Below are 57,048 nucleotides of genomic sequence, written 5' to 3'. Positions count from 1 at the left end.
GCCCGAAAATGCGGTGGCGGCAGTAGCACAGTTCGCCGTCCTTTGCCGCTGCGCCCGTTCCCGAAGCTGCTGCGGCAGAAGCCGCCGCGCGTGCAGCAGATGCGGGCGCGTCGTCAGGCGGCAGCTGGCAGTCGTCGTAGGCGGCCTGCACGGGTGGGCGCTGCGGGCGGGGCAGTAATCCGCCGGAAAAGCCCGATGCGGGCGCAGCGCCAGCCCCCGGCATGGAGGTTTTGCGGCCAAAGCCGACACCGCCCGCGCTGCGGCGCGAAAGGGTGCCGCCAAAGCCCTCAACCCATTCCTCGACCATGCCCGGCGCAAGCTCGCGCACAAAGGGGCTCTGGCTCACGTGCTGGGTGCCGCGCTCGGCCCGGTTGTAGAGCGAGGCCGGGGCGTAGAGATCGAGGCACTGGCGGGCCCGGGTGCAGGCCACGTACATGAGGCGGCGTTCTTCTTCAAAATCTTCTGGCCGCGAAAGCGCATGCCGCGAAGGAAAGCGGTCTTCCACCAGATCAATGACCAGCACCGCGTTCCACTCCAGCCCTTTGGCCGAATGCACGGTGGACAGGGTAATTTTGCCTTCGTTGCTGTCGGCATCGTCTTCTTCCGGTGCCTCAAGGGCCAGATCGGCCACAAAAAGATCCAGCTCGCTGTAGCCAGAGGCCATCTGGATGATTTCTTCCAGCCCTTGCTGTCGGCGGGGCCAGTCTTCGGGGTAGAGGGCCTCGAGGCGCGGGCGATAGTGTTCGAGTACCGCAGAAAGTGTGGCCGAGGGCGACACTGGCCGGGTGCGCAGGTCGTCCACAAAACGCATGTCCTCCAGAAAACCCGGATACTTGGCAAAGGCTTTTTCTGTGGATTTGGGATCGCCGCTGCGGGCCACGGCATAGAGTTTTTCTACCGTTTTGGGGCCAATGCCGCTGTGCTGGGCCGCCACGCGGGCAAAGGCGGGCAGGTCGAGCGGGTTGAGCAGCAGGCGCGCGTAGGCGATGACGTCCTTGACGTGAGCCGCCTCGGTGTAGCGCAGCCCGCCGTATTTGCGAAAGGCAATGCCCGCCTGGTTGAGCGCCATTTCCAGATTGTACGAATGGAAGCCCGCGCGGAACAGCACCGCGATTTCATGCGGCAAATGGCTTGTCAGCAGTTCTTCTACCCGACGCACCACCAGTTTGGCCTGGCTCATGTCGCTGAGAGGGGTGACCAGCCGCACGGGGTCGCCGCCCTGCTTGCGCGTAAACAGGTTTTTGCGAAACGATTCTGCAGCGTTGGCAAGCAGATTGTTGGCTACATCAAGCACCGGTTTGGTGGAGCGGTAGTTTTCTTCAAGCCGCACCACCCGCGCCCCGGGAAACAGCGTGGGAAAATCAAGGATATTGCGAACATTGGCACCACGAAACGCGTAGATGGACTGGGCTTCGTCGCCCACGGCCATGACGTTGCCGGGCGGGCCTTGCTCCGGCCCTGCCAAAAGGCGTACAATGCGGGCCTGTACCAGGTTTGTATCCTGATATTCGTCCACAAGGATATGACTGAAGCGCTGGCGCAGCGAGGCTGCGGCCAGTTCATTCTGTCGAAGCAGGTTCTCGAGCTCAAAGAGCAGGTCATCGTAGTCGAGCAGACCTTTTTCCTGCCGGTAGGCCGTGTATGCATCACCCAGGCGGGCCAGCCCGTCGGCGTGGGGCAGCAGGTGAAAAGCCTCGCGCCGCAACACCTCGTCCAGGGGCAGTTCTTTGTTGCGGGCCTTGCTCAGCAAGCCCACAATGCTCTGGGTTTTTGGAAACGACCTGTCGCCCTTGCCCAGTTTGAGCTGATCCTTGCAGTGCTTGACCGCCTCGTTGATGTCGGCCGAATCCATGACAGTAAAGGGGCGGTCGCCAAGCCACGCGGGTTTCCAGCGCCTCAGGGCCCCAAAGGCAAAAGCATGAAATGTGCCGCCCTGCACGCCCGCAAGCCCCTGATTGAGCAGCAGCCCCGCACGGTGCAGCATTTCCTGTGCCGCCTTACGGGTAAAGGTGAGCAGAAGCATGGCGTCTGGTTCAATGCCGTGCTCTGCCAGCCATGCCAGGCGATAAACAATGGTGCGGGTTTTACCGCTGCCTGCGCCAGCTACCACCAGCACCGGGCCGTCGCCGCAGGTGGCTGCCTCGTACTGGGCTTCGTTAAGGGCTTGAGCGTAATCAATCATAGGCGCAGGGTAGCATAAGGCTGCAGCGCATACCAGAGCCGCGCGGGGCCATTCCCCGGCCTTGACTTTGTGCCCGCAGGTTATGAATATCGTTCTGGAACAGACCAGCGCAGACCACAAAGGACACGCATGCATATTACGGAAGATGACTATATCGCGGGGGCGGGCGCACGGCTGCCGCGCCGCCGCCGGTTGTTTCTGGCCCTGTTGCTGGGCCTCATGGCCGCTTTTGGCCCCCTGTGTACAGATACCTACCTGCCAAGCCTGCCCGCGCTGGCCTCAGACCTTTCCATTTCTACCGCAACCACCCAGCTGACCATCACCGCCTGTCTGCTGGGCATGGCTCTGGGGCAGCTTTTTGTGGGGCCGCTTTCCGACTCGACAGGGCGGCGCAAGCCCCTGTTTGTGGCTCTGGTATTTTTTACGCTGGCTTCGGCCTGTTGTGCCGCAGCCAAAACGGGCAACAGTTTTATTGCACTGCGTTTTGCCCAGGGCCTGGGTGGCGCGGGTGGCATAGTGCTGGCCCGCGCCATGGCCTGTGACCTGTTTCGTGGGGCAGAGCTGACCAACTTCATGAGCCTGCTCATGGTCGTCAACGGCGTTGCGCCTATCACCGGGCCCATGCTGGGCGGCTGGCTGGCCTCCATGGACGGTTGGCCAGCCATTTTCTATTTTTTGTCAGGCTTTGGCGTACTGCTGATTGTACTCAGCGTTCTTGGCCTGCCCGAAACCCTGCCGAAGGGCATGCGCCGCGATGGTGGTGTACGCTCTTCGTGGACTGCCATGGGAGAGCTGCTGCGGCAAAAGCCCTTTATGTGCTATGTGGGAGTGCAAGGCTTTACCATGGGCGGTTTTTTTGGCTATGTGGCGGCCTCGCCCTTTGTGTTGCAGGGCATGTACGGAATCTCTCCGCAGACCTACAGCATCATTTTTGGCTGCAACGCGCTGAGTCTCATGTTTTTTGCCTTTGGCACCGCCCGCAATGCCCGCCGCCTTGGTGAGGCTCGCCTGCTGCGCATTGGCAATACACTGCGTGCTGTGGCCTGCCTCGGGGTGCTGGCCGTAACCATGGTTGCTCCTTCCTCGCCCGTGCCCCTGCTCATAGGGCTGTTTTTCATGATCGCCCTGCAGGGCATGACCCTGCCCACCAGCTTTACCCTGGGCATCAGCGCGCAGAATGTGGGTGCGGGTACGGCCTCTGGCATTCTGGGCGTGTCCGTGTTTATTTTTGGTGCCCTTACCTCGCCCCTTGTGGGGCTTGCGGGCGGCGGTACGGCCCTGCCGTTGGGCATTGTGAGTGCGGTGACGGGCGTTGCCTCTGCCCTGCTTGGGTATATGGGCGACCGTGAGATGAAAAAGCTCAGGCAGGCCAGCGGGGCAGAGGAAGCGCACCACTAGGCTGCGTTGCCCCAAATGGGCCAGCCGCATTGACGCGCTGTGTTCTGACGTTTACAACAGGTGGCGCTTGCGCTTTTTTTCGCTGCGTAGGGAGAAGCAGAACAATGGACTGGAATGCCGGGCTTTATGACCAGCAGCATGACTTTGTGGCCGCCTACGGCGAACATCTGCTTGCTCTGCTGCCGGACGGTCTGGGTTTTGCCGTTGACCTTGGCTGTGGCACTGGCGCGCTCACAGGCCCGCTGACGGCCAGAGCTGCGCGGGTAGTGGGCATAGACGCCTCGCCCGACATGATTGCTCAGGCCCGGCTACGCTTGCCGCAGGTGGAGTTTCTGGTAATGGACGCCTGCGACATGCCGTGGAACGGCAGTGTGGACGCCATTTTTTCCAACGCCGCCCTGCACTGGATTGAAGATCAGGAGCGACTGACCGCCGCCATGGCCCGCGTGTTGCGCCCCGGCGGCCTGCTGGTGTGCGAATTTGGCGCGCGCGGCAATATCGGGCGCATATGTGCGGCCTTTGCGGCGGCCTTTCAGGCTGCGCTGGCCGAAGAAGGCATTGGCGCGGCCTATCTGAACAGCGAGCGGTTTTACTTTCCCTCGGCAGACGAGTACGCGGCCCTGCTTGTGCGGCACGGTTTTACGGTGCGGCTGGCTGAGGAATACGACAGACCAACGCCGCTCAAGGGCGGGCAGGACGGCCTTGCCAGCTGGATGAGCCAGTTTTTTGCCCAGGATATGGACTGCGTACCCCAAGCCGCGCAGGAAAAAATTTTTGCCGCCGTTGCCGATGCCTTGCGGGCATCGCAGTGGGACGGCGGCCAGTGGATTGCTGATTATCGGCGGCTGCGGGTTGTGGCCGTTAAACATTAAGGGAGTCTCCATGCCCGAAGCACAGGAACAGTTCCAGAGCGGCGTCGCCAAGGTTCTGGAAGCGGTAATGTTTGAAAACTGGCTGCGTTTTTATTTTATCACCGAAAAGCCCGACGCCCCCAAGGGCAAGGACGGGCAGCCCGCGCTGTTCATCGCCATCCCTGTCAAGGGGCTTGAGCGCATCAGCCAGCTGTTCCCCCGCCTGATGCCCATGGCAGAAGAGCTCAACGGCCAGGAAGTAAGCTTTGAAACCTCGCGCCGCGCTGTGTGCAACTTTGTGCTGGCCCACGTGGACGGTCAGGTTATTGCGCGCGACTCTGCGGCCATGATTTTTGAAAGCGCCACCTTCCAGGTGCAGATGCAGCTTTTCAACACATGGGTGCAGATGCACGAAGAACAGCTTGACCGCAGCTTTGTGGATTTTGGCGGCTGGCAGCGTCTGTTTGACGAATGGCGCACCACGCCCGCCGCGCGCGAACTGGCCGAAAAGCTTTCCATCTCTGTGCAGGGCGCTGTTGCCGCTCCGGACGAAGGGTCGGTTCAGTAGACTGCACAAGAAAAATTTTTTGTACAGTTTTACGCCCCCAAGGCAGTGTGCAGGCAAGGCCAGTTTAACATTTTTAACGGGCCGCCTTGGGTGCTTAAAAAATTAATTAATAAAAAACAGCATGTTAAAAGAATAGTGCTGTGCTACTTTTTTGGCACGCCCATTGCAGCATGGAAAGTACCTTCCTTTCTTTTGCTGACAGCCTCCTCCAACCAAAACGGCCTGCCTCCCCAAGCGGGCCGTTTTTTTATGTCAAATCACGGCAGGGTTACATGCAAGACAAGTTTCTGGCTTCAGAATATCCCCAGAGCGAACCCGCTCAGGCAGGCTTTCATATTATTCCCGTTCCATTGGAGCAAAGCGTTTCTTACGGCGGCGGCACCGCCAACGGGCCTCAGGCCCTGCTGGCCGCCTCGCACCAGCTCGAGGCCTGGGAAAGCGGCTTTGTGCCAGGCGAGGCTGGTTTTTATACCGCGCAGGCCATTGACTGCGCCGGCCCCATAACCGAAACCCTTGACCGCATCGAGGCCGCCGTGGCCCATGCCATTGCCTGTGAGGCGGTGCCCGTGGTGCTGGGCGGCGAGCACACGGTTACGCTTGGCGCTCTGCGGGCGCTGGCCAAACAAGCGGAAAAAACCGGCGAAACCTTTGGCGTTGTGCAGTTTGACGCTCACGCCGATTTGCGCCCCCAGTACGAGGGCAGCCCCTATTCGCACGCCAGCGTCATGTACCGCGCGGTGGCCGATCTTGGCCTGCCGCTCACGCAGTTTGCCGTGCGCGATTTTTGCCGGGAAGAAGCCGAAGTACGTAAAAAGTTTAACATTACACACTACGACGGCTATTTTCTGGCCCGCGTGGGCATGCCAGAGCTGCCTCTGCCAGAGGATTTTCCCAAAAACATATACATCACCTTTGATGTGGACGGGCTGGATTCGTCCATCATGCCCGCCACCGGTACGCCTTCGCCCGGCGGCATCAACTGGCGCGAGGCGCAGTATATTCTTGAACGCTGCGTGGCTGGCCGCCGCGTTGTGGGCCTCGACGTGGTGGAGTTGGCTCCCATCGAGGGCTTGCACCATGCCGATTTTACGGCGGCCAAGCTTACCCACCTCATCATGGGCCTTGCCCACGATGCCAACCATAAGGAGTAGCAGGCATGAAAAACACCGTGGTTACCTTTCGAGAAGCCAAAGGGCAGGAAAAGCTGGTCATGCTGACCGCTTATGATTACAGCACCGCGCGGGTCATGGACATGGCCGGTGTGGATGCCCTGCTGGTGGGCGATTCGCTGGGCATGGTGGTGCTGGGCTACCCTGATACGCTTTCCGTCACCGTGGACGACATGGTGCGGCACTGCGCCGCTGTGGCGCGTGGCACGCAAAAGGCGCTTGTGGTCTGCGACATGCCGTACATGAGCTACCATGTTTCGGTAGAAGAAACAGTGCGCAACGCGGCCCGCCTGATGATCGAGGGGCGCGCCCAGGCGGTGAAGCTTGAGGGCGGCGCTGAATTTGCCGCCGAGGTGCGGGCACTCACGCGGGCCTCCATACCCGTGATGGGGCATCTGGGCCTTACGCCGCAATCGGTCAACGCCTTTGGTGGCTTCAAGGTGCAGGGCAAAACCATGGCCGCAGCACAGAAACTGCTGGACGACGCACGCGCCCTTCAGGACGCCGGGGCCTTTGCCCTGGTGCTTGAATGCGTACCCGCGCCGTTGGCCGAGCGCGTAAGCCAGGCTCTTGCCATTCCCGTTATCGGCATTGGTGCTGGCTCTGGCTGCGACGGGCAGGTACTGGTGTGGCAGGATATGACGGGCATGACCCTCAGCCAGCTGCCGCGTTTCGTCAAACGCTTTGGTGAGGTGGGCTCGAGCCTGCGCGCTGCGGTGGAGGCCTATGCCCGCGAAGTACGCGTGGGTGCCTTTCCCAGCGACGACCACTGCTATCCCTTGCCCGAAGGCATGGAAAAAACGCTTAAAAAGCTCAAGTAGCCAATCCCTTACGATTGTTGAAATGTAAAACGCCCGCAAACGCGGGCGTTTTTTTGTGCGGCGGTGCAGCGCAGGGCAAGGGCATCAGCGCTGCCGGAAGTCTACGGGGACGCGCACGGGCGAACCAGCCTTGTTGCTGAACAGCAAAAAGCCGTGTTCAAGGCCGTGCAAATAGAGGCGGCGGGTGATGTCCACATCCTTGCGGCAGTATGTGGTTATGTCGTCCAGACGGCCTTCCTTCCACCATTCAAGGGCTTGCAGGCCGCTGGCGCTCTTGGGTTCGTTAAGCGTTGCCTGCCCCAGATTGTCCAGCGGAAGGCGGTAGCTCAAGCGTTCGTACACGCGCTGCAAAAGATCGAGGCTGGGCAGCCTGCGCAGATCAAAGGGCGCAAAGGTAGAAAGCACGGCGTAGTCAAAACGCAGGCTGTTGAAGCCCACGACCAGGTCGGCGGCGCGCAGCTTTTCAAACAGGGCGGGCAGTTCCTCCTGCTGGTAGGCAAAGTAGTCGTCGGCCTTGCTGTCGTATGCTACGGCAATGCTCACGCCCATGCGGTCGGCCCTGTTCCAGCCGCCCACTTCGGCGGCGGAGCGCCGCGTTTCCACGTCAAAGACCACAAAATTTCTGGGCGGCGGCAGGGGAATGTGGGTCAGGAGCCCCGCACCGTCAAAGGTGTTGGCGCCGTGGGGGCCGGGGGCCGGGGTTCTGGTGCCGGACTCTGGCGCGGCAGAGCCGAAAAGGCTTGTCTGGTTGTCCGGTGCGGGCTGCTTTTTGCTCATGGATTGTTCCTCCACTGCGCTGCGTGGGCTGGCTGTGTCTGTCTGTTCATCCATGTTGATAAATTCCAGGGCTGACACCGCAGGGCGGTGCGCTGCCGCCAGTGACGCTGCGGCGTCCAGCGATTCCATGTCCAGCCGGTCGGGGGCGGGACTGATGCGCAGCTCGCGGCACAGGGTGTCGCCTTCAGTGCCTGGGGTCAGCATTTCGCGCAGCAGTTCCAGTGCGCCGATCTTGCTGATGGGCCTGTTGCCAGAGCCACACTTGGGCGAATGCACGCACGAGGGGCAGCCGTCTTCACAGGGGCAGGCGGTCACGGCCTTGAGGGTTGCCTCCAGCAGGCCCCGCGCATCGGGAAATGCCTGACGTGTAAGGCCAGCACCGCCCGGCAGGCCATCGTAAATAAAGACGCCCGAAAGCCCGGTCTGCGCGTGCAGGGGGGTGGATATGCCGCCAAAGTCGTTGCGGTCGGCCATGATCAGCAGGGGCAGCAGACCTATGGCCGCGTGTTCCAGCGCGTGGATGGAACCCATGTAGTGCAGAAAGCGTTCTTCCAGCGAAGCGCGTATGCTGTCGGGTATGACAAACCACAGGCCTTCTGTTTCAAACACCTGCGGCGGGGCTTCCAGCGGCGTGATGGTGAGCAGCCGGTTGCCAGATGTGGAACGTTTTTCGTAACCGGTCACAATGTCGGTAATGCGCAGGCGGCCACGGCAGGCCAGCACGCGTCCAAGAGATACGCGTTCAACTTCTTCAAGAATATCTGTGCTTTTTTGACCGCGCGTGCGCGTAAACCACGAAACCTTGGTCGCCTTGGCCACAATGCGGGCGCGGGCGGGATCCATTTCGTCAATCACGTAGCTGCGGCCCCGGTGCAGGTACACCGCGCCGGGGTGGGTCTCCTGCCAGGCGCGGAAGCCGTCCACCGAGCCGATGATCTGGCCGTCCTGATCTTCAATGGTAAAGGTCTGGCCCGTGCCGCGCAAATCCACATGTCGTTGCGGACGCTTGCGGGCCGCCAGCAGCTGCGTGCCGTCGGCAGATTGCAGCAGCAGGCCGCGGGCGTGCAGGGCGCGTGCGGCGGCGCGTGCCGCCGGGCTTGCCAGCATGGCATCGCCGGGCGTGAGGGGGATCTCTGCCGCGGCGCATTCCAGATGGCGCGTCAGAATTACTTCGTTATCGGGATTGACCACGGCCTTTTCTGGCGGACGGTTGAAAAAGTCTTCGGGATTGCGGGCAAAATACTGGTCCAGAGCATCTTCGCCCGCCACCACGATAACGGCGGATTCCTGCTGGGCACGGCCCACGCGACCACCGCGTTGCAAGGTGGCCATGACCGTGCCGGGGTAGCCCACAAGAATGCACACGTCCAGGCCGCCAATGTCTATGCCCAGTTCCAGCGCGCTGGTGCTGACCACGGCCAGCAGATCGCCCGAGGCCATGCGGGCCTCGATGCTGCGGCGTTCTTCGGGCAGAAAGCCCGCACGGTATGCTGAAATATGCTCGGCAAATGCGCCAGACTGCCCGGCCCACAGGCTGATGAGTTCGGTCATGCGCCGTGAGCGGCAATAGACGATGGTGCGCAGGTTGCGGGCCAGCGCCGCCTTGAGCAGATCAATGGCCGCTGTGGCCGCGCTTTGCTCCGGGTTGAGAAAGACAAAATGTCGTGGCCCCTGCGGCGCGCCAGACTGGTCGATGACCACGGGCGCGTCTGCCGCGCGGGAGGCTGCGGGGCTGTCTGGTTGCGCCCCCGTGCCAGCATCGCCAGAGCTGACCGTGCCGGTAAGCGCTGCCGCCAGTTCACCCGGGTTGCCCACCGTGGCAGTGCAAAGCACGTAGACAGGCCGTGCGCCGTAGCGCCCGGCGATGCGGTTGAGCCGCCGGAACACCTGCGCCATGTGCGCCCCAAACACGCCTCTGTAAGTGTGGGCCTCGTCCACAACCACATGGCTCAGGCCTGCCAGAAATTCCGCCCACTGCTCGTGGTGGGGCAAAATGCCAAGGTGCAGCATTTCGGGATTGCTGATGAGCACCGTTGGCGGGTTGCGGCGAATCTTGCGCCGAAAGTGGTCGGTGGTGTCGCCGTCGTACAGGGCGGCGGTGGGGCGGGCCTCCTTGGGCCAGCTTTCCACCAGCGCGTTGAACGCGCCCAGCTGATCCTGCGCCAGCGCCTTGAGCGGGAACAGATACAGGGCGCGGGCATCACGGTCGCGCAGGTAGCGGTCAAGCACGGGCAGGTTGTAGATAAGGCTTTTGCCGCTGGCCGTGGGCGTGGCCGCTACAATGGAATGCCCCGCCCGGATATGGTCTGTGGCCAGCGCCTGATGGCTGTACAGCCCCTCTATGCCGCGCTGCTCGAGCACGCGGCTGATGGCAGCGGGCCAGGGCAGGCTGGTGGGCGCGTAGTGCGGCTCTGCAGGCGCAAAAAGCCGGTGGCAGGTAACCTGCGGCCCCAGCTTTTCAGACGCCAGCAATGCGGCGATATATTCACCAACAGGCACGCTGCTGCGACCTATTGCGCGTCCGCAGGCTGCGGCGTTTCGCCGGGCTTGAGGCAGCGCAGCACGCGGGCGGGCGAGCCGGCGGCAAGGCAGAAGGGGGGCACATCGCGCGTTACCACGCTGCCCGCGCCGATAATGGCACCCTCTCCAATGGTCACGCCCTTGAGGATAAGGCAGTTCATGCCAATCCAGGCATAGTCGCCAATGTTCACAGGCCGGTCGGCTTCCATGTCGGGTTCGGTGGCACGGGCCTCGGGCGGCCAGTGGGCGTGAAAGTCAGAATCCACCACAACGCAGTTGGGGCCAAACATAACCTGCCGCCCAAGTCGGATGGACGTGGAACGCGCCGTAATAGCCGTGCCGCTGAGCTGGCAGCCGGGGCCGATCTCTATGCTGGCCCCCGGCCCAAAAGTGCGCAGGCGCACCGGGGCGTACAGGGTGGCTGCCGTGGCCCGCCGCCATGATGAAATAATGCTTGCGCCAGCGCCAATGCTTATGCTGCTGCCCGGCCAGCGCATGAGCCCAACCGGGCCGTGAGCCGTAACGCCGGGCTCAACCCGCACGCCAAGGGCAAGGGCCTTGAGGCGCAGGCGTATGCCCCCCCACAGTGCGCCGTTAACGCGCATGATTTGCAGACAAAGGTAGCTTATGACGTTGGAGGGGGTGAGGCCCCGCTCCAGAGCTTTTTTCAGCATGCTCATGGTTTATCCATTGTTGGCGTGTGCGAATCAGACAGCAGCCTGGTAGCTTCTGCCCATGCCCGCATCATGCCAGAGTCGGGCCGCATGGTCGAGTGGGGCGGGAGACTAGCTCCCCGTCATGCCTGAAGCCGTGCCGCAAATCTAGCCATAAATCTGTCCATAAACCTGCCCGCAAATCAGGCCATCGTCGGGCGGTCCTTGTTGGTTGTGTTTGCAATAATGGCGGGCATGGGCAGCGGGCTTACATTACGGCGCGTGCCGCAGCGCAAACTCCTGCACCACCTGGCCATGCTTATATTCTTGACGTAAGCAGGTTGGGGAAGTAAATTGAAATTGAATGTTGTTTTTAAAAGGACGGTGGAGAATGATGGATTCAGTAATTCCACTTACTTCCCTCAAAGTGGGCGAGGTGGCCCGCATTGTGAGCATAAATGCCAGAGGAGAGCTTGCGCGCCGCATACGTGACATGGGCCTGGGATCAGGCATGCCTGTGTCTGTGGTGGGTTACGCCCCCCTGCGCGATCCGCTGGCCCTGCGCTGCGCAGAGGTTACCATTGCCCTGAGGCGTAAAGAGGCCGGGGCCATCATGGTGCAGACAGCTGCAAATAAAGGTGACCGGCCATGACGCCGCATACCCGTTCAGCCCGTGCTGTCGACGCTCTGCCTTGTGCGGAGCGTTTTTTTTTGGTTCTGCTGAAGCTACAGCAGTGCCGACTCAAGGGCCTTTGCGGGTGCACAGCGGCGGGGCCAGTTCCGCCACTGTGGCCGTATCCAGCGTGTTGGGGTCATGGTCTTTGACAAACTGCAGGGCAAAATCCACAAAAGTGGTGGCAGCGTCTGAAAGTCTGCGCACAGCAGGCAGATACATGAGCATGTCGCGGTGGAGCACTGGCTCGTGCAGCAGTGTTGCCACAAGGCCGTAGCCGCGCGCCAGCATGAGTGAAAAACGCCCCGCCAGCGCAACGCCGCAGCCTGCTGCGGCAAGGGCAAAGGCCGTGGGCATCTGGTTGACCACATGGCCGAGGGTGAAGGGCGGCTCCGTTCCTACATCCGCCGCAATGTACCCTACAGATTCCCTGCCTACGGCTATGACGGGAATTTCCTTCACTTCTGCCCAGGAACTGTGCCTGTCTGCCAGGGGATGGTCTGGGCGCGAAAGCATGCACACAGGCGTAGTGAAAAAATGCTGCACCCGTATGTCTGCCTCGGGCAGCCGGGCGGGCCCAAAGCCTACCTCGGCATCACCCTGTTGTATGCTTGACTGCAAGAGAGCCATGGGCTGGTCCACCAGTTCAACGCGTATGCCGGGTTCGACCCTTTTGAAGTGCGCCATCAGCAGGGGTAGCAGAGTGCAGGCAATGAGTGGCGCGCCCACAACGCGCACTCTGCCGGAACGCAGGCTGCTCAGGTCTGCGGCGTATTTTTCCATGAGTAAAAATTCGTGAAATGCCTTCTGGGCCAGTGTGTACAGTTCTCGTCCGTCGGGCGATAGCGCCACAGACCGTGACGTTCGGTCAAAAAGCGGCACACCCACCTGCGTTTCAAGATCTTTGATAAGATTGCTTACTGCACTTTGGGTAATGTGCAGCGAAGCTCCGGCGGCGGTAAAGCTGCGTAGGTTTGCAACTGTAAGAAATGCTTCGATTTGACGCAGGGTCAATTGCATAAATTTTTCCTTTTAGTAAGGCACTTCAATAACTTTATCTTATTAATCGACAAATAAAAACAATTTTACCTGACTGGATTTCGGCAGCATAGTCGTGACACTGGAAAATCCATATGGGCTATACCGGTGCCTCATGATGGATGCAAATCACATGCTGATGGCAAGGCATGATTCGGGAAATGCGCATTGACTGATGATAGAAATCGCCAGGAGGGAAGATTTATGGATGAAAACATTGCTTCTTCTGCAAGTGCTGGAACAGAACTAGATGATAGACAGACGAAAAAAAGGTTTATTATTGTTTTCTGTCTGTTCATAGGAATATTCATTGCCTATCTTGATAGAGTGAACGTTTCTGTGCTGGCTGCCAATGATCCCTTTCTGCTCGAAATGGGCATCAAGGGAGCGCCAGTGCAAATCGGCATGATGATGTCTGTTTTTCTTGCGGCCTATGGTGTGGCCAACGTGCTGCTCGCTCCCATCGGCGACTATCTTGGTCCGCGCAAGTCCATGATGCTGTGCATCGCCCTGTGGACAGTTTCGCTCTTTATGGGCGGCATCGCTTCAACCTTTACGATCATTATTGCCAGTCGCGTCATACTTGGCGTGGGCGAGGGCATGTACTACCCGCTGCAAAGCGTATTTGTAAAAAACTGGTTTCCCCGGCAGGAACGCGGGCGCGCTAACGCCGCCTGGATTGTGGGGCAATCTGTGGCCCCGGCTGTTGCCATGCCGTTTTTTGCCTATCTTATCGGGCATTTTGGCTGGCGCTCAAACTTCCATTTTTGTCTGGCAGTGGGGCTTATCCCTCTGTACCTGCTGTGGCGGCATACTGCAGATACCCCCAGGCAGCACAAAAGCATCAACAAGGCTGAGCTGGAATTTATCGAAGCAGGGCAGGAGGTTGCTGCGCCGGCAGAGGCGGCCCCACCTCTGGCCCAGCGTCTCAAGGGATTTATCGGCGACTACCGTTTCTGGCTGCTGGTGTTCTGGTACTTGTGCCTGCAGTGCATGTACTGGGGCCTGATTACCTGGCTGCCGAGCTATCTCAAATCGGCCAGAGGGTTCAGCTGGAGTGAAATGGGCTGGCTGGCATCCCTGCCTTTTGTGCTTTCCATTATTTTCAAGGTTTACAGCGGCGTGCTGGCAGACAAGCTGATGGGCAAGGGGGCGTATATCCTCATGGCAGCCATGCTTGCGGCTGGATGCTGCGTGTACCTTGGCGCGGTCACCGAGCAAAAATATCTTTCCGCCGTGTTGCTGTCCCTTGCCGTGGCCTCGTGCACGATGGGTACGCCCGTGGCCTGGACGCTGCTGCAAGGGCTTATTCCCGCCCAATCCATGTCCACAGCGTCAGGCATCATGAACGGCATTGCAAACGGGCTGGCCGCGCTCGCGCCCGCCATGATCGGATTTTTCATCAACACTACCGGCCAGTATAGCGGAGGCCTGCTCTGTCTTGTGTTTACAAGCGCGGCAGCAACCATTGCGGCGGGTATTCTTGCGGTAAAACGCGTTTAGCACAGTGCGCACAGGAGTATGATAATGAAGATTACAAGCATTGATATCATTGATGTGGCCAACGACTTCAGCTCAGCCACCAGCAAGTGGCGGCCTGTAGTTGTAAAAGTGAATACGGATGAAGGCATCAGCGGATTCGGCGAAGTGGGCCTTGCCTATGGCGTGGGCGCTTCTGGCGGGTTTGGCACGGCAAAAGATCTGGCCCAGATACTCATTGGCATGGACCCCATGTGCAACGAGGCCATTTGGGAAAAAATGTTGCGCAAAACTTTTTGGGGGCAGGGCGGTGGCGGCATTTTTTCCGCAGCCATGAGCGGCCTTGACCTTGCCATGTGGGACATCAAGGGCAAGGTGCTCGGTGTGCCCCTGTACCAGCTGCTTGGTGGCAAAACTCGCAGCAAGATACGCACCTATGCCAGCCAGCTGCAGTTTGGCTGGGGGGCCGGGCAGGACAAGGCCATGCTGGTTGATCCGCAGGCCTATGCCGAAACCGCGCTCATTGCACAGGCAGAAGGGTACGATGCCCTCAAGGTGGACGTTCTCGCCATGGACGGTCAGGGCAACTGGAACCAGCAGGACCTTTCGGGCGTGCTGCCAGACAAGGTGCTGCGCCGGGGCTATGACCGTCTTGCAGCAATGCGCAAGGCTGTTGGTCCGGACATGGATATTATTGTTGAAATGCACTCCTTCACGTCAACCACGGCAGCAATACAGTTTGGTCGCATGATCGCCGAGCTTGGCGTGTTGTATTACGAAGAACCTGTCATGCCTCTCAACCCAAAGCAGATGAAAAAGGTTGCGGACAACGTGCCTATTCCCATCGCAGCCGGTGAACGCATTTACTGGCGTTGGGGGTATCGCCCCTTCCTTGAAGCAGGTTCTCTGAGCGTCATCCAGCCCGATATCTGCACCTGCGGCGGTATCACTGAAGTAAAGAAAATTTGCGACATGGCGCATATTTACGACGTAACCGTGCAGATTCACGTGTGCGGCGGCCCCATATCCACCGCTGCGGCCCTGCACATGGAAGCGGCCATCCCCAACTTCATGATTCACGAGCTGCACCGCTACGCCCTGCTTGAGCCCAATACCAGAACCTGCGTGCATAACTACATGCCTGAAAAAGGCATGTACACCGTGCCCGACCTGCCCGGTCTGGGCCAGGAGCTGACGCCTGAAACCATTGCGGCCTCCACGGTTGTATCCGTCAAATAACACTTGCCCTCACCATACCAGCCAAACAGAAAAGCCGTTCGGGTTTATACCCGGACGGCTTTTCTAGCGAATAAGGCCCAGCGGCAAAGCCTAGGACTGCCCGTACACGCGTGTGCGGTTGCGGCCTGCGGCCTTTGCCTCGTACAGGGCGGCATCGGTCTGGCGCACCAGCACATTGCTTTCAACATCCTGATCGGCCAGCGGCGTCATGCTGCTCACGCCAAGGCTCACAGTCACAAATGTGCTTACCGGCGATGCGGGGTGGGGCAGCTGTTCGCGTGCAACTTCGGCATGCACGCGCGTGGCAACGGCCTGAGCTGTGGCAGCATCCGCGCCGGGCAGCAGCAGGGCAAATTCTTCGCCGCCGTATCGGGCGCATACGTCGGTGGAGCGCGCGGCCCTGCTCATGGCAGCTGCCACGCGGCGCAGGCATTCGTCGCCCGCCTGATGCCCAAGGTTGTCGTTGTAGCGCTTGAAGGTGTCCACATCCAGCATGATGAGCGCGAGTGGCATTTGCCCCTGTTGGGCCTGAAGCCACAGCGAGCGCAGTTTTTCGTCAAAGGCGCGGCGGTTGCCCACGCCGGTGAGGCCGTCCACCAGTGACATTTTCTGAAAATGGTCGTGCTCTGAAGCCAGTTTTTGTGAACGGACAGTTGCGAGCGAAAGATACGTGCCAAGATTCTCTAGCGATGCCGCAATATTGCCAAGTTCGACAATAAAGCTGCGTTTGGGTGGCTGGCTGGCGGCCCCTGTGCCCAGCTGGTTGAGAAAGGCCATGATGCCTTGCAGGGGCCGGGCAAGATGCAGGCGCAACAGGCCAAACAGGGCGGCAAGGCCAGTGCCAAGCAGCAAAAAGCCCATGAGCAGGCGGTTTTCAAATTCGTGCGCAAGGGTTGCCGTGCGCCGCAGTTGCAGCAAGATGTCTTCTGTGGCGGCCTGCGGGGCAGAGAGTTCGGCAATGGATGCGGCAAGCGCCGTAAGGGCGGCGTCGGTTGTCTGTCGCGGAGTGCTTGTGTTTTGGCGGGCGGCGTTCAGTGCCGATTCTGTTTCGCGCAGGCGCTCGAACAGGCTATGGTCGGCCTTGCTGCGGGCTTCGGTGAGCGCCATGAAGGCCCCGTATGTCCTGGTTCCTGAAACGCTCATTTCGCGTGTCATGCTCATAAAATAGAAAAAGCTGGCCGTAAAAAGCAGGGCCATGACAGTGAGGCCCAGTGCAAGGTATGCGCGTATGCCCATGCCGGTGACGCGCTCTGTGGTTTTAGCCATTTATAAGCCCATCCATAAGAATCGGTAAGTCTGGTAAACGCCCACAGCCATGCCAAAGGCCAGCAGGGTATTGAAGGCAATGCTGAATGCAACCCATTTCCAGCTGCCCGATTCCTGCCGAATGACAATCAGAGTCACAAAGCAGGGTGCATAAAGCATGACAAAAACCAGCAGGGCCAGCGCCGTACCCTGATTCCACGAGGGGTCGCTTCGCAACAGCTCCGCCAGAGATGCCGGGTCTTCCGGATCCTGCGCGCCAAGCGCGTAGGCGGTGCCGAGGGTGGAGATAATGGCTTCCTTGGCTGCAATGCCGCCGATTAGGGCCACGTCTGTACGCCAGCTAAAACCCGCATACGAGGTGACACCCTCAAGCCATGTGCCAAGGCTGCCCGCAAGGGTGTGGCGCAGGCGCTCCGCGTCCAGTTTCTCCTGCGTTTTTGCCAGCGTGGTTTCGTAGGTACTGCGCATCTGTTCAGAGAGTTCGTCGCGCTCAAGGCGCGCACTCAGGCGGGCAATTTCGTTTTCAAAGGGCAGGGCTGTTTGGGGGTCAAGGGCGGGAAAGGTCATGGCCGCCCAGATAAGCATGGCCAGAGGCACGAGCACGGTTCCCGCCTTTTTCAGATACATCCATGTGCGTTCCCAGCAGTGGATGCAGATGCCGCGCAGGGTGGGCATGCGGTAGGGGGGCATTTCCATGACCAGCGGGGTGGCCTCGCCACGCAACACGGTTTTTCGCAGCAGCAGGGCCACGCAAAAAGCCAGCACCCACGAGAGCATGATGATGGCAAACATCATGTTGGCGGCATTGTGCGGAAAAAATGTGCCCACCAGCAGCAGGTACACGGGCAGTTTTGCGCCGCAGGCCATGTAGGGCAGGGTGAGCATGGTGGCAAGTTTTTCCTTGGGGCTGCGCATGGTGCGCGTGGCCATTACGCCAGGTATGGCGCAGCCGCCTGCAATGCCGCCAGAGATGATGTAGGGCATCACCGAGGCCCCGTGCAGGCCAAAAAACTGGAACACCCTGTCGGCGATGTAGGCCATGCGGGCCATGTAGCCGCTGTCTTCCACAATGGCGATAAGCGCAAACATGATAAGCACCAGCGGCACAAAACTGAGCACACCGCCCACGCCCGCGATCACGCCATCCACCAGCAGCGAGGCAAAGAGGCCCTCTGGCAGCGAGGCGCGCACAAAACCGGCCAGAGCGCCAAACGCGCCCTCAAGCCAGCCCTGCGGATACGAACCCAGCACAATGGTGATCTGAAACATGGCATAGAGCACGCCCAGCATGATCAGCGCGCCCCACAGGGCGTGGGCCAGCACGCGGTCGAGTTTGTCTGAAAGGCTGAGGCGGTGTCGGTCGCCGGTTTTGACTATGCAGGCAGCGGCCACCCGCCGCACAAATTCGCTGTGCCCGTCGGCAATGATGCCCTCGGCATCGCGACCAATACTCTGCAGTTCTTCCTGCACAAAGCTGCACACCTGCGCCATGTCGGCGGCAAGGTCGGTATCCGCCTTTTGCAGGGCCGCAATGGCTTCGGCATCGTCCTGCAGCAGGTTGAGAGCCAGCCAGCGCGGCGCGCAGTGCCCGTAAGGAGAAGCCGCCATGCCGGGGCTGGCTGCTATGCGCCGTTCCATGGTTTCCAGTATGGGATCAAGCAGGGGGCCGTAGCTGATGCGCAGCGCCTGCCCCCGTGCAGCCTGCGTGGATGATGTTTCTGCCGTAATTCCCTCATGCTGCTGGGCGTCCAGTGCGGCCTGCCGCGCAGCAGAGAGGGCCTCGCGCAGGCCGTTGCCCGCAGTGCCCACTGTGGGCACTGCGTTTGCGCCCATAAATTCCGAGAGCCGCAAAAAATCAATGCTTATGCCTGCCGCACGGGCCTCGTCCATCATGTTGCAGGCAATAACCACTGGCAGCCCCATTTCGCGCAGCTGGGCCGTAAGCAGCAGGCCACGCTCCAGAATGCCCGCGTCCACCACGTTGATGACCGCCTGCACCGAGCCGCCCAGCAGTACGTTGCGGGCCACCACTTCTTCCTGTGAATAGGCCGAGAGCGAATACGCTCCGGGCAGGTCGACCAGAATGATCTCCTGCCCTTCATGGCGGATAAAGCCCTCTTTTTTTTCAACAGTCACGCCGCTGTAGTTGCCCACATGCTGGTGCGCGCCTGTGAGTGAATTGAAGACCGTGGTTTTGCCGCAGTTGGGATTGCCAGCAATGGCCAGACGCAGGGAATAGGCCAGACCTCCAATGAGCGTGCGGGCGTGCCCGCCACGCATCTCTGCCGCTGCGGATAAGGATTCCGGCATGCTTTGCGCTCCTGTCTGTGCCGCGCCGGTGCATGCCGGTGGGCTGGAATATGAATGGAATTGAAATTTATTTTCAGAAAGGTCGAAAGTCAAGCAGGAATGAGCTTTTGCCAGTACACAGTATGGGTAAAAGAAAACCGGCAGCCCTGAGGCTGCCGGATACAGAATAATATGGCTATGTTGTGGGTCTAGCCCTGATCGGCCAGAGCAGAACGGATACGGCATACGCCGCAGCGGTCGCCGGAAGAGGTGGGATAGCCGCACTCTGTGCAGGGGGCCAGCTCCACGCCCACCTCGGCTTCGCGGCGGGCAAAAACGGGCCGGCCTCGTACAAGAAAGCCCTGGTAGAAATCGAGCTTGCGGCCAGGCATGGCGAATTCGAGATTCTGCATCAGCCCCTTGAGCGTGGTGAAGCTGGCACCGGGGCTGTATGGGCAGGGGGCGTAGTGGTTTTCTATGCCCATCAGAAAGGCATAGTTGGCGGTTTCAAATTCAGAGAGCCGCCACAGGGGTTTGACCTTGCGCGAAAAGCCGTGCTCGCTTTCAAGGCGCGGGCCCTGATCGGAAAGATACGAGGTGTCCCAGCGCAGGGTATTGCTGAAAAGGCGGGCCACTTCGTCGTCAAGATTGTGACCGGTGGCAAGGGCGTCAAATCCCTCATCCAGGGCAACCTTGTTGAAAAAGTGGCGCTTGATCTTGCCGCAGGCAGAACAGATGGGGCGGTTCAGGCGCTCCTTGACCAGCGGAATGGGCAGGCCCTCGGCGACCATTTCCTTGATCATGAGCTTGAGGCCGTGCTTGGTGCAAAAGCGCTCAACCACGCCACGCGCGGCGGCGGAAGAAACCGGAATACCCAGATCGATATGCAGACCGGTAACGTTGTAACCCTGACGCGAAAGCTCAAGCATAAGGGCCAGCGAATCCTTGCCGCCAGAAAGGGCCACCAGAACACGCTCGTCTCGGGTGAACAGCTTTTGGCCTTCGATGCCGCGTTCAACCTGGCGGGCAAAAAAGTCCTTGTAACAGTCGGGGCAAAAGGCGGCGTTGTGGCTGCGAAGTGCCACTACGGCTTCTGCCTTGCAGATTTTACATTTCATACGGTTCCTGTATGTGTTTGCGGTATTACCCCTGGCTAGCAGCGGGCAGCTGTCTGCGCGGGGCACGCATGTGTTTGCCGGTTTATTGCTGGTCTGTGGCTGGTTTTGTGCCTTGTGGGTGGGCGCTTTTTTCAAGCCAGCCCAGTTCCCCGCACCATGCTTCGTGTCGGGCACAAACCGCGTCGGCAAAGGCATCAAGTCCCAGTCCCGGTCGCAGCGCGTCACCCTCCCGCACGGTGCTGCGGCGCAGGTCTTCGCTAGTCATGATGTTGATCATGGCCTCTGCCAGCGACTGTGGATTGTTTTCTTCAAACATGCAGGCAGCTGTCGGAGCGGCCAGAAGCCGCTGGTGGTGCAGGTCGCCCTGCCCGCAGATCACCGGCATATGGGCCGCCAACCCTGCGCCGAGGGTTTCGGGCAGTTCGTCCGGCGCTGAACCGGGCGCTATCCATGCATGGCAGCTTTGCAGCAGCTGGTGCAGCGGCTGCTCGTTGAGCAGGCACAGGCGTGACTGCACGCCCAGAGATTCCGCCTCTTCAAGCACTTCCTGAAAGCGTGGTCCGCCACCGGCTGCACGTACTTCCCACCGGGGCAGGTCGCGCCGCTGCCACATGGCAGCCATGGCTCTGGTGACAACGTGCACTCCCGAACGCGGCGTGAGTGCGTCGCCCATGCAGAAAATAAAGTGCTGGTCACTGTCGGGTGCGGCGGCCTCTGCGCTCCATTGAGGCGCAGGCGTGTACCCTTCAAGGTTCATGCCCGGCGCAATATGGGCCAGCACGTCTCCCGACAGGGGGAGCTGCCGATTTCTGGGACCGCGCCAGGGCGCATCATCCTGACCAAAGCCGCCTGCCTTGGCGATGCGCTCACGCACATGGCTTGAGCCACACAGAATCTTGTGGGCCGACAGCATGCCCTTGCCCGAGCTTACGTCGGCATGCGGGGCGCGCAGCAAAAAGGCGTGGCACAGCAGTGTGCTCTGGGGCGGGCGCATGACAAGCACACGGCGGCCTGCAGCCATGCTGCACTCGCCAAAGGTCTGCACCACAAGGTGTTTGTGTCGCCGTTGCCAGAGCCAGAGACGTGTAAAGTCAACAGGGCCGCCAGCGGTAAGCGTGGGCAGGTTGAGGGCGGCAGCGCGGCGGTGCAGGCGCGAATTTTTTGAGCACAGAAGCATGGGGGCCAGCCTGCCGCCGTCGCGCATGGCAGAGGCCAGGGCAAGTGCGTGGTCTTCTTCCAGCCGGGCCGTGCGCATGGGCGCGCCCGCTTCTGTCCACTGGGCCTGTTCTGTGGGTGAGGGCGGACCTTCTGTGGTTTGTTGCAGCGCAATAAGCAGAACGCGCATCAGATATGAGCGCCTTTTTTCAGCATGTAGTCCAAAAGCACATCCTTGAGCCACAGAGCCACGGGACCGGGTTTGCCAGCCTGCGCACCCTGTCCAACGGGCTTGCCGTCAAAATGGGTAATGCCCACGCAAAGGGTGGAGCTGGTGAAGAGCAGCATTTCGCGCGCCGTGGCAATGGCCGCCTTGGGAATGGGCATCTGCACCACGGGCATGCGCTCGGCGGCAATTTCCATGGCTGCCAGCAGGGTGGTGCCGGGCAGAATGCGCCTGATTTCGGGGCATAGCAGGCGGCCCTGGCCGTCCACAAGGCCCACATTGGCCACGGCGGCCTCGCCCATGATGTTGTTTTCGTCAAAGGTTACGGCCACATCCATGCTCTTTTGGCGGGCTTCCATGGCCATGAAGACATTGGGCAGGTAGTTGGTGTTCTTGATGCGGGCCAGATATTCCTGCTTGGGCGGGATGGAGCTGGTAAAGGCCGTAAACCCTTTGGCGTACAGGGCTTCGGTGGGCAGGGTTTTCTTGAGCGCCACAATGTACAGCCCGGCTTGCGGGCATTCGGCGGGCGAAATGCCAAAACCGCCTGGGCCACGGCTCAGAAAAACGCGCAGGTCGCCGTTGTCCACTCCAGCGGCAAGGGCAACGTCTATAATGCGCTGGCGCACGTCCTGCCAGTCGCAGGGCGGCGTGATGGAAAGGGCCGCCGCGCCGTCCACCAGGCGGGCAAGGTGGGCATCGAGCCCGAAAATTGTGCGCTGACGAAAACAGATGCTTTCAAACAGGCCGTCGCCACGGTGACAGATGTGGTCGTCGAGGGGCAGCAGCAAAAGGTGCGCATCGGTGCAGATGTGCCCCACGCGGTGGTCATAAAAGGCGAGAACCTGCTCCGACCCCGGACGGGGCGCGGCTAGCAGGGCCTTGAGATATGTTTCAGCGTCCACAGCTTTCACTGCAAAAGCCTCCAGATATAGAAGCGCAGGGGCGCGCAGGTTTTATGCAAACCCGCGCGCCCACATACAATTACTTCAGGAAGACGTTTTTGTCGGTCACGCGCAGCAGGCCGCGCTTGATCAGTTCTTCACCGATCTGCACGGCGTTGAGGGCAGCGCCCTTGCGCACGTTGTCGGCCACGATCCACATGTTCAGGCCGTTTTCGATGGTTTCGTCCTCGCGGATGCGGCCCACGTAGGTGTCGTCTTCGCCCACGCAATAAGAGGGCATGGGGTACATGAGCTCACGCGGGTTGTCGACCACACGCACACCGGGAGCCTGCGAAAGCATGACGCGGGCTTCCTTGGCGGTGATTTTCTTTTCGGTTTCGATGTTGACCGATTCGGCGTGGCAGTAAAACACCGGCACGCGCACACAGGTGGCCGTAACCTTGACCGAAGGATCTTCAAGCATTTTGACGGTTTCGTGAACCATCTTCATTTCTTCCTTGGTGTAGTCATTTTCAAGGAAGATATCGATATGCGGCAACGCGTTAAAGGCGATGCGGTAGGGATAGGTATTACATTCGGGGTCGCGGCCATTGAACAGGTCGCGCACCTGACGTTCCAGCTCTTCAATACCTTTTTGGCCGGTACCGGAAACCGCCTGATAGGTCGAAACCACAACGCGCTTGATCTTGGCGGCGTCGTGCAGCGGCTTCAGCACCACCAGCATCTGGATGGTGGAGCAGTTGGGGTTGGCAATGATGCCTTTGTGCCCTTCAAGGGCGTGGGCGTTTACCTCGGGCACAACCAGGGGGCAGCGGTCGTCCATGCGCCATGCGGCAGAGTTGTCCACCACCACGCAACCTGCGTGGGCCGCATGCGGGGCGAATTTTTGCGAAGTGCTGCCGCCGGCGGAAAAAATGGCCAAATCAATGCCCTCAAAGACATCTTCTTTAAGCTCTTGCACGGTAAGCTCTTTGTCACCAAAAGGCACTTTGGTGCCCGCAGAACGGGCAGACGCAAAAGCGCGTATTTCGGTGGCGGGAAAGTCCCTTTCGTGCAGGGTCTTGAGCATTTCACGGCCTACGGCGCCTGTGGCGCCTACAACGGCTACAGTCAGCTTCTTGCTCATGGTATTTCGCTCTCCTTGGCGATGGGCGGCGGCTTATGCCTCCAAAAAGGTGAGCGCGTACTATATCTGGCAAAAGCGCAAATGTGAAGGGCGCGAAGCCCGGCAAGGGCGCTGATTGGGGCTTTTTTGCCGAAATTGCGTGAGCTTTGCGCGCAACTGTAAAAAAACGGCCAGCCCGCCGCAGGTGCGGTGAGCTGGCCAGGTTACGCAAAGGTGTTGCGGCTGCCTAGAATTCGAGGTTGCCGGGCGTACGCGGGAAGGGGATGACGTCTCGGATATTGGTGATGCCGGTCAGCATCATGAGCAGGCGCTCAAACCCAAGGCCAAAGCCCGCGTGGGGGGCAGTGCCAAAGCGGCGCAGGTCCATGTACCACCAGTAATCTTCGGGGTTCTGGCCCAGCTCCTGAATGCGGGCGGTCAGGCGGTCCATGCGCTCCTCGCGTTGCGAGCCGCCAATGAGTTCGCCGATACGCGGAACAAGCATGTCCATGGCGGCAACGGTTTTGCCGTCTTCGTTCTGGCGCATGTAGAACGCCTTGATTTCCTTGGGGTAGTCGTACACGGCCACGGGCTTTTTAAAGTGCTCTTCGGCCAGGTAGCGCTCGTGCTCGGTTTGCAGGTCTGTGCCAAAAGAAACGGGGAAGGCAAATTCCTTGCCGCACTTTTGCAGTATTTCAACGGCCTCGGTGTAGGAAACCCGGGCAAAGGGTTCGGCCACCATGGCCTTGAGGCGGTCAACAAGGCCCTTGTCCACAAAGCTGTCAAAAAGCTTGAGGTCGGCTTCGCAGTGGCAAAGGGAGTGCTCGATCACGTGGCGGGTGAGGCTTTCGCCCAGTTCCATGAGGTCCTGCAGGTCGGCAAAGGCCATTTCCGGTTCGATCATCCAGAATTCAGCGGCGTGGCGCGGCGTGTTGGAATTTTCGGCGCGGAAGGTGGGGCCAAAGGTGTACACGCGACCAAGGCCCATGGCCAGGGCTTCGGCCTCAAGCTGGCCAGAAACCGTCAGGTTGCACTGGCGGCCAAAAAAGTCGGCGGCCACGTCCTTGTTGCCGGGCTCGAGGCTGGTTACGCGGAACATTTCGCCAGCGCCCTCGCAGTCTGCCCCGGTGAGCACCGGCGTGTGTACCCACGAAAAGCGGCGGCCCTGAAAGAACTGGTGCACGGCCTGCCCGGCTTCGGAACGGATGCGGAAGGCTGCGCCGTATTTGTTGGTGCGCGACCGCAGGTGGGCGATGGTGCGCAAAAATTCATCGGAATGACGCTTTTTCTGCAGGGGGAAGGTTTCAGGATCGGCAAGGCCGAATACCGTAACGCTCTGCGCACGGATTTCCCACTGCTGGCCCTTGCCGGGAGAGGCCACAAGCTCGCCGGTAACGCTGACTGCAGCGCCGGTGGCGGCGTCGGCAAGTTGCTGGTGGGCAGTTGTGTCCGCGTCCACGATGCACTGCATGTTGCCGAGGCACGAGCCGTCGTTGATCTCCACAAAGGAAAATTCCTTGGCGTCGCGGCGGGTGCGTATCCAGCCGCAAATGGTAATGGAGGGTTGCGTCGCGGCTGCGGCAAGAGCTTCGATTATAAGGGTTCTTTGCATGGCGTGTTCCTTGTAAAGCGACAATTTGCGGAGAGTGTAGCCCTTACTGCGGCACTTCTCAAGATGCCGCGGCGCGGTAATGCTCTTGCTAGAATACCCGCACAAGCCACGCGCCCGCAAACAGCAGGCCTATGCCCACCAGCCGCATGGGCGAAACGGGGTGCTCGGGAAAGCCCACAAGGGCAAAATGGTCAAGCAGCACAGAGGCCACCAGTTGGCCTGAAAGCATGACCGCTGTCATGGTTGCTGCGCCCAAACGCGGGGCGAGAAAAATGGTGCAGCTCACAAAGATCGCGCCCAGCACGCCGCCGGTCCACATCCACCAGGGCACAGCCGAAAGCTGCGAAAGCGGGGGCCAGGTGTGGCGCGAGGCAAGGCTGTACAGCCACAGGGCCAGCGTGCCCACGGCAAATGAAACAAGGGCGGCCTGCATTGGCTCGCCCAGAAAACGGCGCAGCAGTGTATTGATGCCCGCCTGCACGGGCAGGCAGCAGCCGGCCCCAAAGGCCAGCAGTAACAAAAGGTGTTTCATGGCAAATCCTTTGAGCTGTTTAAGGCCCGGATTGGTCGCAGGCAAAGGGGGCCGGAATTTTTCTGCCAGCGGCGGGGCGACGAGTATACATGCCTTTGCCTCTTTGTGAACGTGCAAATACCCACTTCACCTTTTTCTAAAGATTATATAGAATGAATCAGGGTCAAGAAAAAGCAGTTTCCCGCTGGCGTGGTTCTGGCGACAGTCAGAACAGCAACAGGCGGACATATTCTGGAATTGAGGGAAGGGCATGAAAAAATTTATTAGCGTGTTTACACTGATATGCGTTTTGGCGCTTACGGGCGCAACCTTTGCCGCAACCACGCAGGCCGCCACTCCGCAGGCCGCAAAGCCGGTGCAGGACAAGCCCGAAAAGACCGTTGACCGTGTGACCACGGTCAGTGTTTCGCTGGAAGGCACAGACAGCATTGGCGCGCGCCTTGGCACACGGCTGAAGGAGCGTTTTAACCAGAGCAGCCTGTTTACCCTCAACGACGACGAAGAAAAAGACATTCCCAAGCTTTATGTGATGGTCAGCACACAGCCTGAATTTGCCGGGCGCCCCGCTGTGGGCTCGGTGTATTCGGTGTGCTGGGTGTTCAAGCAGGGCCGTGGCTATCTTGGTTACCTGCTGGCCCGCGATTTTGGCACGGTGAACGTGGAAGACGTGGATGGCCTGGTGGACAAGCTGGTGGAACGTACCGACGGCATTGCCGCCAAATACAGCAGCCTGTGGAAGTAGCCAGCACCCTGCAGGGTATGGCGTAATACAGGACAGAGCGGGCGGCGGACGAATTTTTCTGGCCGGTTTGCCGGGCGGCAATAGCCCAGGCATGAAGGGCCGGTGTTGCAGACTTCCTTCAACCCCGCGCGCCGAATTTTGAGGCGCAAATAAAAGGGCTTCCCACGTGGCGGGAAGCCCTTTTTGCATGCAGAATTACTTGAAATGTCCTATCCGACCGTCGTCGTTTGCCAACAGGGTTGTGCGTTGCCCAGGGTTTGAAGATCCGTTGGGCAACCACCGCTGGTCACGTGTCTGCTGCTGTGCATGACAGCCGCGACCCAGTGATGCGCCACAGGATAAAAACGGCTGCTAGCGCGATGATTCCTCGTTGGCGAGATTGGAGCCGTCATCGTCCATTTCGCTCATCCAGGGGTCGGGAACTTCGTCATAAAACCGGTAGCAGTTTTTGCCCGCCTGTTTGGCATGGTACTGCGCATTGTCTGCCCGGTGCAGTGCCAAGTCGTATGAGGCTTCCGTGCCGTCAAACAGGTAGATGCCAATGCTGGTAGTAATTTCCACGCGCTGGCCGTCCTGCTCCACAAAGGTGTGCAGACCGGCGAGCAGGGCTTCGGCCCTCTCTTCCAGTGCCTCGCGCGTTATGTCGCGCACAAACACGCAGAATTCGTCGCCGCCAAAACGGCCGACGGCATCGGCATTACGGAATACACGCTTGAGCACATCGCTGGCCGTCAGCAGGGCCGCATCGCCTTTGACATGCCCGAAGGTATCGTTGATGAGCTTGAAGTTATCAAGGTCGAGGAACAGCAGGGCATCCGTCTTTTCGCCTTGCGGCCTGACGGGCATGGCGGCGCATATCTTTTCGCGAAAGGCCGTCTTGTTAAGCAGGTCGGTGAGGTTATCGCGCTGGGTGCGGCGCTCAAGTTCTGCGCGTCTGCGCACTTCTTCGTCAATGTCCACGATCTTGCCTACAAGCCGCAGAGGGGTATCTGGCTTGCTGATGCGCGTGGCCTGCACGCGGCACCAGATATATCGTCCCTCGGCCGTGGGAATGCGCATGACGGCAAATGCCGTGGGTTTGCCGCTACGTATGCGTCGCCGGAGTTCATTGAGAGCGGGCAGGTCTTCCGGGTGCACGATCTGTCGGTTGTTTGGGCGGCCCTTTTCGTTGAAAAGGGGTGTAGCCTCCCGGCCGAATTTGAGCAGAAAATTGGGAGAACAGCGGAACTGGCGTTTTTCCGTGTCCACGTCAAAAAAGATGTCCTGCGACTGCTCAAGCAGAATGCGATAGCGTTCCTTTTCCTGCTCCAGTTCTTCCTGCATGCGCTTCTGCTCGGTGATGTCCACCACAACGCAGTCGATGGAAGCGCTGACTGCCGTGTTCTCAGAAAACGTGCCGCGCAGCAGCAGGGGCAGCCATATGCCGGTTTTGTGCCTCAGGCGAAGCTCCAGGGTGGTTGTTCTGGGGCCTTCGTGGGGTTCGGCAATCGTGTCCAAAAGTTTTTTGGTGTCTTCGGCGTGCAGCAGTTCGATAAAGTTGCTTGTCTGGGGCTTGTCGGCATCATATCCCAGCAGCTGCCAGAATCCGTTGTTGGCATCCAGAATGCGCAAGGGAGGCTGGGACGAAATGCTGATGACGCCGCCGTTGATATTGTCGGCAATGTGGGCAAGGCGTTGGTCGCTGGCAATCTGATTATATATGCTCTTGCGGCGCAGATACAGGGCGTAGGCCACCAGGGCCGAGACAAAAATCAACAGTTCGGCTATGACGATGAGCAGCGAGCGGTGTTCATAAACAATATCGGCCAGCGTGGGGGGCGTGGTTGCCGCCGCAATGTTGCTCGAAATGATTTGTGTTCTGTTTTTTTCGTCAATGGTCAGCAGCAGGTTGTTGAGAATCCCCTGCAGCACTTCCGGCATATCTGGCCGCATGGCCAGGCGGGCTTCTTCAATATCCGTATAGCCTGTAACCGGGTTGAATTCGCTGAAGCGCGGTGAATTGGTGAGATTGTTGACCACCATGGAGCTGCCAAGTATGGCATCTACCTCACGTCGGCTTGCAACGGTCAGGCACGCTTCTTCATTAGGCAACAGGCGAATGGTGGCATAGGGAAACATATTGGAGGCATAGGTGGAGCCCTTGTGTAACGTGGCTGGAACAGCCAGCACAAATGTTGACAGCTGGGTCAGAGTGGCATCTGGTTTGGAAAATATGTTTAGATTGGCGCGGGCCAGCGGTGCGGTAAGGCGATAATTTTTGCAAGCGTGCAGGGCACTGGCAGGAAAGGATCCGAGCGCCATATCCAGATCGTTTTTTGTAAAGGAATCCACAAAATTGGGTGAAGGCGAGCGGTAGGGCGTAAAAGAAAATTCCAGCCCGCTGCGTGTGGCCGCATCGCGAAGCATGTCGGGCAAAATACCTCTGACTGTGCCTGTGGCGGGATCTTTCCACGAATAGGGTTTGCGGTCAGGGTCGTAGCCCACGCGCAGGGCAGGCAGCTGCGCGATATAAGCAAGCTCCGAGCGTGTCAGCGGCGTGTGGTACATACGCGGCAGGTACTGACGCCCCAGCCTGTATTCCAGATCGGGCTGCTCCATCTTGAGCTGCACCATGGCCAGCTCAAGTTCTTGCATGAGCTGTGTATTTTTTGGCGAAGTAATGTAATAAAAAGGTGTAAGCTTACATTTTGCCAGAATTTTCTCGCTGTTTTGCAGTGCCAGGACGCTGTCCAGAGTGGCGTCTACCTCTCCTTTGCGCATAGCCTCGCGCACGTTTTCCCTGCTAGAGTATTCCACCATTGTGGGCATGGCAGCGCCGCGCTGCTTCATGAATGTGGCAAAATCACTGATCCATATGGGGTTGGGAACAACACCCACGCGCAGCTTTGCGAGGGCCTCGAGGTCATCGTAAATGACTGGCGAATCGTTGGGGGCCAGAATGGCCGTGTACGAGGTGCCAGCCGGATAGGCGCAGTAAAGATAGCGTTGGGCGCGTTCGGCAGAGTGCAGGGCTGGCGCGGCAAGGTCAATTTTGCCAGTATCAAGTGCATGCTGGCAGGCGGTCCAGTTTTCAAGAACAACGTATTTGATGTTCCAGCCGGTATAGCGGGCAAGTTGTTCCAGATGGTCTGGAAGGTAGCCTGAGGGTTTTTCGTTTTCTATGCGCGTGAACTGCGCAAGAGGATTCAGGCCAACGCGCACGGTGCGCGGCGTGGCAGCGTAGGCTGGCTGCATGCCCAGGTTGAGCAGGCACAGCAAAACAGAGCAGAACAGGGCTGCATTGATGAAAAAGTGCCTGTTGCCCATATGCGCAAAACCTTGTGACGCGCAAAACGCCGTTTATGTTAACCCGACATCCGTCGCAGGGCGAACAGCCGTGCCGCCAGGGCTTCCAGAACCCTGGCTGGTGTCACCCCGTAGTTGAGGGCTTCCTGGGCTTCGGCAAACCACTGGCAAGCCGCCGCACGGCCTTTGCCTTGCAGCAGTACAAGCGCCGCATCGAGCGGGCGCGACGGATTGTGGCTGTTTGACAGAATTCTGCTCATTGCTTTTTGGCAACAGAGAAGCAAGCGGGTTGCACCGCTTGCGTCAATGGCTCCCTTGCCCGCTACCTTGTCAAAAAAACCTTGCCCGTGAACGAGAAATTGCGCAAGTGCGTCTTCCCAGGGCTGCATGTCCGGGTCGTCGGCGTGGCAGTCGGGCCAGGGCAGGGTCAGGCAGAATGAGCGGGAAACAAGGGTGGGCAAGAGCTGCTCGCGTTGCGGGGCAAGCAGCACAAAAACCGTGGTATTCGAGGGTTCTTCAAGCGCCTTGAGAAGGGCGTTGGAGGCTTCGTCGCGGGTGAGGCTGAGCCCCATAAGCAGTACAACCCTGCGTCCCTGTCCGTGCGGAGCATCGCGCAGCCGAACCTTGAGTTCGCGCACGCGCTCCATGTTGAAAGCACGGACAGGGCCAGGGTTTTCTTCGTCTTCCCGGTTGCTTATGCGACCATCGTAGGCGGCCAGGTCAAGGTGTTCACCTGCGGCTATCTGCTGGCACGAGGGGCACGCAAGGCAGGGAGTGCCTGTTGCGCCAGCCGTGGGGCAGTTGATGCGCGCGGCCCAGTAACGAGCCGTATCCATGCGCTGGGCCTCGCTGCCGCCCTCAAGCAGCAGCACCTGCGGCGGGACCGCACCCAGATTGTCGAGCACGGCCTTGAGCCGGTCGAAGTCTGCATGGGCTATGGCGGGCAGCAGGGTGTCCATGACCTGCGGGGGTTCTCCCTATCGCACTATGGTCTGGCGGCGGTCTGCGCCCACCGAAACCAGCGAAACCTTCACGCCTGTCAGCTCTTCGATACGCGCAATGTAGGCGCGCACGGTGGCGGGCAGAGCTTCGTAGGTCGCGCACTGGGTAATGTCTTCTTCGAAGCCCGACATTTCTTCGTAAATGGGCGTTACGTCACCAAGCGAGCATTCTTCCTGCGGCAGGTAGCTGAGACGCTTGCCCTTGTATTCGTAGGCAACGCATATCTTCAGCACCGGCAGGTTCTGCAGCACATCAAGCTTGGTCAGGGCGATGTCGGTAAGCCCGTTGAGGCGCACGCTCTCGCGCAGCACCACAGCGTCAAGCCAGCCGCAGCGGCGGGGGCGACCCGTGGTGGCGCCAAATTCGTGCCCCTGGGTGCGCAGGTAGCTGCCCGTGTCATCCAGCAGTTCTGTGGGGAAGGGGCCGGAACCAACGCGGGTGGTATAGGCCTTAACGATGCCCACAATGCGGTGCAGGGCCGAGGGAGCGATGCCGCAACCAGCGGCGGCGTTGCCAGCCACAGTGTTGGACGAGGTAACAAAGGGATACGTGCCGTGGTCGATATCCAGGTGGATGCCCTGGGCACCTTCAAAAAGGATATCGCCGTTTTCGGCCTGAACTTCCTGAAGGCGCTCTTCCACCTCGGTGAGGTAGGGCAGCAGGCGCGGGGCAAGGGCCAGCAGGTCTTCGCACACGGCGGCTTCATCCAGCGTGTCGAACTTGTACAGGTCGCGCAGCAGAACATTTTTTTCCTGCAGGGCGTGGGCAACCTTGGCGCGTACCAGATCGGGGTCGGCCAGATCGCCTGCGCGCAGCCCCACTCGGGCGGCCTTGTCTTCGTAGCAGGGGCCGATGCCACGGCCGGTGGTGCCTATCTTGTGGCCTGCGCGCTTGGCTTCGCGGGCCTGATCAAGGCTTTTGTGGTACGGCATGATGAGGTGGGTTTTTTTGCTGATGCCAAGGCGGGCGGGCGAAACGTCGATGCCCCTGGCGGCAAGATGATCCACTTCTTCAAGAAACACGTGCGGGTCGAGCACAACACCGTTGCCGATGAGGCAGATCTTGTTTTCGTGCAGAATGCCAGAGGGAATAAGGTGAAGAATGGTTTCTTCGCCCTGCACCTTGATGGTGTGTCCAGCGTTGTTGCCGCCCTGAAAGCGAACAATAACGCGGCTCTGGGCGCTCAGCATGTCTACAATCTTGCCCTTGCCCTCGTCGCCCCACTGAGCTCCGATGATGACCGTATTCGCCATGGTGTTACCTGCCTGCAATACCGCCGCACGACGGCGGGTGATGTGGGCTGCGTCTATGCGCCGGACGCGACAGAACGACCGAAGGGATGTTTAACCCTACGGCCCCACTGCTACGAAAGCGGGACGCAAAGCCTTTGATAGTACGTATCCCGTATGCAAATTCAAGTCAAATGGCCGTTCCGGGCCATCTGGCGTGCTGAAATGTCAGTTTTCTGGTTTGGGGTTGACCGGTTCCTGTTCGTCCAGCCTGGAAGGCCTGAACTCCAACACCCTGCATTTGCTGGCCACAGGGGCTTCTTCCGGCGTTTCAAGCTCAAATTCCGGCATGGGATTGACCGCGCCCTCAGGTCCCTTGCCCAGCGGCTGCGCCTGTCTGGACCAGTGATAGTTAAAAAGCTGGTTTTTCCAGCGCTTGGCCTGAATAAGCGAAAAAATGAGCGTGGCTTCTTCCCACCGTTTGGTGGGCTCAAAGCGACTGGCCGTAGTGGCATACTTGCTCCACAACGACATAAGCGAGGCTTCGTCAATGGCGTCCAGTTGCTGGGCCAGCCTGACAAGCAGCTTTTCCATATTACCTCCCATGTAACAAGGCACTGTAGTGTGCGCATGAAATTTCGTCAACGCGCAAGGGCCGGGCACGTTTGCCGCCATGCGGCGTCAGGCTTTCGTCTGTCGCGGGTCGAGTACCATAAGGGTAGACTCCCCTTGCCCGCCGTGCGCCTTCCTTGCCTGCCAGCAAACGTGCTCCGGCCCCTTTGCTTTTGTGTGCGGGCAGGTTTGCCGTCAGGCAGCGTCAGGCTTTGGCTGGCGCGGGTCGAGTGCCAAAAGAGTTCCTCCCCTTTGTCAGCCGTGCGTCTTTCTTGTCTGGCCGCAAACGTGCTCCGGCCATTGGCACGATACCTGTCTTGTTTTCGCCTGTGTTTCAGACGGAAGCGTTCATTGCGTGGCACTGCCAAAGCCGCTCCCACCGCAGGTGGCAGCTAAACGGGGCTGGTTGTTTGGCTGGTTTTGTGCTAAAGTATTGCCTCACTCGACCGGCGAACATCTGGAGGCAAGCATGTCGGATCTCAAGTCCATGTACAGCACCGTCCACAAGGACGCTTTCCCTGACACCATGACCATCATTCTGGGCGATGAAAAACTCGTGTACCAAAAGCGCACCTGGACGCTGGACAACGAGGAAAAAGGCCTGCGCTACGGTGAAAACCCCGATCAGCCTGCAGCCCTCTACGCTCTTAAGGAAGGCTCCATCACCTGCGGCGGTCTGACCTGGCGTGGCCCCGGCAACGGCATTGTTTCGGCCCTCACCGAGGTCCAGATGATTCAGGCTGGCAAGCATCCCGGCAAGACCAACCTCACCGACGTGGACAACGGGGCCAATATTCTGCAGTACCTCACCGAGCGCCCTGCGGCGGTGATTCTGAAGCACAACAACCCCAGCGGCGCGGCCTGGAGCAACGACGGCGTTGCCGCAGCTCTCGAAAAGGCCTTTTGGTGCGACCGCATCGCCGCCTTTGGCGGGGCCGTGGTGGTCAACCGCCCCTTCACCCGCGAAGCCGCAGAGATTGTTGCCGCCAACTACTTTGAAGTGGTGGCCGCCCCTGCCTTTGAAGAAGGCGTGGTGGAAATTCTCAAGGGGCGCAAAAACCTGCGCATCATGGAACTGCCTGGGCTTGGCCGTCTTGAAGAGCTGACCAGTTCTGCCTTCCTTGACATCAAGAGCCTGGCCGACGGCGGCATCATTGTGCAAAAATCGTTTGTGAACCGCATTCTCGAAGATGGCGATTTTCTACCCGCCACCGCCACCACCAAGGACGGTCTCTCTGTGTCTGCCCGTGCTCCCAGCAAGCAGGAACTGGACGACCTGCGTTTTGCCTGGGCCGTGGAAGCCGGTGTGACCTCAAACTCGGTAATTTTTGTGCGCGACGGCGCCACCCTTGCCATCGGCACGGGCGAGCAGGACCGGGTTGGCTGCGTGGAGCTGGCCATTCACAAGGCCCACACCAAGTATGCCGACACGCTGGCCTTCCGCGAACTGGGCCTGTCGCTTTACGAGCTTAAGGAAAAGGCCGCAAACGATGCGGGTATGGCCGCCAAGCTGGCCGATATCGAAAGCCGTACCGAAGCTTCGCACGGCGGCCTGGCTGGTTCCGCCCTGGTGTCTGACGGTTTCTTCCCCTTCCGTGACGGCGTTGACGTGGCCGTTGCCCAGGGCGTTGCGGCCATTGCCCAGCCCGGCGGCTCCATGCGCGATGCGGAAGTGATCGTGGCCTGCAACGAGGCCAAGCCCCAGGTTGCCATGGTGTTTACGGGGCAGCGTTCCTTCAAGCACTAACAGTGGCTATTTGCCCCTGAATTTTTCAGGCACGCGGCCCGGCTTGGTCTACGCAGGTTTATCTGCGTTTCCGCGCCGGGCCGCGCGGTTTTGTTTCCACAGTTTTTTGCGCAACGTTAACAGGGCCGCCGCATGCTGCAATCCTTTCTGCCTTCCACAATATGTGACGCTTCAAGCCACGCCCAGAGCGTGCGCATGCCCCGGTTCTGCGTATCGGCTCTTTCGGGCGGCGGCGGTAAAACCCTGCTTTCTCTTGGGCTTACTCATGCACTGGCTGCGCAGGGGCATACGGTCAAGGCTTTCAAAAAAGGGCCGGATTATATTGACGCCGCCTGGCTCTCCATGGCCTCTGGCAGACCGGCCACAAATCTTGATCCCTACATGCTGCGGCCAGAACAGCTCAAGGCTCTTTTTGTACACGCCATGTACAAGACGCAGGCGCAAACAGGCAGCCTGGAAGTGCTGGGGGTGATTGAGGGTAACCGGGGGCTCTTTGACGGTATGGATGTGGCCGGTTCGTGTTCGACCGCAGAGCTTGCCCGCATGCTTGCATGCCCGATCATTCTCAGCATCAACTGCACCAAGATGACCCGCACAACGGCGGCCTTGGTGCACGGCATGACAACCTTTGAACCGGGTTTGAAGTTTGCGGGGGTTGTGCTCAATCAGGTGGGTACCACCCGGCAGGAAGATCTGCTGCGCAAGGTTGTTGAAGAATACACTGACGTGCGCGTTCTGGGCGTGCTGCCGCGTCTGAAAGAAAATCCCCTGCCTGAACGTCATATGGGGATTGCATCGTGCGGAGACGCGCTTTCTTCACAGGCCCGCGCGGTACTTGAAACGCTGGGCAGTTTTGTGGGGCAGCACGTCAACCTTGATGACGTAATGGCCGCCGCACGCGCGGCTGATGCAGCGGCTGACGTCCCAGAGGCGAGCTCTGCGGCAGAAGCGGCAGAACAGTTCTGGTCTGTTACCGTGCCCGCACAAGCAGGCTGCGCGCCAGCGCCTGATTCTGCCGAGCCGCGTCCGCGCATCGCCTATGTGCGCGACAGCGCCCTGTGGTTTTATTACGAAGAAAATCTTGAAGCCCTGGAGCGTGCCGGGGCTGATCTTGTGCGGCTGGAGATTGTTGGCCCCAACGCAGGCCAGTGGCCAGTGCTGCGGGGCAGTGCACTGCAGGCGGCGGTCGGCGAGATCGACGGCCTGTATCTTGGCGGCGGTTTTCCCGAAGACTGCGCAGAAACCCTCAGCGCTTCACCGCATCTGCGCGAGCTTGCAGCCTGGTCAGATGCCGGTTTGCCCATCTATGCGGAATGCGGCGGTTTTATGCTGCTTTCGCAGGGTATTGAACGTGATGGCAGATTGTGGCCCATGAGCGGTATATTCCCCGTAGTGGCGCAGTTTTGCCCAAAACCGCAGGGGTTGGGCTACGTGCGGGGAACCGTAACCGCCGACAATCCGTTTTATCCGCAGGGCATGGAAATTCTGGGCCACGAATTTCATTATTCGCGCTGCCGCTGGGAAGGCTCCGCGCCCGCGCATGGCATGATTCTGCGCAAGGGGCAGGGCATGGGGCAGGGCGTGGATGTGGCTGGCACAGGCTCTGATGCCGCGAAAAAAGTTCAAAATATTGATGGCTTGTTGCAAAAAAATGTATGGGCCTCGTATACGCATATTTTTGCTCCGGCCATTTCCTGCTGGGCCTCTAACTTTGTTGCGGCGGCCCGGCACTTCGCCATGGGCGCAGCGAGCCGGAGGAATCTGTGATGCACGATAGCAACTGCATTTCGGTGATCATTCCTGTCTGGAATCTCTGGGATATGACAGAAGCCTGCCTGCGTTCGCTGGCGGCGCATTCAGCGGGCGAAAACATGCAGGTTGTGGTGGTGGATAACCATTCTACCGATGCAACAGCCGCTGAGCTTGCCCCCTTGGGCGAATCACTCTTTGGCACGTCGTTCAAGGCTGTGCGCATGGACGAAAACGTGGGTTTTGCCAGAGGCTGCAATGCCGGTGCGCGTGCGGCCGATGGCGAGCTGCTGTTTTTTTTGAATAACGATACCACGCTTACCCCGCACTGGCTGCCACCCCTGCGTGAAGCCATGACCGACCCCAGGGTTGGCGCTGTGGGGCCGCTGCTTCTCTACCCGGACGGCACTGTGCAGCACTGCGGCATATATGTGACCCCCTTCAATACCGTGGGGCATCTGTATGAGAACCTGCCTGGCACATTTGCCGCAGCGCGCAAAAATCATCCTCTGCAAGCCATCACCGGTGCGGCCATCTTGCTGCGCAAAACAGATTTTGAGGATTGTGGGGCCTTTCATGAAGCCTACCACAACGGCTTCGAAGACATTGACCTCTGCTTTACCCTGCGTGCTCGGGGGCAGAAGCTGCGTGTGGAAGGGCGCAGCGTGGTCTACCACCACGCAAGCCGCACACCGGGGCGCTTTGCGCACGATGTGGAGAACAGCGTTGTGCTCATGCAGCGCATCGGCACTGCCATGCGGCCAGATGAGCACATGCTGGCGAGTCTTGACGGTTACCGGTTGTGCATCGGGCCTTCGCTGGTGACGTGGATGGAACTGCCTGAAGAACGCCAGCAGCGCTTTAGTGAGGAGTTTGGAGGTGCGGCCTTTGACCGTGCAGCATGCCAGGCCATGCTTCACAGAGAGCCCCTTTGGCTAGACGGCTGGCTGTTGCTGGCCGCACGTCAGGAGGCCGGTGGAGAACTGGCGGCAGCCATTGATACGCTGAACCGTTGCCTGCGCATTATGCCATCCCCAAAGGTTTATGGGCAGTTGTTGCAACTCGCCAGAAACGCGAACCTTGGGGAAGAAATGCTCGTCCATCTTGAAGCAGAGCGCGTGGGGCGGGATCTGGCGGTGGCAAAAATCCGCGTGCAACAGGCGCGCAGGGCTGCATATGCGCGCGGCGACGCCGCTCTGGCCCAGCTGCTTGGCGACTGGCTCCTTCAGTACGCGGCCTGAGAAAGGCCTGAAAGGGGCCGGGCCGCATGTTGTTCCACAAAAAAAAGTCGCGGCAGAGAGAATCTGCCGCGACTTTTACGTTTGTGTTTTGATTGAGGCGCTAGTAGCGGGCGATGATCAGATCATCAAGGCTGCGCTTTGGCACATGGTGCACGCCTTCAGCGTCGCGCCAGTAGGTGGTTGCGCCGCTTTCAGGCATGCTGGCGACAACGCGGGTTTCCTTGGCAAGGCCAAGGCCAAGCACAAGAGCAATTTTCATGTCTTGCGGCACATTGAGCAGGGCAGGTGCGGCTTGATGGTCAAAAGACTGGATCATGCAGCAACCCCAGCCACGGCTGGTGGCGGCAAGCTGCATTGTCTGGGCGGCAATGCCCACGTCCATGCAGGTCAGATCCTTGCCGGACTGGGGCATGAGAATAGCCACAAAGGCTGTGGGGCGTTCACCGGGGTGCGGGCCGCCCCAGTCTTTCAAAGCGCCTGCCCAGCGGGTGAGGGCAAACAGTTTTTGGCAGGTTTCGCCATTGCCGACCAGCACGAAGCGCAGCTCCTGCCCGTTCTTGGCAGAGGGGGCAAGGCGGGCGCAGTCCACAAGCCATTCAAGATCAGTGATGGCAAGAGGCTGATCTTCGTAAAAACGGCGGCAGGTGCGGGCTGCTTCAGCTAGAGCTTTGAAATCCATAGCTTGCTCCTTGGTTTCGACGGGCCAAGCCCGTTTGATTGCGTCAGGCAGGCTCACCTTACACTGTAACCAGCAGGAACCACAACTGGCTCCACTGGATGCACGCACCAAGAAAATCGCCAGAAACGCCACCATGCAAGCGGGTTTTATCGATCATGCTGTGTACGAGCACAAACTGCCCGAGACCCAGCAGGGGTAAGCGCCAGAAAGGGCAGCTGCTGGTCACGAACACGAGCACAACCATACCTGCGGCCAGCAAAATCTGCCAGCGAGCCAGCTGCGGCGTTGAGCCCGCGCACGCAAGCCCGCCAAGCGATCGCTGTTCATACGGTACACTGTATGCGGCAAGCCAGATGCAGGCGGCACGGCCCCAGGCCGGGGCAAGCGCAAGCGCAATCCACTGGCCTTGTGCCAGATGCGCTGTAAGGCTTATCCACAGGCCGCTGAATGCCGCCAGCAGGTGCAGCGCGCCAAAAGCACCAAGACGGCTGTCGCGCAGGATGGTCCAAAATTTCTCGCCAACGGCTCCGCTACCGGTAGCATCGCCAAGATCGGAGAGCCCGTCCCAGTGCAGGCCGCGTGTAGACCATATTTCGCACAGTATCCATACCCAGGCAGCAATGGCAGCTGCAAGGCAATGCCCGGCAAAGCCATACTCTGGCTTGTCAAACGCCCACAAAGCGGCAACTGCTGCCACCGTGCACAGGGCGCCGACTACTAGCCCCACAGGAGCAAAAAAAGGCACGGCGGCTGTGAGCGAAGCGGCAGTGCAGTTTGTGCGGGGGGGAATGAGCCGGGTAAGAAAAGCCAGGGCATCATGAAAGCGCCCTGGCCATGTGGCAACGGTAGTGAGGGACACGGGCTTAGCGGGTTTGCGGGTGATTGAAAGCCAGAGCGTACAGGTGATGGAAGAAGTCCACGTATTCCACGTTGATTCTGTCCGGTACCTTGATGCGCGAAGGAGCAAAGTTGAGAATGGAGGTGATGCCTGCGTCCATCAGGTGCTGGGCGGCGCGCTGCGCCCTTTCCGGTGGCGTGGTAATGATGCCGATTTCAATATTGAGGTCGGTCACCATGTCCTTGAGATCGCGGGTGCAGTGCACTTCAAGACCGTGGACAATTTCGCCGATTTTGAACGGGTCGCAGTCAAAGATGCCCACGATGTTGAACCCGCGGGAACGGAATTCGCCGTGGTTGAGTATAGCCTTACCAAGGTTACCCACGCCGATAAGGGCCATGCGCCATTCGCGGTCAACACCCAACGACGAGGTGATGGCGGCAATGAGTGACTTTACATGATAGCCGACCCCGCGAATGCCGAATTCGCCAAAGTAGGCGAGGTCTTTGCGAACCTGCGAGCCGTTGACGCCGCAAGCTTCAGCAAGGGGATTCGAGGAAATAACCTCGACATTATCGCGAGAAAAATTTTCAAGCACCTGCACGTAGGTTGCGAGGCGCTGGATTGTTGCTCTGGGAATGTGTTTGCTCTTGGGTGGGTTGACCATGGTGTACCTTCTCGGATGCGCAGCGTGTCGTATTGTTACAAGCCTTGTGAAAATGATTTTATAGCAGAAATACCGTGGGCGCAAGCTTTGTGAATTTGTATTGGCTCATCCGCACAAGCCTGCAAAATATTAAACAAATATCGACATATCTCGCTTCCTGTGATCTGCCCGTGATGCCTGCATCTGTCTGCCTGCACAGCTTTATGCCGACATCTATAGATAAGTTTAAATTCACCACTTTTCAAGCCGCTGCAATTGCCTGATGGTGCGTAGAATGCTTTTTGTTTCAGGTGGTTGCAAATATGTTTAGCTGTAGTAGATAATTAATACCATAAATGGTTACAAACGTTAAGTACATTGCTTACTTACAGAGGCAGATTGTCGCAATCCGAGCAATTTTTTTTCACAAACGACAGGCCAATAAACAACAAAAAGGGCGACCCAAGGGCCGCCCTTTTTGCAAATCAAACGATTCGAATTTACGCGTAGGGGTTGGCGTACAGCAGGATGAAGCTGATAACCAGGGCGTAAATGGCCAGCGATTCGATGAAGGCGAAGGCCAGAATCATGGTACCGGTGATCTTGCCGCTAACGTCAGGGTTGCGGGCAACGCCTTCGCAGGCGCCCTTCAGACCAAGACCCATACCGATGCCGCAACCGAAAGCGGCAATGCCGATGCCAAGGGCGGCGGCCAAGCAGGTGTAGCCCAGGGCCGAGGCGTCGAGCTGGTTGGCGGCGAAAGCCATGCTGGCCATGCCGAGAAGGGCCACGGTGTTCAGGGCGATCATCAGAAACTTACGCATGAGACACTCCTTGCACTGTTGTATTGTTGGGTCGTTATCGACCATTCCCCACTATGTGTCGTGTAAACGTCCCGCAATTTGCCGTTTTCAGGCGGCAGGCCGCAGGCAGCCTCTGGCCATTGGCCTAATGCTCGGGAGCTTCAAGCGCGCCCTTGATGTAGAACATGGTCAGCATGAAGAACACGAAAGCCTGCATGGTCTTGCCCAAGAGGAAGAGGGCGTAGATGGGCAGGGTGCCGAGTATGGGAGCCATTACGAAGAACAGCACCATAACGATTTCTTCACCGCGGATGTTACCGAAAAGACGGAGAGAGAGAGAAACCGGGCGCGACAGGTGCGAAACCACTTCAAGCGGAAACATGAGCGGAATGAGCACCTTGGAGGGGCCGGTGAAATGATGGATGTAGTGCGCCTTCCAGCGAATCAGGCCTACAGCGTTGTAGAACACCAGCACGAATACAGCCATGCACACGGTGGTGTTAAGGTTGGCCGTGGGGGCGTCAAAGCCGGGCACAAGACCCATCAGGTTCATGCCAAAAATGTAGATGAACATGCCAGCCAGAAGGCCAACGAACTTGCGTCCGTGATCGCCCATGGTGGCTAGGATGAAGTTCTCGATGGTGTCCACCAAGGCTTCGAAAAAGTTTTGCAGGCCTCCGGGAACCATGGTCAGCCGACGGCGCATAATCAACGCGACGGTGAACAAAATGGCCATACAGACCCAGGAGTAGAACACATGCTTGAATTCCACCATCTTTCCACCGATGGCGATCTCGTCCATGCCCATAAATGTGGAGAGCAATACCGGATGCGGCAAACCACCTGCCATGAGCCATGCCTCCTGGTGAATACGCGCCATAGCGCGGCTGTTAATGTTGGACCCGTGCGGGCCATTCCCCAAAATTTGCGGCCTGGACCTCAGGCCCTGCCAGTGTGTGGTAGCTTTACCCTAATCTGCACTGCGTCGCGGGCTTCGCGCTGCAAGTGCATAACTTGCCAGAGCACATGCTCCGGCGGCGACCATGCCGCCCACAAGGGCAAATACAGGAGCTTTGTAAATAATCAGCGATACGTACAGAACCGCTCCAACCAATACAAGCCTGCCTACCCAGCGCACCAGAACTATTCGCAAAAAAGCAGTGCTGTAATCGCCCAGCCCCTTGCGCAGAAAAAAGCGCGCCAACCCCCAAAACGTCCAGGCCATTATGGTCAGGCCCACTCCAAACCAGAAAAACCAAGGTGTGGCCGTAAAGGCCAGCCCGCCAACCAGCAATCCCGATGCGGCGAGCAAAATTTCGTTACGCAGCAGCACCCGTATGGCCGGGTGGTCTATGCCGCGTCGCCAAAGCCAGGCGTCAAGGCTGTGTATCATCTGTTTCAGTCTGAGCACGGCTGTTTTTCTTGCCTTGCCCCGTTGGGGGCGTTTCGTTTTGCTGTTCTGGCACAAGGCCTTTTCGGCGGGCGTCCTGTGCTGCCATTTTGCGCAGCAGCGCCTGGGTGTCGCGGTACACGTTCAAAAAACCTGCCGCAATGCCGATGAACAGAAAAACCAGCTTTCCCCAAGGGCCGGTTCCAAACCAGTGGTCTATTCCATAGCCAATGGCAAACCCGACTGCGGGGCCGCTCACCAGATGCAGGCCAATGACCCCTGTGTTGGCCATGGCTTCCATTCCGGTTTGCTGCTGCTTAAGAAAATCCTTGAACGACATAAGGCCTCCGCGCACATGGCTCTCGGAACCCGTAGCGTCATGGTCCCCTTAACGCTGTTCAAATTATCACAGGCGACCTGACGCGTCAATGACTTTGGGCGGAAACTTGTGATTACGCTGCATTCCTTGTGCCTCGCAAGGCCAGAAAAGCGGCTGTTGATACCAAAAATCGGCCCTCAAAAAAAATGAGCACGGGTCAAAAAAAGGAGGTGTTAATCCTTGTGCCAAAGGCTCACGCACTCAAGGTGGGGCGTATGGGGAAACAGATCTACGGCCGCCAGCGCCTTCAGTCTGTAGTTTTTGCGTATCCGGGCCGCGTCGCGAGCCTGGGTGGAGGGGTTGCACGATATATAAAGGATGCGCTTGGGTGCAATCCGCAGCAGGGCGTCCAGCGCTCGCGGTGAAAGTCCCGCACGTGGCGGGTCAACCAGAGCATCCGTTGCGGTGGGGTAGCTGACAGCCGGGTGATTGCCATCATCCTGCTGAAAAGCATCCGTGTCATTGCCATCTTGCACATTCTGCCCGGCAGCAAGAATGGTGGTCCACAGCGCGTCACTATCGCAGTCGGCCAGGCGTTCAAGCAGTAGGGCAGCGTCGCCCGCTTCGTACCGGCAGTGGCGTTGTCCCTGGCTGACGGCGTTGATTCGTGCCAGTTTTACAGCCTTGGCGTCCTGCTCCAGCCCCAGCAGGGCGGTGTAGTCTGGTGCCAGCAAAAGGCCGGGGGCGCCAGCTCCGCAGTAAAGATCAAGCAGACCCCGCTGGCTTGCGTCATCAGTATCCGCATCGGTCAGCATGTCGCAGGCAGTGCGGGCCAGCACCTGAGCAGCGCCGGTGTTGACCTGAAAGAACGAGGCCGCATCGAGCGCAAAAAAAGTACCGTTCAAAGGCTGAAAGAGGCGGGCGGCAGCAGGATTTTCAGTGCCGGTGGCGTCCAGCGTCTGTACACGTTTTTCGCCAAAGGCAAAGGTGTCGGCAGTGGCACGTTCTTCATGGACAAAGGCAGCAATCTGGGGAAACGCCGCCAGAAGCTCGCGCCCCATGGCGCGCACGGTGCCCCGTTGCTGTTCGTCGCCGGGGCTAGTGATGCAAAGTGCCCACCAGCGCGGAGTGCGCAGATCGGCAGCCAGGCCGCGACGCAACACAAAAAAACGCCAAAAGCCATGATCTGCAGAATTGTGCCCTGGCGTATAATAATGATTGGAGGTGCGGCGATCCTGGGCGTACCCGCGGTCGCGTCCTCGTTGCTTGCGGAAGGAGGTTTCAGTGCGTTCGGCCGCCTGCTCTCCTGGGCGCGTATCTGGAGGAATGTAGGCGGCAAAGCCACTTTTGGCGGCCAATTCGCCTGCAAGGTCGACCATGCGCAGGGCTTCGGCGGGCATAAGCGCGCAGCCGGGCACGGCCACCACATCCCGCCCGCTGCGCCGGCGCATGCCAAGGCGCAGTTTGTCGCCGTGCGCGGTGTCAGGGCCAAAGGCAAATTCCATCTTGTTGCGAAAACGCGTGGGGGAGGGTGAGGGTGCAACCGGTCCCATCATGGTTTCAGCCGTGGCCCGCTCAAGCCCGCCTATGCGACACAGAGCGTCAATGGCGATGGTGCGCTTCCAGAACAACTGTTGCCCGTAGGGCATGGTCTGCAGGGGGCAGCCGCCGCACTCGGCATGATGTGGGCAGATGGGCTGTGCGGCGTCAGGCGCATCGCGCAGCAGCTCGTGTTTTTCGGCTTCAATAAATGATGCCTTGCGGCGTGTGACCCGGGCCAGAATTCGCTGGCCGGGCAGGGCATGCGAAACAAAGACCACGGTGCCGCCGCCCTCTCCCTCAACGGGTGCAAGGCGTGCGATGCCGCGTCCATCGTGCGAGAGCGCGGTGATGTCAACAGTGATAAGGGATGTAGCGGCATTCATGGCGCTCAAGAGATAGCAGCAGGCTGACCAGTGCGCAAGGGCGCGCAGGGAAGACCGAGAAAGTGGTTGCTGGACGCAAAAGAGTTGTGTATTCTCGCCATTCGCGCAAGTCGCGGACTGTTTGGCGAGTTTTGCAAAATATTCTGCAAAACGCGCTTGACATTTGTCGGCCTGTGGGGCAAATATGCCTTTCTCTTTTTGGAGGTTGATATGTACGCGATTATCGAGACCGGCGGAAAACAGTACCGCGTCGAAGAAGGTTCCAAAGTAGTTGTGGAAAAGCTTGCGGTTCAGACCGGAAGCGAAATTTCTCTGGACAAGGTGCTGATGGTCGGCGGCGCTGAATGCAAAGTCGGCGCTCCCTATCTTGCCGGGGCCGCCGTTACGGCGGAAGTGGTGGATCACGGGCGCGGACCCAAGATCAAGGTGTTCAAGCGCTGGCGTCGTAATGACTCGCGCAAGCTGCGCGGTCATCGCCAGGATTACACCACCATTCGCGTTAAGAGCATCAACGCCTAGAACCCGGTTTTGCCGAGGTTCGGGCAAGCCGCGGGCATGGCTTGCCATTAAAGCTCTGCACTTGTGCAGCGCACGTTGAGCGATATTTATATTCTGCCCCGCCGGTCCATAGGGTCGGCGCCCCAGGGAGGCTACCATGGCACATAAGAAAGCAGGCGGCTCTTCGCGCAACGGCCGCGACAGTGAAGGCCAACGCCGCGGCGTAAAGCGTTTTGGCGGTCAGAGCGTTCTGGCTGGCAATATTCTGGTGCGTCAGCTCGGCACTACCGTTTACCCCGGTGTAAACGTGGGCATGGGCAGGGATTTTACCCTGTTCGCCAAAGTGGCTGGCGTTGTGCGCTTTGAGAAGTATATCCGCAAGCGCCGCGTTCACACGCGCGTGCATGTGGAAGCGGCCGCCGACTAAGCGCGGCCGCGTGGAATTTGCCGATGAGGGAAGGGGCCGCGAGGCTTCTTCCCTTTCGGTGTTTGTGCTGGGGTATGCGTGGCCGTGTGCCACCGCCAAAAAGCAGCCAGCTGCCGCAGGCCATGCCTGCGGCAAAGTGCTGGCTTGTGGTGTCGCTATGGTTTGCGGCACGTTTGGAACGGCAGCCCCATATAAAAAACGGTGCAGCAGCAAGGCTGGCGCACCGAGCGGACTGACCGCAAGGATATCCCATGCGTTTTGTAGATGAAGCTCGAATTCAGGTGCGCGCAGGTAAGGGCGGGCATGGTTGCCTCTCGTTCCGGCGCGAAAAATTTGTGCCGCGCGGCGGGCCAGACGGCGGCAACGGCGGCGACGGTGGCTCGGTTCTTTTGAAGGCCGACGGCCGTTTGCTGTCGCTCTACGATTTTCGCCTCAAGCGCCTGTACGAGGCCCGCAATGGCAGCCCCGGCGAGGGCAGCCAGTGCGATGGCAAAAAAGGCGAAAACATGGTGCTGCACCTGCCGGTGGGCACGCTTGTTTTTGCCGAAGGTCCGGACGGCGAGGAACTGCTGGCCGACCTCAGCGATCCCGATGCCGAAGTGCTGGTGGCCCGTGGTGGTCGCGGGGGCAAGGGCAACGAACATTTCAAGTCTTCGACCATGCGCGCCCCGCGTTTTTGCCAGCCCGGTGAACCCGGTGAGGAAAAGAACCTGCGCCTTGAGCTGAAGATTCTGGCCGACGCCGGTCTGCTGGGCCTGCCCAATGCGGGCAAGTCCACCTTTATCACCCAGGTTTCGGCGGCGCGGCCCAAGATTGCGGCCTACCCCTTTACCACGCTCACGCCCAACCTTGGCGTCATGATCGACGAGGTTGACCCAGACCGCCGCATGGTCATTGCGGACATTCCCGGTCTGATCGAAGGCGCGCACGAAGGGCAGGGCCTTGGCCTGCGTTTTCTCAAGCATGTGGAGCGCACGCGTTTTCTGGTGCACATTCTGAGTGTCGAAGACGTGGGCGACGAAGACCCGTGGGCAGGTTTCAACCTCATCAACGAGGAACTGCGCCGCTTTGACGCAGAGCTCGGCGAGCGCCAGCAGATTGAGGTGGTCAACAAGATCGACCTCATCACGCCCGAGCGGCTGGAAGAGCTCAAGGCTCGCGCCAAGGCCGACGGCCGTGACATCTACTTTATTTCTGCGCGCGACGGCATTGATATCGAGCCGCTGGTGGAAGAACTGTGGCGCATGCGCGACGAAACCTCCAGCCACGCGCCCATTCTGCATTTTGCGGAACTTGACGGGGACGAGGAAGAAGAATTCCCCGAAATCGAAGTGATCTATACCCGCGAATAGCGGTCTGTGGAGCATTTATGGCAGCCCCCAGGGAAGACTGGCAGCAGGAACGCACAAGGGTGCTTGCGCAGGCGCGGGTTGTGGTTGTTAAGGTTGGCAGCGCGGTTTTAACCGATGCCAACGGCCTGAGCGCGCCCGTGCTGGAAAATCTGGCCGGGCAGCTGGCCCGGCTGCGTACCCTGCTGCCCCAAGGTACCGCTGGTGCCGAAGGCAGTGCGGAGCCGCGCCGTCTGGTGCTGGTTTCTTCCGGGGCCGTGGCCGCCGGCAGGGCAGCGCTCAGCTCGCGTGGGCATGTGGTTGAAACCACGGGCCTTGCGGCGCGTCAGGCTGCTGCGGCGGTTGGCCAGGGGCAGCTGATGCAGGCCTGGGACAAGGTTTTTCTTGCCCACCGCATGCCCACGGCGCAGGTCTTGCTTACCCGAGACGACCTGCGCGCGCGCCAGCGTTTTCTCAACGCCCGCAATACCTTCGCCGAGCTGCTGGAATGGGGCGTTCTGCCCATCGTGAACGAGAACGACACCGTATCCATCAGCGAGCTGAAGTTTGGCGACAATGACTGTCTGGCCAGCCTCTTGGTCAATCTCACCGGGGCAGACCTGTTCATAAATCTCACCTCCGCATCTGGAGTGCTGGCCGCCGACCCGCAGAAAAATCCGCAAGCTCCCATACTGGATCACATTGACGACGTGGCAGCACTCGACCTAGGGCAGCTGTGCGGAGGTAAAACCTCGGTAGGTACGGGCGGCATGTATTCCAAACTGCTGGCAGCCCGCCGTGCCTCGCAGATTGGTGTGCCCACCCTGATTTTGCCGGGGCGCGAACCTGATGTCATCATTCGGGCTTTTGCGGCCTGCGGTGTGTGCGATGCCCCGGAAGGGCGCACACCCTTTACCGGTGGCACGTGGGTTTGCCCCGCGCGCCATGCCATACCGCGCCGCAAGTTCTGGCTGGCCTATCAGTCTGACCCGGCGGGCAACGTGCATGTGGATGCTGGCGCGGCCAGGGCCTTGCTGCACAAGGGCGGCAGCCTGCTGCCCGGGGGGGTGTTTCGCGTTGAGGGCAGCTTTCAGCAGGGGGCGCTGGTGCGTGTGCTGCACGAAGGCCAAAGCCTTGGCGTGGGCCTTTCCAACTACAGCACCTCAGACCTCAAAAAGATTATGGGCCTGAAAAGGCATGAGGTGGCCGCCATTTTGGGGGATGCACACTATCCCGAGGTTATCCATCGTGACAACCTGCTGCTTGACGCGGCAGTGTAAATAAAAAAGGCCGGGTTTTCCCGGCCTTTGTCATTTAGTGCCCTGAAAATATCTGTGAAACTGGCCGGAGCTTCCGGCCTTTTTGCTTTATGGTAGCAACCTACGCGTGCGAGCGCGATTTTTTGAAGCGGATGAAAATCTCGCGCAGCTCCTGTCGCGAAAAACCCATCACCGCAGGCATGCTCAGGCACAGCAGAGCGATGGCGGCAGTGTACATGACGCCCGATGCCAGAAAGCGCGGCAAGGAATCAATATCGCCAAGACCCAGATACAGGGTCGCCTCTCGGCAGCCAAAAGCGAGCATCAGCAGCACTGCAAGGCTCCACACCTGATGGGCCACATTGCGCCAGAACTTGAGGGGAATAAAGCGCGAGGCCAGCCACAGGTAGATATTGACCGTGATGATCTGCACACACACGGTTTTGATGGCAAGGCCAACGGCACCGAGCCCGAGGCCCAGATATTCCGGCGGCGCAAGCAGAAACCATGCGGTGCTGAAGCCATAAATGCACTCGAGCGCGGCCATGTTGCGCAAAATTTTGGTGCGCCCTGTGGCGTGAAATACCGAGCCCGCCAGCTGCCCGTAGGCCTGGTGCAGGGGGTAGAGCGCCATGATCTGCACGGGCAGGGTGGCAGCGGCAAACTGCGCGCCGCCAAAAAAATTCACCAGCGCCGAGCCTTCGGCTAGGGTAAAGCACGAAAAATAGGCGGCTACAACATACAGCAGGGGGGCAAAGCGCGTAAGCAGGCGGCCCATTGCCTCGCGGTCGTTATTGCCCCAGGCAATGGAAAGTTCGCGCATCACAAGAGGGGTCATGGCCGAAACAAAAAGGAAACAGGCCATGCTGACCTTTTGCGAAAGGGCAAAAAAACCTTGTTCTACGCTGCCGTCAAACCACTGCAGCAACCAGCGCTCGGCTGAAAGCAGCAAAAAGGAGAGCAGCGCCTGCACAAACAGCGGGTGACTATAATTGAAAAATTCTCGTCCGTAGGCACGGGTCTGTTCTGGCGTAAGGTGAAAATGCAGGGGAATGCCAGCCGCGCGCCAGTAGTTGCGCGTTACCAGCCAGTATCCCAGGGCAGTAGCCCCAAGCATCAGGTATTGCTGGGCGAACAGGGTATTGATGTTGAGCCAGTCGGCCCAGAACATAACCCCAAGCAGCCCCACTGTGAGCAGCGAAACAGCCGTGCGCACCATCTCGGATGAAACAGTCGCGCCAACAGCATCGTTCATGGAGCGCAGCACACGCCCCCACCAGGTCAAAAAGGCCCACATGGCCGCCAGCGGAGCCAGCCAAAGCGGCACATCGGGCATGAGCAGCTCGCCCGCAAGGGGAAACTGCAACAGGGCGGCCGCCAGCAGAATAATGCCAAACACCGCCGCCGTAACGCGCATGTAAAAGCCAATGAGGCCTGTTTCGGCCTGCCGGCGCGAAAGGGAATTGTAAAAGCAGGTGGATGTGCCCATGTCCAGAAAGCCCGAAAGCTGCTGGAACAGGTTGGTGGCAAAGCTGTAATTGCCGTACATCTGCGGCCCGAGCGCGCGGGGCAGAATGGCCTCCATGGCGAGGTAGACCGGAACGGAGGCAATATTGGCCACAAGCTTGAAGATATAGCGGCGGGCCAGGGTGGGAGTAGAGCTTTGCATGCCGGGAAATTAGCTCACTTCGGCTGCGCGCTCAAGAGCGCGGAGGCATGACTGAAAAAAATACCTTGCTGAGGGCAGTATTCTGCCGCCCGGGGGCCGTTTGCCCGTGTTTACGGGCGTAAAAATTTGCCGTAACATCGGCTCTCCCCTTGCGGGCGCAGGGGGAATGTTTGTTGTTCCTACCATAAGGATACCGCCATGGATGATGAAGCACGCAGCAAAAAAATGAAGTCCGGGCTTGAAAAAGCCCCTCACCGCTCCCTGCTCTATGCTCTGGGCCTCACCAGAGAAGAGATGGATCGTCCTCTGGTAGGTATTGTGAATGCCGCCAGCGAAGTTGTTCCCGGGCATATGCACCTGAACAGCCTAGCCGACGCGGTCAAGGCCGGTGTACGCATGTCGGGCGGCACGCCCCTGCAGTTTCCGGCCATTGCCGTGTGCGACGGCCTTGCCATGAACCATGAAGGCATGCGTTTTTCGCTGCCTTCGCGTGAATTCATAGCGGATTCCATTGAAATTATGGCCCGCGGCCATGCCTTTGACGCCCTGGTTTTTATTCCCAACTGCGACAAGTGCGTGCCCGGCATGCTCATGGCCATGATGCGCCTGAACATTCCCTCGGTGCTGGTTTCCGGCGGCCCCATGCTGCCCGGCGACATCGGCCCCGGCAAGCGTGGTGACCTCATCACCGTGTTTGAAGCCGTGGGCAAGGTGCGCAGCGGCGCCATGAGCGAAGAAGAGCTGGAATACATGGCCGAGCGGGCCTGTCCCGGTTGCGGCGCGTGCGCGGGCATGTTCACGGCCAATTCCATGAACTGCCTGTCTGAAACCATCGGCGTGGCTCTGCCCGGCAACGGCACCATTCCCGCTGTGAGCGGCGCGCGCATTCGCCTGGCCAAAAAAGCCGGCATGCACGTGATGGATCTGCTGCGCAAAAATATCCGCCCGCTGGATATTGTGACGCCCAAGTCGGTGGCCAACGCCGTGGCCGTGGATATGGCCCTTGGCTGCTCCACCAATACCGTGCTGCACCTGCCCGCCGTTTTTGGCGAGGCCGGTCTCAAGCTGGGCCTCGATATCTTTGACGAGGTGAGCAAAAAGAGCCCCAACCTGTGCAAGCTCTCCCCGGCGGGCAAGCACTACATGGTTGACCTCGACAACGCTGGCGGCATCCCCGCCGTGATGACCGAGCTGGACAAGCTGGGCCTGATCAACAAGGACTGCATGACCGCCACGGGCAAAACCGTGGGCGAGAACCTCAAGGACATGAACGCCCGCGTTCTGAACCCCGAGGTTATCCGCAGTGTTGAAAACCCCTATTCCAAGCAGGGCGGCATTGCCATCCTGCGCGGCAGCCTGGCCCCCGGCGGCGCTGTGGTAAAGCAGTCGGCCGTGGCACCTGAAATGATGTGCCGCGACGTGAAGGCCCGCGTGTTTGAGTCGGAAGAAGACGCCATGAAGGCTATTCTTGACGGCAAGATCAAGGCTGGCGACGGCGTGGTGATCCGCTACGAAGGCCCGCGCGGCGGTCCGGGCATGCGCGAGATGCTTTCGCCCACTGCGGCCATTACCGGCATGGGCCTTGGCAAGGACGTGGCCCTGCTGACCGATGGCCGCTTCTCTGGCGGCACCAACGGTGCAGCCATAGGCCACATTTCGCCCGAAGCGGCGGACGGCGGCGTTATCGCGCTGGTGCAGGAAGGCGACATCATCCATATCGACATTCCCAACCGCAAGCTTGACCTGCTGGTGGACGAAGCGGAGCTTGAGAAGCGCCGCGCTGCCCTTGTGGTGCCCAAGAAAGACTGCCCCTACCCGGTGCTGCGGCGCTATGCCTACCTGGTCAGCTCGGCGGCCAACGGCGGACGTTACAAGGACATTTAAGAATATCGGCAACAAATGATTAAAAACCCCCACGGGCCCGAGCTGATGGCTGCCCCGTGGGGGTTTTCTGACCCTCGGGCAGAGGGCTGGGTGCGAGGAAAGAACACATGGCGTTTCTGCATGCCCTGGGGGGCGTTTTTGGGCTCATGCTCATGGGCTTTGTGGGGTTTATGCTGGCTGCGCGCAACTGGTTTGGCGCGGAAACGCGCATCATGCTGCCCCGGCTGATCACGCAGATAGCTCTGCCGCCCTTTCTCATGTACACCATCATGCATTCGTTTCACCGCAACGAACTGCTCATGCTGGCCAAGGGGGCGCTGCTGCCTCTGGGCTCTGTGGTGCTGACCTTTTTGCTGGCAATGGTTCTTGCCAAGCTTGCGCGTATCAAGCGACAGCACTTTGGCCTGTTCTGCGCCAGCGTGTCCAACTCGAACACCATATTTGTGGGTATCCCCGTAAATCTGGCCCTTTTTGGTGAAACCTCGGTGCCCTACGTGCTGCTCTATTACGCCGCGAGCACCGTGTTTTTCTGGACAGTGGGGCAGTACTCCATCACCTGCGACATTACGGACAGCAAGTGCTGCATACCCGTGCGCACGCGCCTGCTGCAGGTGTTTTCTCCGCCGCTTATGGGATTTATGACGGGCATCGGCCTGATCCTGCTGGGTGTGGAACTGCCGGAATTTTTGCAGAACGTGGCGCGCTCACTGGGCAACCTTACAACACCGCTGGCCATGATATTTATTGGCATTTCCATCTACGACATGGGGCTGCGCAGCATAAAGATCAGCAAGGACATGGCCCTGCTGGTGCTGGGGCGCATGGTGCTGGGGCCGCTGGTCATGTGCGGCTTTCTGTATTTCTTCCCCGTACCTGCGCTCATGGGCAAGGTGTTCATCATTCAGGCTTCACTGCCGGTGATGGCCCAGGCCGCCATCTTGAGCGCCCACTACCACACAGACCCGGAATTTGGCGCGCAGGCGGTGAGCCTCACAACCCTGCTTTCCATGGGCACAATCCCGCTCTACATGGTCATTTTTTAGCAGTCGAAAAAGCCTGGCGCAAAAACAGCAAGGCCGCCGATCATGAAGATCAGCGGCCTTGTTTGCATTATGGCTGCAAAAACTATTTTGCGCTTTCAGCCAGCACGTCGAGCATGAGGGCGTCGGGCTTTTTGGAGCAGGCGTCAAGATAGGCCTTGAGCGTGTCATCGTTGACCAGCACCGATGCAGGTTTGCCGGTTTTGCCACGGTTGTACGCGTCAAGCCAGATCACAAAGCCGCTGCCGTCTTCGGCATTGGCGGTGTAATCCTTGCACAGGGTTTTGTCGGCACGCCAGGTGCTCTGGGTATCCACAGGAAAGGTCTTGCGGGCTTCCTGCCACACAGTGGCGACTTTCTTGGAGGGGTCAACCTGGCAGGCCGCGTATACCTGACCCAGCATGGGGGCGAGAGTTTCAGGGTCGGCAATGGGATTGCCCATCTTGGCGCTCACATAACCGTCAATTTGCAGGCCTTCAAAGATGGGCGGCTGGCCGCCGTCGGTCATGGGCTGGGTGATGAGCTCGGCGCAGATGTAAATGGAAGGATCGATCTTGTCGTTACCAGCCTGAACAGCCACAGGCAGTCCAAGCATCAGGCAACCGAGAATAAGCAGCTTTTTCATGAATACTCCCTTGAAGAAAGTGTTGTACTTCCTTGACCCACACAGGCGTCCCTGTCAACTGCCGTTTTTGCGCCTCAGGGCAACCTGCGCCAGTGCTGCTGGCTGAAACCGTTTGAACAGGGAACTCGAGGTGGGCGAGGCGGTGGGCAAACCGTGCAGGTAAAAACAGCGGGGGCTTCCTGCTGCCACTGGCAAGCACGGAAGCCCCCGTATGAGCATTATGCGGTATGCCGCACGCCGTTACAGTTCGGGCGGCAGATCCTGCAATTCCTGCCATGTGAATACGGGGCCGTCCACGCACACGTAGCGCCCGCCGATATTGCAGCGGCCACAGATGCCGACGCCGCACTTCATGCGTTTTTCAAGCGTGGTCACGATGTTTTCAGGCGCAAAGTTGAGCTTTTGCAGGGCCTGCACCGTAAACTTGATCATGATGGGCGGGCCGCAGAGCACGGCCACACAGTTTTTGGGGTCGGGGTTCAGTTCCAGCAGCACGTTGGGGATCAGGCCCACCTTGTGCGGCCAGCCGTCAAAGGGGGCGTCGATGCACAGGGTGCAGTCCAGATCGTCGCGGCGCAGCCAGTCTTCCGTTTCATAGCTGAAGGCCATGTCGCGCGGGGAGCGTGCGCCGTAGAGCAGGCTCACCTTGCCAAAGTCGGCGCGGTGTTCCAGCACGTGCAGCATGATGGTGCGTATGGGTGCCATGCCGATGCCGCCGCCCACAAAGAAGATGTCCTTGCCCTTCCAGTCGGCGTAGGGAAAGTGGTTGCCCAGGGGGGCGCGCACGCCCACCTTGTCGCCAGGCGACAGCCGGTGGATGGCCGAGGTAACCTCGCCCGCCTGCATCACGGAGAACTGAAGATAGTTCTTCTGCGACGGCGGCGAGTTGATTACAAAGGTGGATTCACCAGCGCCGAATACCGAGAGCTGGCCCACCTGGCCGGGCTCGTAGGTAAAGGACTTCATGGCTTCTTCATCGTCCAGCACCACGCGCAGGGTCTTGATGTTGCCCGTTTCCTGAATCACTTCGGCCACGGTGGCGGCCATGGGCAGGTAGGGGTTGCCCTGCATCATGGGGCGGGCGGTTATTTCGCGCAGCATGCCGCCGTCGGCCGAGGGCTTGAGGCCCGGCTTGGCGGCGGGTTTGGCAGCGGTTACGGGCTTGGTATCCACAACCGCTTCTGCTGCAGCTTGGGCGGGGGCGGCTTTCTTTTCAGGCGCAGCCTTGGAAGTTGTAGCTTTGCCGGTAGTTTTTTTGGTGGCCATGTCTGCTCCTACTTGTCCGTGGACTTTTTGTCATCGGTACCGTCGTCAATGGCGGCCAGCACGATGGCGCGGATGTCCACGCAGACGGGGCAATTGCTGATGCATCGGCCACAGCCGCTGCACGAGAACGCGCCCCAGTTTTCAGGATAGGTGGAGTACTTGTGCGACACGCGGTTGCGCATGCGGAATGCCTTGAGCATGCGCGGGTTATGGCCGCTGGCCTCACGCGTGAACAGCGAGGACATGCAGTTGTCCCAGCTGCGCAGGCGGCGTCCGCCCTTTTCGCTCAGTCCTTCGCCCTCGTCGGTGATGGTGAAGCAGTAGCAGGTGGGGCAAAAGTAGGTGCAGGCCCCGCAGGAAATGCAGCGGTCGGTCTGATCCTGCCAGAACTGCGTGTCGGTAAAGCGGGCTGCCACCTTTTCGGGTGCGCTCTTGATATTGGGAGCAGGCACAAGGCTGGCCCAGGCCTCCTTGCGCGCCGCCTCGGCCTTGTGGAACAGCTCGGCCCCTTCGGCAAGCGAAGAATTGGCCAGCAGTTCCTCACCCTTGGGGGTGATGGCCTGCAGCACATAGCCGCCCTCGATCTCGGTCATGAGCACGTCCGAGCCTTCGGGCGAGGTGGGGCCGCCGCCAACCCAGTGGCAGAAGCAGGTGTTGCAGCCGCTGCCGCAGGTGAGCGTAACCACCGCAAGCTGCTCGCGCCGGGCCTTGTAGTAGGGGTCGGCGTAGGGGCCCTTGAGGTAGGGACGGTCAAGCACGGCATAGCCGCGCGCATCGCAGGGACGGCAGGCAAAAACCACGGTGGGCTGGGCCTCGGGCTTGTCGTCCAGACTCATGGTGACGCGCTCGAGGTTATCCGGGTCCTTGGTTTTTTTGTAGCGCACCAGAGTTTCGCATTGGGGCAGCACGGCCTCCTTGGCGGGCACGGTGGCCTTTTCCATGGTAAAGGGCTTGCCTTCCTGCCAAGGTTCAAAAACCACAGAGCGCTTGTTGGCGGGCTTTTCTACCGGCACCAGCACGCGGCGGCCATTCTGCGAGAGGTGGGCAAGAAACGCGGGCAATCCGTCGGGTGTTACAAAGCGTATCGTGCTCATTTCCAGTCCCTCTCGTGAATGTTCTTTTCAACCACTTCATAGCCCAGCAGGGGCGGCACGTCGTCCGGGTTGAGGCCGGGCTGGTAGCCGTCAAAAAGCTGGGCCACCGCGCGGGCAATCTGCTGGCGCAGGGCCAGGATGGGAATGCCCACGGGGCAGGCGCGCTGGCATTCGCCGCAGCCGGTGCAGCGGCCAGCCAGATGCATGGCGTGAATGGTCTGGAAGAAGAGTTTTTCCTTGGCCGTGTCTTCCTGCGTCATCCAGTGCGGGTCGCGGCTGTCTGACACGCAGTAGTCGCGGCATACACACATGGGGCAGGCGTTGCGGCAGGCGTAGCAGCGCAGGCAGCGGTCCATCTGGCCGCGCCAGAAGGCAAGCCGTTCGTCCAGGGTCATGGAATCGAGCAGGGCCAGCTCCGGCGGGGTACCCGCCGCGCCGTCCACCTTGACGGGCTGGCCCAGCAGGGTGTCGGAAAGCACCGCCGATGGCGTGGTGCAACCGTAGCATTTGCCCTGGGCGTATTCTGTCATGCAGAAGCGGTGGGCCTTGCCGTCGGCGGTGATGGTAACACCGGCCTCGTCGTAGCTCACGCTGTCGATCTTGGTGTAACGGCCCATATCCTGGTTGACGCGGGCCATGTCCAGCGTGCCCTCGCAGGGCAGGGCAAAGATGGTCACGTCTTCGCGGCGGATCAGGTTTTCCTGCAGCAGTTCGACCACCGAGCGCGAGTCGCAGCCCTTGACCACAATGCCCACCTTCTTGCCCTTGAACGAGGGCAGGTACACAGCGGGATTGTTGACGTTGAAGGGCCCCCATACCAGCTTGTCCACGTCCTTGGGAGTCTTCATGAACAGGGGCACGGTATGGGCCTCGTCGTAGCCCTGCTGCCAGCCCAGCACACAGTCGAGCTCGGGCAGTTTGGCCTTGATGGCTTCCTTGAGCTCGACAAGGGCGGCGTTTTGCCCTGTGCCGAGGGAACGCAGCGAGGTCAGCGCCATGTCGGCGATTTTGAGCAGCGGTTCCGGGTCTTCGAGCTTGGGCGCGGGGCCGAGCTTGTGGATGCGGTCGGTAAAGACCGTAACCACCTGCTGCCAGCGCTGGCCTTCGGATGCCGAAACCCAGGTGTATTCAAAGCGGCGTTCGTCAATGCCCAGCACGGGCAGGAACTGCTTGAGTACCTCAAGGCGGCGGCGGGCGTAAAAGTTGCCCGCGGCATAGTGGCAGTCGCGCGGGTGGCAGCCGGAAACCAGCACGCCGTCCGCGCCGTTGAGCAGCGCCTTGACGATGAACAGGGGGTCAATGCGGCCCGAGCATGGCACCCGGATGATGCGCAGGTCGGTGGGCTGGGTGGCGCGGGCCACACCGGCCGTATCCGCACCGCCATACGAACACCAGTTGCAGAGAAAACCTACAATTCTAAGTTCTTTGCCGTTCAGCACTGGCATAAGGCGTTTACCTCCGCAAGGATCTGGTTGTCGGTAGCGTGTGAAAGCTGGATGGCCCCCTGCGGACAGGTGGACGTGCACAGACCGCAGCCCTGGCAGACAGTTTCAATAACCTGCGCCTTGCCCTCGCCCCGGATTTCCACTTCCTTGATGGCGCCAAAGGGGCAGCAGCGTATGCACTTGCCGCAGTTGACGCAGCGGCGGATATCCACCTGGGCGATCTGCGGGTCGCTTTCAAGCTTGTCCTTGGCGAAGAGCGAAAGCACCTTGGCCGCAGCAGCGGAACCCTGGGCCACAGAGGCGGGAATATCCTTGACCCCCTGGCACACGCCCGCCAGATACACACCGGCGGTATTGGTTTCCACAGGTTTGAGCTTGACGTGGCTTTCCATGAAAAAGCCGTAGCTGTCGTAAGAAATGCGCAGCTTTTCTGCCAGCTGGGGCGAACCCTTGCTGGCCTCGACGCCCACGGCAAGCACCACGAGGTCGGCCTTGATCTCCACAGGCTGGCCCAGCAGGGTATCCACGCCCATGACCGTCATCTGGCCGTTACCGTCGGGGTAAATCTGCGACACGCGGCCACGGATGTATTCCGTGCCGTATTCTTCCATGGCGCGGCGGGTAAACTCGTCGTACATCTTCCCGGGAGCGCGGATGTCCATGTAAAAGACAAAGGAGTGCGAATCGGGGATGTGATCCTTGGTCAGAATGGCCTGCTTGGCCGTGTACA

General features: G+C 59.7%; 48 protein-coding genes (2 of these 48 only partly in view). 18 read left to right on the top strand and 30 right to left on the bottom strand.

Annotation, left to right across the window (positions count from 1 at the left end):
* A protein-coding gene (locus tag F8N36_RS15285) for an ATP-dependent helicase (protein WP_291333810.1) crosses the window boundary here: on the bottom strand, positions 1 to 2,182 show its 5' portion. Its footprint begins 104 nt before the window's first position; the window shows 2,182 of its 2,286 coding nt (coding positions 1-2,182); the start codon lies at positions 2,180 to 2,182; its stop codon lies beyond the left edge, outside the window.
* Positions 2,183 to 2,311: 129 nt separating this feature from the next.
* Here F8N36_RS15285 and F8N36_RS15280 point away from each other — a divergent pair, with 129 nt between their 5' ends.
* The 5 genes from F8N36_RS15280 to panB all read left to right on the top strand — a co-directional run bounded on the left by F8N36_RS15280 (position 2,312) and on the right by panB (position 6,989).
* Positions 2,312 to 3,580: a multidrug effflux MFS transporter gene (locus F8N36_RS15280; RefSeq protein WP_291333808.1), complete on the top strand. Its 1,269-nt coding sequence runs from the start codon at positions 2,312 to 2,314 to the stop codon at positions 3,578 to 3,580.
* A 104-nt stretch (positions 3,581 to 3,684) separates the two neighbouring features.
* Entirely contained in the window at positions 3,685 to 4,452 is a 768-nt protein-coding gene (locus F8N36_RS15275) for a class I SAM-dependent methyltransferase (RefSeq protein ID WP_291333806.1), read from the top strand.
* A gap of 10 nt (positions 4,453 to 4,462) precedes the next feature.
* On the top strand, positions 4,463 to 4,999 hold the full coding sequence (locus F8N36_RS15270) for a hypothetical protein (RefSeq protein ID WP_291333804.1): 537 nt from the start codon (positions 4,463 to 4,465) through the stop codon (positions 4,997 to 4,999).
* Between the two features lie 272 nt (positions 5,000 to 5,271).
* Complete coding sequence (speB, locus tag F8N36_RS15265; protein WP_291333802.1) at positions 5,272 to 6,150, top strand: agmatinase; 879 nt, start codon at positions 5,272 to 5,274, stop codon at positions 6,148 to 6,150.
* A 5-nt stretch (positions 6,151 to 6,155) separates the two neighbouring features.
* The gene (gene panB, locus F8N36_RS15260) at positions 6,156 to 6,989 is read left to right on the top strand and encodes a 3-methyl-2-oxobutanoate hydroxymethyltransferase (RefSeq protein ID WP_291333800.1); all 834 of its coding nucleotides are present in this window, start codon (positions 6,156 to 6,158) and stop codon (positions 6,987 to 6,989) included.
* Positions 6,990 to 7,073: 84 nt separating this feature from the next.
* Here the strand turns inward: panB and F8N36_RS15255 are convergent, their stop codons facing one another.
* Together F8N36_RS15255 and F8N36_RS15250 are read right to left on the bottom strand one after the other, a co-directional pair.
* Complete coding sequence (locus F8N36_RS15255) at positions 7,074 to 10,265, bottom strand: DEAD/DEAH box helicase (protein WP_291333798.1); 3,192 nt, start codon at positions 10,263 to 10,265, stop codon at positions 7,074 to 7,076.
* A gap of 11 nt (positions 10,266 to 10,276) precedes the next feature.
* Positions 10,277 to 10,966, bottom strand: a complete 690-nt coding sequence (locus F8N36_RS15250; RefSeq protein WP_291333797.1) for an acyltransferase — start codon at positions 10,964 to 10,966, stop codon at positions 10,277 to 10,279.
* Positions 10,967 to 11,330: 364 nt separating this feature from the next.
* Here F8N36_RS15250 and F8N36_RS15245 point away from each other — a divergent pair, with 364 nt between their 5' ends.
* Entirely contained in the window at positions 11,331 to 11,591 is a 261-nt protein-coding gene (locus tag F8N36_RS15245) for a FeoA family protein (protein ID WP_366247062.1), read from the top strand.
* Between the two features lie 90 nt (positions 11,592 to 11,681).
* Here F8N36_RS15245 and F8N36_RS15240 read toward each other — a convergent pair whose 3' ends face one another.
* Positions 11,682 to 12,632: a LysR family transcriptional regulator gene (locus tag F8N36_RS15240; RefSeq protein WP_291333795.1), complete on the bottom strand. Its 951-nt coding sequence runs from the start codon at positions 12,630 to 12,632 to the stop codon at positions 11,682 to 11,684.
* 222 nt (positions 12,633 to 12,854) lie between these two features.
* Here F8N36_RS15240 and F8N36_RS15235 point away from each other — a divergent pair, with 222 nt between their 5' ends.
* Both F8N36_RS15235 and F8N36_RS15230 read left to right on the top strand, forming a co-directional pair.
* Entirely contained in the window at positions 12,855 to 14,153 is a 1,299-nt protein-coding gene (locus tag F8N36_RS15235) for an MFS transporter (protein ID WP_291333793.1), read from the top strand.
* 24 nt (positions 14,154 to 14,177) lie between these two features.
* Positions 14,178 to 15,368, top strand: a complete 1,191-nt coding sequence (locus tag F8N36_RS15230; protein ID WP_291333791.1) for a mandelate racemase/muconate lactonizing enzyme family protein — start codon at positions 14,178 to 14,180, stop codon at positions 15,366 to 15,368.
* A gap of 90 nt (positions 15,369 to 15,458) precedes the next feature.
* Here F8N36_RS15230 and F8N36_RS15225 read toward each other — a convergent pair whose 3' ends face one another.
* From F8N36_RS15225 to F8N36_RS15190, 8 genes are all read right to left on the bottom strand, one after another.
* Positions 15,459 to 16,634, bottom strand: a complete 1,176-nt coding sequence (locus F8N36_RS15225) for a diguanylate cyclase (RefSeq protein ID WP_291333789.1) — start codon at positions 16,632 to 16,634, stop codon at positions 15,459 to 15,461.
* Positions 16,635 to 18,944: a ferrous iron transport protein B gene (gene feoB / locus F8N36_RS15220; RefSeq protein ID WP_291333787.1), complete on the bottom strand. Its 2,310-nt coding sequence runs from the start codon at positions 18,942 to 18,944 to the stop codon at positions 16,635 to 16,637.
* A 188-nt stretch (positions 18,945 to 19,132) separates the two neighbouring features.
* Positions 19,133 to 20,041, bottom strand: coding sequence for an ATP-binding protein (locus F8N36_RS15215; protein WP_291333785.1), 909 nt, complete (start codon positions 20,039 to 20,041; stop codon positions 19,133 to 19,135).
* Between the two features lie 82 nt (positions 20,042 to 20,123).
* The gene (locus F8N36_RS15210; protein WP_291333783.1) at positions 20,124 to 21,386 is read right to left on the bottom strand and encodes a glycosyltransferase; all 1,263 of its coding nucleotides are present in this window, start codon (positions 21,384 to 21,386) and stop codon (positions 20,124 to 20,126) included.
* Positions 21,386 to 22,327, bottom strand: coding sequence for an aminotransferase class IV (locus tag F8N36_RS15205; protein WP_291333781.1), 942 nt, complete (start codon positions 22,325 to 22,327; stop codon positions 21,386 to 21,388). The genes F8N36_RS15210 and F8N36_RS15205 overlap by 1 nt, the downstream gene beginning before the upstream one ends.
* A gap of 79 nt (positions 22,328 to 22,406) precedes the next feature.
* Positions 22,407 to 23,453, bottom strand: a complete 1,047-nt coding sequence (locus F8N36_RS15200) for an aspartate-semialdehyde dehydrogenase (RefSeq protein WP_291333780.1) — start codon at positions 23,451 to 23,453, stop codon at positions 22,407 to 22,409.
* 226 nt (positions 23,454 to 23,679) lie between these two features.
* The gene (gene asnS, locus F8N36_RS15195; RefSeq protein ID WP_291333779.1) at positions 23,680 to 25,044 is read right to left on the bottom strand and encodes an asparagine--tRNA ligase; all 1,365 of its coding nucleotides are present in this window, start codon (positions 25,042 to 25,044) and stop codon (positions 23,680 to 23,682) included.
* Between the two features lie 88 nt (positions 25,045 to 25,132).
* Positions 25,133 to 25,576 carry a DMT family transporter gene (locus F8N36_RS15190; protein ID WP_291333778.1) on the bottom strand — a complete coding sequence of 148 codons (444 nt, stop codon included), beginning with the start codon at positions 25,574 to 25,576 and terminating at the stop codon, positions 25,133 to 25,135.
* Positions 25,577 to 25,826: 250 nt separating this feature from the next.
* Between F8N36_RS15190 and F8N36_RS15185 the strand changes: the two genes are divergently transcribed.
* The gene (locus tag F8N36_RS15185) at positions 25,827 to 26,318 is read left to right on the top strand and encodes a hypothetical protein (RefSeq protein ID WP_291333777.1); all 492 of its coding nucleotides are present in this window, start codon (positions 25,827 to 25,829) and stop codon (positions 26,316 to 26,318) included.
* Positions 26,319 to 26,669: 351 nt separating this feature from the next.
* On the opposite strand, the gene F8N36_RS15180 is transcribed toward F8N36_RS15185, so the two are convergent.
* From F8N36_RS15180 to F8N36_RS15165, 4 genes are all read right to left on the bottom strand, one after another.
* Positions 26,670 to 29,624: a diguanylate cyclase gene (locus F8N36_RS15180; protein WP_291333776.1), complete on the bottom strand. Its 2,955-nt coding sequence runs from the start codon at positions 29,622 to 29,624 to the stop codon at positions 26,670 to 26,672.
* 38 nt (positions 29,625 to 29,662) lie between these two features.
* On the bottom strand, positions 29,663 to 30,562 hold the full coding sequence (locus F8N36_RS15175) for a DNA polymerase III subunit delta' (protein ID WP_291333775.1): 900 nt from the start codon (positions 30,560 to 30,562) through the stop codon (positions 29,663 to 29,665).
* 18 nt (positions 30,563 to 30,580) lie between these two features.
* Positions 30,581 to 31,858, bottom strand: coding sequence for an adenylosuccinate synthase (locus tag F8N36_RS15170; protein ID WP_291333774.1), 1,278 nt, complete (start codon positions 31,856 to 31,858; stop codon positions 30,581 to 30,583).
* Between the two features lie 204 nt (positions 31,859 to 32,062).
* Positions 32,063 to 32,428 carry a hypothetical protein gene (locus tag F8N36_RS15165; RefSeq protein WP_291333773.1) on the bottom strand — a complete coding sequence of 122 codons (366 nt, stop codon included), beginning with the start codon at positions 32,426 to 32,428 and terminating at the stop codon, positions 32,063 to 32,065.
* Positions 32,429 to 32,915: 487 nt separating this feature from the next.
* Here F8N36_RS15165 and F8N36_RS15160 point away from each other — a divergent pair, with 487 nt between their 5' ends.
* The 3 genes from F8N36_RS15160 to F8N36_RS15150 all read left to right on the top strand — a co-directional run bounded on the left by F8N36_RS15160 (position 32,916) and on the right by F8N36_RS15150 (position 37,183).
* Positions 32,916 to 34,193, top strand: coding sequence for an IMP cyclohydrolase (locus F8N36_RS15160; protein ID WP_291333772.1), 1,278 nt, complete (start codon positions 32,916 to 32,918; stop codon positions 34,191 to 34,193).
* Between the two features lie 132 nt (positions 34,194 to 34,325).
* Entirely contained in the window at positions 34,326 to 35,960 is a 1,635-nt protein-coding gene (locus tag F8N36_RS15155; protein ID WP_291333771.1) for a cobyrinate a,c-diamide synthase, read from the top strand.
* The gene (locus F8N36_RS15150; RefSeq protein ID WP_291333770.1) at positions 35,960 to 37,183 is read left to right on the top strand and encodes a glycosyltransferase family 2 protein; all 1,224 of its coding nucleotides are present in this window, start codon (positions 35,960 to 35,962) and stop codon (positions 37,181 to 37,183) included. The genes F8N36_RS15155 and F8N36_RS15150 overlap by 1 nt, the downstream gene beginning before the upstream one ends.
* Positions 37,184 to 37,283: 100 nt before the next feature.
* On the opposite strand, the gene F8N36_RS15145 is transcribed toward F8N36_RS15150, so the two are convergent.
* The 8 genes from F8N36_RS15145 to F8N36_RS15110 all read right to left on the bottom strand — a co-directional run bounded on the left by F8N36_RS15145 (position 37,284) and on the right by F8N36_RS15110 (position 43,783).
* Entirely contained in the window at positions 37,284 to 37,862 is a 579-nt protein-coding gene (locus F8N36_RS15145) for a nitroreductase family protein (RefSeq protein WP_291333769.1), read from the bottom strand.
* Positions 37,863 to 37,920: 58 nt separating this feature from the next.
* The gene (locus F8N36_RS15140) at positions 37,921 to 38,721 is read right to left on the bottom strand and encodes an adenosylcobinamide-GDP ribazoletransferase (protein WP_291333767.1); all 801 of its coding nucleotides are present in this window, start codon (positions 38,719 to 38,721) and stop codon (positions 37,921 to 37,923) included.
* Positions 38,722 to 38,725: 4 nt separating this feature from the next.
* On the bottom strand, positions 38,726 to 39,367 hold the full coding sequence (locus F8N36_RS15135; protein ID WP_291333766.1) for a redox-sensing transcriptional repressor Rex: 642 nt from the start codon (positions 39,365 to 39,367) through the stop codon (positions 38,726 to 38,728).
* A 479-nt stretch (positions 39,368 to 39,846) separates the two neighbouring features.
* Positions 39,847 to 40,170, bottom strand: a complete 324-nt coding sequence (gene atpE / locus F8N36_RS15130; RefSeq protein WP_136398720.1) for an ATP synthase F0 subunit C — start codon at positions 40,168 to 40,170, stop codon at positions 39,847 to 39,849.
* Between the two features lie 124 nt (positions 40,171 to 40,294).
* On the bottom strand, positions 40,295 to 40,999 hold the full coding sequence (gene atpB, locus F8N36_RS15125; protein ID WP_291333892.1) for a F0F1 ATP synthase subunit A: 705 nt from the start codon (positions 40,997 to 40,999) through the stop codon (positions 40,295 to 40,297).
* A 120-nt stretch (positions 41,000 to 41,119) separates the two neighbouring features.
* Positions 41,120 to 41,560, bottom strand: a complete 441-nt coding sequence (locus F8N36_RS15120; protein ID WP_291333763.1) for a hypothetical protein — start codon at positions 41,558 to 41,560, stop codon at positions 41,120 to 41,122.
* The gene (locus tag F8N36_RS15115; protein ID WP_291333761.1) at positions 41,526 to 41,879 is read right to left on the bottom strand and encodes an AtpZ/AtpI family protein; all 354 of its coding nucleotides are present in this window, start codon (positions 41,877 to 41,879) and stop codon (positions 41,526 to 41,528) included. Before F8N36_RS15115 ends, F8N36_RS15120 begins: the two co-directional genes overlap by 35 nt.
* A gap of 212 nt (positions 41,880 to 42,091) precedes the next feature.
* Positions 42,092 to 43,783, bottom strand: coding sequence for a TRAM domain-containing protein (locus F8N36_RS15110; RefSeq protein WP_291333759.1), 1,692 nt, complete (start codon positions 43,781 to 43,783; stop codon positions 42,092 to 42,094).
* Between the two features lie 210 nt (positions 43,784 to 43,993).
* Between F8N36_RS15110 and rplU the strand changes: the two genes are divergently transcribed.
* From rplU to proB, 4 genes are all read left to right on the top strand, one after another.
* Positions 43,994 to 44,302, top strand: coding sequence for a 50S ribosomal protein L21 (gene rplU, locus F8N36_RS15105; RefSeq protein WP_291333757.1), 309 nt, complete (start codon positions 43,994 to 43,996; stop codon positions 44,300 to 44,302).
* Between the two features lie 136 nt (positions 44,303 to 44,438).
* Entirely contained in the window at positions 44,439 to 44,708 is a 270-nt protein-coding gene (gene rpmA / locus F8N36_RS15100) for a 50S ribosomal protein L27 (protein ID WP_192112631.1), read from the top strand.
* A gap of 251 nt (positions 44,709 to 44,959) precedes the next feature.
* Positions 44,960 to 46,060 carry a GTPase ObgE gene (gene obgE / locus F8N36_RS15095; RefSeq protein WP_291333754.1) on the top strand — a complete coding sequence of 367 codons (1,101 nt, stop codon included), beginning with the start codon at positions 44,960 to 44,962 and terminating at the stop codon, positions 46,058 to 46,060.
* A gap of 17 nt (positions 46,061 to 46,077) precedes the next feature.
* Positions 46,078 to 47,316 (top strand): glutamate 5-kinase, encoded by a 1,239-nt coding sequence (gene proB / locus F8N36_RS15090; RefSeq protein ID WP_291333752.1) that lies wholly within the window; start codon positions 46,078 to 46,080, stop codon positions 47,314 to 47,316.
* 100 nt (positions 47,317 to 47,416) lie between these two features.
* On the opposite strand, the gene F8N36_RS15085 is transcribed toward proB, so the two are convergent.
* Entirely contained in the window at positions 47,417 to 48,964 is a 1,548-nt protein-coding gene (locus F8N36_RS15085; protein ID WP_291333750.1) for a lipopolysaccharide biosynthesis protein, read from the bottom strand.
* A gap of 198 nt (positions 48,965 to 49,162) precedes the next feature.
* Here F8N36_RS15085 and ilvD point away from each other — a divergent pair, with 198 nt between their 5' ends.
* Together ilvD and F8N36_RS15075 are read left to right on the top strand one after the other, a co-directional pair.
* Positions 49,163 to 50,848, top strand: a complete 1,686-nt coding sequence (gene ilvD / locus F8N36_RS15080; protein WP_291333748.1) for a dihydroxy-acid dehydratase — start codon at positions 49,163 to 49,165, stop codon at positions 50,846 to 50,848.
* A 107-nt stretch (positions 50,849 to 50,955) separates the two neighbouring features.
* Positions 50,956 to 51,891: an AEC family transporter gene (locus F8N36_RS15075; RefSeq protein WP_291333747.1), complete on the top strand. Its 936-nt coding sequence runs from the start codon at positions 50,956 to 50,958 to the stop codon at positions 51,889 to 51,891.
* A gap of 82 nt (positions 51,892 to 51,973) precedes the next feature.
* On the opposite strand, the gene F8N36_RS15070 is transcribed toward F8N36_RS15075, so the two are convergent.
* The 5 genes from F8N36_RS15070 to F8N36_RS15050 all read right to left on the bottom strand — a co-directional run.
* The gene (locus tag F8N36_RS15070; RefSeq protein WP_291333745.1) at positions 51,974 to 52,513 is read right to left on the bottom strand and encodes a hypothetical protein; all 540 of its coding nucleotides are present in this window, start codon (positions 52,511 to 52,513) and stop codon (positions 51,974 to 51,976) included.
* A gap of 240 nt (positions 52,514 to 52,753) precedes the next feature.
* Positions 52,754 to 53,614, bottom strand: coding sequence for an FAD/NAD(P)-binding protein (locus F8N36_RS15065; RefSeq protein WP_291333890.1), 861 nt, complete (start codon positions 53,612 to 53,614; stop codon positions 52,754 to 52,756).
* Positions 53,615 to 53,787: 173 nt separating this feature from the next.
* Positions 53,788 to 54,873: a 4Fe-4S dicluster domain-containing protein gene (locus F8N36_RS15060; RefSeq protein ID WP_291333743.1), complete on the bottom strand. Its 1,086-nt coding sequence runs from the start codon at positions 54,871 to 54,873 to the stop codon at positions 53,788 to 53,790.
* Positions 54,870 to 56,318 carry a hydrogenase iron-sulfur subunit gene (locus tag F8N36_RS15055; protein ID WP_291333741.1) on the bottom strand — a complete coding sequence of 483 codons (1,449 nt, stop codon included), beginning with the start codon at positions 56,316 to 56,318 and terminating at the stop codon, positions 54,870 to 54,872. Before F8N36_RS15055 ends, F8N36_RS15060 begins: the two co-directional genes overlap by 4 nt.
* A protein-coding gene (locus F8N36_RS15050) for a CoB--CoM heterodisulfide reductase iron-sulfur subunit A family protein (protein WP_291333739.1) crosses the window boundary here: on the bottom strand, positions 56,306 to 57,048 show its 3' portion. The gene runs 1,219 nt beyond the window's last position; the window shows 743 of its 1,962 coding nt (coding positions 1,220-1,962); its start codon lies beyond the right edge, outside the window — the gene reads right to left on this strand; its stop codon occupies positions 56,306 to 56,308. Before F8N36_RS15050 ends, F8N36_RS15055 begins: the two co-directional genes overlap by 13 nt.

This window comes from Desulfovibrio sp. (assembly GCF_009712225.1).
In the GTDB taxonomy this organism is placed as follows: domain Bacteria; phylum Desulfobacterota; class Desulfovibrionia; order Desulfovibrionales; family Desulfovibrionaceae; genus Desulfovibrio.
This window is presented reverse-complemented; position numbering and strand designations above follow the sequence as displayed.

Bases quoted from the DNA above. Each gene is read 5' to 3' on its own strand.
- F8N36_RS15060 (WP_291333743.1), bottom strand. From the start codon at position 54,873: ATGAGCACGATACGCTTTGTAACACCCGACGGATTGCCCGCGTTTCTT.
- F8N36_RS15230 (WP_291333791.1), top strand. From the start codon at position 14,178: ATGAAGATTACAAGCATTGATATCATTGATGTGGCCAACGACTTCAGC.
- rplU (WP_291333757.1), top strand. From the start codon at position 43,994: ATGTACGCGATTATCGAGACCGGCGGAAAACAGTACCGCGTCGAAGAA.
- obgE (WP_291333754.1), top strand. From the start codon at position 44,960: ATGCGTTTTGTAGATGAAGCTCGAATTCAGGTGCGCGCAGGTAAGGGC.
- F8N36_RS15070 (WP_291333745.1), bottom strand. From the start codon at position 52,513: ATGAAAAAGCTGCTTATTCTCGGTTGCCTGATGCTTGGACTGCCTGTG.
- F8N36_RS15150 (WP_291333770.1), top strand. From the start codon at position 35,960: ATGCACGATAGCAACTGCATTTCGGTGATCATTCCTGTCTGGAATCTC.
- F8N36_RS15110 (WP_291333759.1), bottom strand. From the start codon at position 43,783: ATGAATGCCGCTACATCCCTTATCACTGTTGACATCACCGCGCTCTCG.
- F8N36_RS15180 (WP_291333776.1), bottom strand. From the start codon at position 29,624: ATGGGCAACAGGCACTTTTTCATCAATGCAGCCCTGTTCTGCTCTGTT.
- F8N36_RS15145 (WP_291333769.1), bottom strand. From the start codon at position 37,862: ATGGATTTCAAAGCTCTAGCTGAAGCAGCCCGCACCTGCCGCCGTTTT.
- F8N36_RS15250 (WP_291333797.1), bottom strand. From the start codon at position 10,966: ATGAGCATGCTGAAAAAAGCTCTGGAGCGGGGCCTCACCCCCTCCAAC.
- F8N36_RS15235 (WP_291333793.1), top strand. From the start codon at position 12,855: ATGGATGAAAACATTGCTTCTTCTGCAAGTGCTGGAACAGAACTAGAT.
- F8N36_RS15160 (WP_291333772.1), top strand. From the start codon at position 32,916: ATGTCGGATCTCAAGTCCATGTACAGCACCGTCCACAAGGACGCTTTC.
- ilvD (WP_291333748.1), top strand. From the start codon at position 49,163: ATGGATGATGAAGCACGCAGCAAAAAAATGAAGTCCGGGCTTGAAAAA.
- F8N36_RS15175 (WP_291333775.1), bottom strand. From the start codon at position 30,562: ATGGACACCCTGCTGCCCGCCATAGCCCATGCAGACTTCGACCGGCTC.
- F8N36_RS15275 (WP_291333806.1), top strand. From the start codon at position 3,685: ATGGACTGGAATGCCGGGCTTTATGACCAGCAGCATGACTTTGTGGCC.
- F8N36_RS15190 (WP_291333778.1), bottom strand. From the start codon at position 25,576: ATGAAACACCTTTTGTTACTGCTGGCCTTTGGGGCCGGCTGCTGCCTG.
- F8N36_RS15210 (WP_291333783.1), bottom strand. From the start codon at position 21,386: ATGCGCGTTCTGCTTATTGCGCTGCAACAAACCACAGAAGGTCCGCCC.
- F8N36_RS15165 (WP_291333773.1), bottom strand. From the start codon at position 32,428: ATGGAAAAGCTGCTTGTCAGGCTGGCCCAGCAACTGGACGCCATTGAC.
- F8N36_RS15240 (WP_291333795.1), bottom strand. From the start codon at position 12,632: ATGCAATTGACCCTGCGTCAAATCGAAGCATTTCTTACAGTTGCAAAC.
- atpB (WP_291333892.1), bottom strand. From the start codon at position 40,999: ATGGCAGGTGGTTTGCCGCATCCGGTATTGCTCTCCACATTTATGGGC.
- F8N36_RS15085 (WP_291333750.1), bottom strand. From the start codon at position 48,964: ATGCAAAGCTCTACTCCCACCCTGGCCCGCCGCTATATCTTCAAGCTT.
- proB (WP_291333752.1), top strand. From the start codon at position 46,078: ATGGCAGCCCCCAGGGAAGACTGGCAGCAGGAACGCACAAGGGTGCTT.
- F8N36_RS15185 (WP_291333777.1), top strand. From the start codon at position 25,827: ATGAAAAAATTTATTAGCGTGTTTACACTGATATGCGTTTTGGCGCTT.
- speB (WP_291333802.1), top strand. From the start codon at position 5,272: ATGCAAGACAAGTTTCTGGCTTCAGAATATCCCCAGAGCGAACCCGCT.
- panB (WP_291333800.1), top strand. From the start codon at position 6,156: ATGAAAAACACCGTGGTTACCTTTCGAGAAGCCAAAGGGCAGGAAAAG.
- F8N36_RS15170 (WP_291333774.1), bottom strand. From the start codon at position 31,858: ATGGCGAATACGGTCATCATCGGAGCTCAGTGGGGCGACGAGGGCAAG.
- F8N36_RS15135 (WP_291333766.1), bottom strand. From the start codon at position 39,367: ATGGTCAACCCACCCAAGAGCAAACACATTCCCAGAGCAACAATCCAG.
- F8N36_RS15280 (WP_291333808.1), top strand. From the start codon at position 2,312: ATGCATATTACGGAAGATGACTATATCGCGGGGGCGGGCGCACGGCTG.
- F8N36_RS15075 (WP_291333747.1), top strand. From the start codon at position 50,956: ATGGCGTTTCTGCATGCCCTGGGGGGCGTTTTTGGGCTCATGCTCATG.
- F8N36_RS15065 (WP_291333890.1), bottom strand. From the start codon at position 53,614: ATGCTGCGCGAAATAACCGCCCGCCCCATGATGCAGGGCAACCCCTAC.
- asnS (WP_291333779.1), bottom strand. From the start codon at position 25,044: ATGCAAAGAACCCTTATAATCGAAGCTCTTGCCGCAGCCGCGACGCAA.
- F8N36_RS15155 (WP_291333771.1), top strand. From the start codon at position 34,326: ATGCTGCAATCCTTTCTGCCTTCCACAATATGTGACGCTTCAAGCCAC.
- feoB (WP_291333787.1), bottom strand. From the start codon at position 18,944: ATGCCGGAATCCTTATCCGCAGCGGCAGAGATGCGTGGCGGGCACGCC.
- rpmA (WP_192112631.1), top strand. From the start codon at position 44,439: ATGGCACATAAGAAAGCAGGCGGCTCTTCGCGCAACGGCCGCGACAGT.
- F8N36_RS15115 (WP_291333761.1), bottom strand. From the start codon at position 41,879: ATGTCGTTCAAGGATTTTCTTAAGCAGCAGCAAACCGGAATGGAAGCC.
- F8N36_RS15245 (WP_366247062.1), top strand. From the start codon at position 11,331: ATGATGGATTCAGTAATTCCACTTACTTCCCTCAAAGTGGGCGAGGTG.
- F8N36_RS15055 (WP_291333741.1), bottom strand. From the start codon at position 56,318: ATGCCAGTGCTGAACGGCAAAGAACTTAGAATTGTAGGTTTTCTCTGC.
- F8N36_RS15225 (WP_291333789.1), bottom strand. From the start codon at position 16,634: ATGGCTAAAACCACAGAGCGCGTCACCGGCATGGGCATACGCGCATAC.
- F8N36_RS15200 (WP_291333780.1), bottom strand. From the start codon at position 23,453: ATGAGCAAGAAGCTGACTGTAGCCGTTGTAGGCGCCACAGGCGCCGTA.
- atpE (WP_136398720.1), bottom strand. From the start codon at position 40,170: ATGCGTAAGTTTCTGATGATCGCCCTGAACACCGTGGCCCTTCTCGGC.
- F8N36_RS15215 (WP_291333785.1), bottom strand. From the start codon at position 20,041: ATGAAATGTAAAATCTGCAAGGCAGAAGCCGTAGTGGCACTTCGCAGC.
- F8N36_RS15270 (WP_291333804.1), top strand. From the start codon at position 4,463: ATGCCCGAAGCACAGGAACAGTTCCAGAGCGGCGTCGCCAAGGTTCTG.